Below are 57,671 nucleotides of genomic sequence, written 5' to 3'. Positions count from 1 at the left end.
CGCAGCCATCGGACCGACGAAGCCGTAACAGGCGAGCACGCCGAGGAACGTCCCGACGAGGGCGGCCCCGATGCTGTGCCCGAGCACGGAGGGGGGCTGATCGATCTTCCCCATGGTGAGGACGACGCCGAGCACCGCCGCGACGATCCCGAGCCCCGGCAGAGCGTCGGCGATCTTGCCTACGCTGTGGGAAGGGATCATGGAGTCGTGGAAGCCCGTTTCGATCTCGAGCTCCAGCAGGCTGTCGAGCTCGTGGGGAGGGATGCTCGTCGTGACGATCACCTTGAGGTTGTCGCAGATGAAATTAAGGATGCGCTTGTCCTTGACAATCCCCGGAAACTTGCCGAACAGCGGGCTATCCTGCGGCGCCTCGATGTCCGTTTCGATGGCGATCAGCCCTTCCTTCCGGATCTTGGAAAAAACCATGAACATCATGCTCAGAAGCTCGATGAAGTACGTCTTGCCGTGGCTCTTGCCGCTGAAAACCGACCCGATGTTCCGGACCACCTGGCCTGCGACCTTCCCCGGCGAGGAGATCAGGAACGAGCCCGCCGACGCCCCGAAGATGATAACGAATTCGGCGGGCTGGAAAAGAACGCCGAGGTTCCCGTGCTCCATCAGGAAGCCGCCGATGACGGCGCCCAGGACCACAACCACGCCGATAATGTTCAGCACGGACCCATCCTCCCTGTGCAGGCCGTCTCCCTCACCGGTTTCCCCCGGCGCCGTTCCCGAGCAACAGCACAACGTCGACCCGCCGGTTCCGCGCGCGCCCCTCGGGCGTGGCGTTCGATACCACCGGGCGGAATTCCGCATACCCCGCCGCCGACAGCCGGGCCGCCGGTATTCCGTGATCTTCTATAAGTCGTGCGAGGACGTTCGTCGCCCTCGCCGTGGAAAGCTCCCAGTTCGAAGCGTACACGGAGCCTCCCACCGGGAGGCTGTCGGTGTGGCCCTCCACGGCCGCGTCCCCCCGCCACTTTTCCAGGACGGCGGCCACTGCCGAGAGCGCGGCGCCGGATGACGTTTTTACGGACGACCGCCCGGGGTCGAAGAGAACGTTTTCTCCCATCGAAAGGACGATGCCGCGCCCTTCCCGCCGGACGGACAAGGAGCCCTGCATCCCGGCGGCCTCGACGATCCGGGCCGCCTCCTTCTGCATCTCGATCGCCTCCCGGGGAACCGGCACGATCCCTTCGATGACCGGTTTTCCCCCCGCCGATGAAGCAGGACCGAAGGCCGCGCGGGCCGACCCGGCGAATTCACGCAGCTTGGCGGAATCCACACGGCTGATCCCGTACATCACCGTAAAAAAGGCGAACAGCAGGGTGATGAAGTCCGCGTAGGAAACGACCCACCGGTCCACGTTGTCCCGATCTTCCTCCGGGTATCGCCGCATCACTTCCGCCCCTTCGTGAAGGCCTTGAGCTTCTCGCCGAGATAATAAGGGTTCACTCCCGACTGGATGCCGGATACCCCTTCGAGGATCATTTCCCGAAGCCACAGCTCGTCGTTGATCCGGTGGTTGAGCTTCTTCGACAGCGGAAGCAGGATGAGGTTCGCGGAGCCCACGCCGTAGATCGTCGCCACGAAGGCTACGGCTATGCCGGCGCCGAGCTTCGACGGGTCGGACAGGTTCTCCATGACGTGGATGAGCCCAAGGACGGCCCCAAGTATCCCGATGGTCGGTGCAAATCCGCCTGCTGTCTCATAAACCTTCGCGACGCGCCGCATTTCGCCCTCGTACGTGGCGTTCTCGCGCTCCATCGTCTCCCGGAGCATTTTCGGACTCATCCCGTCGATCGAAAGACGGAGAGCACGCCGGAAGAAGTCGTCCTGTACGGTTTGCACTTCCTTCTCGAGCGTCATGAGTCCCTGCCTCCTCCCGATTTCGGAGAAAGCGACGATCCGCCGTATCAACGCGTCCGGATCGTCGGATGGAGCGGAACGGAAGACAATCCGCAGCGATGCGACGGCCCGTCGCACGTCGGACAGCGGGAAGCTGAGGAGGGTGGCGCCCGCCGTCCCGCCCAGGACGATTGCGGCGGCCGTCCCCTCGACGATCGAACCGGGGGCCCCTCCTTCGATGAGGTTTCCCCCGACGATCGCGGCGACGCCGAGGAGGATTCCTATGACGCTCGACCGGTCCACGTATACCCTAATCCCGCGCCTTTCGGATGATGTCCCTCTGGCGCACGAGGGCGTACTGGATGATCTCGTCCCGAAGTTCGTCGCTCATGTCGCCGAATTGCATCGCGATGTCCTTCTCCCCGTTCCCGGCATCCTCGAGCCTCACGATGCTGCCGTATAGGAGCAGGCCGACCGGCGGACGGGAGGGAAGCAGCATCTTTATCTCCAGCTCGTCCCCGATTTCGAATCGATCCTTCGTCTGGAACCGGATTCCCGTCGCGCTTATGTTCACGCGCTTCTTTTCCGCCTCCAGGAACCCCTCGGTTCGCATGTCGAGCCGTTCGAGTATCATCGCGAGCATCGACTGGATGTTGGCGAGCGCCTGCCACACGCGCGGATTCACGTCCGGGCCCGGCGGATCCGGCTCGAGCGGGCCGGCGGCGGAAAACGGAAAGGAACGCGAAGCGCCAAGGGGTTCGTCCCCCGAGAGCTTCCGGGCAACGAAGGGAACCACGTCGTCCACGCGGAAGTACTCGCGGCTGTTCGACCAGGTCTGCCGCAGCGTTACGGTGTCGTCGCCCAAGGTCGTCACCTCCCCGAAGTATTGGCGCTCCCCTGAGGAGATCACCAGGCGCTGGCCCGCCGATAGCCCCTGTCGCGCGTCCACTCCGAGCGTTATGGTTTCGCCGTCGGCGGAAACCACCGTCGCCTGGTGCTGGACGACCTCGGGAAGCGTTTTGTAGAAGACCTTTTCACCCGAACTAAGGCTCATTGGGGAATCTCCTTCCCGATCGAGGTTGCGAGGAACGCCCGCACGACTTCCGGGTCGAACTGCGTGCCGGAGCATCGCTTGAGCTCCTCGACCGCGAAGTCACGCGTGCGCGCCGTCCGGTATGGCCGGTTGGACGTCATTGCGTCGAAGGAATCCGCGGCGGCAAGGATTCTCGCGACGGTCGGTATCTCCTCACCCGAGGCGGCGTCCGGATATCCGCTGCCGTTGAAGTGCTCATGGTGGTGGCGGATCAGCACCCTTTCCCGGTCGAAGAATTTGATCGGCTTCACGATCTCGTCGCCTATGACCGCGTGCTGCCGGATCTCCTCGAACTCGGCTTCCGTCAGCCTGCCCGGCTTGAGGAGCACCGTATCCCGAACGCCGATCTTCCCGATGTCGTGGAGATAACCGCCGAACCGGATCGTATCGATGTCCTCGGTTCCCATCCCCATCACTTCCGCGATCCGGACGGAATATTTCGTGACCCTCTCGGAGTGCGCCTTCGTGTAGAAATCCCGGGCCTCGATCGTCGCGATGAGAGACTTGAGCGAATCGACGAGGTTGTTGAAGAACACCTGGTAGAGGGCGTTGTTCTCGATCTTCGATGCGACTTTTTTCACGAAATCGATCGCGAGGTAGATCTCCTCTTCGGCGAACGCCGTTCCGTCTGCCTTGTTCGAAATGCTTAGGATCCCGAACACCTTGTTTCCCGCCAGCAGCGGAATCGCGAGGAACTGCGTGCGCAGGACCCCGCCGTTGTACGGGCCGGGCTCCCCCACGTCGCCGATGCGGTACTGCTTGTCCTCCACGACGCGCTCGAAGAGCGTTCCCGATATCGGATAGTCTCCCCTGGACACTCCGATGCCGGACTTCACCCGGAGCTTGCCGTCGTCGAGGATGCCGAACGACACCTCGCTCACTGCGAGGAATTTCGCCGCCAGCTCGGCGACCTGGGAGTAGATTTCCTTGTTCTCGTGGCACCGGTCGATTTCGGCGCTCACCCTGTGAAGGGCCACGATCTCCTGCAGCCTCTTGAAGAGCTCCGCGTTCAGGACCTTGAGGGATTCTCCGGAGCCGTGCGCCGAGGCAAGACGCCCCGAAAGCTTCTGCTCTCCGAGGATGCGTTCCGTGGTGGCGACGATCTTGTCGACCTTGAACGGCTTGGTGATGAAGTCGCACGCCCCCTGTCGCATCGCGTGAACGGCGACCTCCATCGAGGAGACCCCGGTGATGACGACGACGGGCGTGGCGGGAACGATCTCCCGGGCCTTTTTGAGGAATTCCATCCCGTTCAGGCGCGGCATGGCGAGATCGGTGAAGATCACGTCGTACGACCCTTTGCGAACCTTGGCAAGCCCGTCGAGGCCGTCGACCGCGATATCGGTTTCGTAGCCGCCGACGCCGGACAGGATCTGGGAAAGCAGATCCCTGACCCCGGGATCGTCGTCGACGATCAATACCTTCCCCCTGCCTCCCGCTTCCAGCATCGATTTCACCCGTTCCCTTTTTCGGAGTACACCCCCCTGCTTTTTCGGCAGAACGGGCCGAAAACCTTAGCGGTTTTTTTATTGCGGGCGGATGAAAGGATGCTGTCGCCGCGGGAATTCCGGGGCAGTGAAAAGGGAAGAAACTACTCTCCGCTCCGGATGCGGGCGAGGACCGCGCTCTGGGCTTCTTCGAGGATTTTCTGGCGCTTCGCCTCGGCCGAAATGGTGACGACGTCCTTCAGGTCCGTGGAATCGCTTTCCGGAACCTGCGGCCGTGTCTTGAGAACCCTGTGGTACAGGCTGGTGACTTCACCGAGCTGGAAGGGGAATACTGTCAACCGCCCGACCTCCGTGTTAGGCAGTGGTCATGACGCTGGTGGTCATGACGCTTACGCTCCTGCCTGCTACTTATCGGTCGAAGCCGGGAAAACTATAGCCCGCAGTAATCATTAATATTTTTCCGCAGGATTCAGGCGGCGGCGAGCAGCTCCCGGACCCTTGTAAGGTCCTTCTCCCCTTCCGCGAGGAGGGGGGAAATTTCGTACTGGATAAGGTCGGCCAGCGTAATCCAGTCCTTCCCCTCGAACGCGGTCAACATTTCGCGGAAAAGATCGACGGACTTTTCCCAGGAAGCGAACGCATCGGCCGGGACGCTCCGGGTCTTTAGAACGGATGTGCCGTTCCTGATTTCCCGCACGAGGTCGAAGAGATCCCCCAGGTTGGAAATGCACGACGAAAGCGCGGTGAAAGTGTCGGCGTCGTCACCGACCCGGAGGAGCTTCGAGCAGGCGACAAGCCGCTTGTCGATCTCCCCCACGGTCCCAAGCGCTCCGTCCACACCCTCAACGAGCTTTTCGAGGAGTTCCCCCTGCCTCGGATCGTCGATTCCCATTACAGCCCTCCTTCCCCGGCGCGGATTTTTTCAAGTATTGCACGATGCGATAGGAGCGATCACCCGCTTTTCGACGAGGCCCCCGATCGCTTCGGCGATCATCGCATAGTGGTTTTTCAGGTCGGAGTACAGGCGGAGCGCGGATTCAGCCAGGACCGCCAGCTCCTTCCCTTCCAGGGCCTCCTTTCCGAAGCGGAAGAGCGTCACCGGAGGCATCAGGTGGGGATGCGTGCGGCCGAGTGTTTCGATCTCCCGGTCGACGGCGGGCACGTCCTCCCATGTCCGCCGGATCCATTCGGCATCCGGTGCCGGCCGTACGGCTTCCCTCGCTATGAGAGATACCCTCGTAAGCGCTTCCCCGGCGAGCGCCTCCATATTGCGCGCTATCTCGAGATCGTCGCGGAGCGCCCCCCGCAAGGTATCCAGAGCCTCGTCTCCGTGCCACGCGGCGATCTTCGACACGAGCCCCTCGCCGGCCTGACCGGCGGAGGCCCCGCCGCCTCCGCCCAGGATCCGTTGCCATGTTTCGCGATAGAGGTACACGTAGAACGTTTCCCGGGTCAGAGGACGCCTGATCAACGGAGTGTAATCCGCGAGGCCGTCCTCCGGGAAGCCGGAGCGGTAGACCCGCACCCCCCGCCACAACGGTCCGTCTTCGATCGATTCCACGCCCCCCTCGCGAAGTATCCGCCTCGCAAGATCGAACACGCTTTCGGACGTGACCATTTCCTTGCAACGAGGGTTTTTGCATTCCACGTGAAACCCGCACGGCCCGCAAGGGACGTCCGCCTCGATCACGTAGTGCCCTTCTCCGTAAGGGCCTGTTTCGCGGAAACAGACGTGGCCGAGCGATATGTCAAGGGCGCGGGTTCCGACCGCGGTGGCGATATGCAGGGGACCCGTGTCGTTGCTGACGAACAACGCGCACCGTTCCAGCAGCGCCGCGACTCCCCGCAGGTCCGTCTTCCCGATGAGGTTTACCGCCTTCGTCGCCGAAAGGGACTCGAACTCCCTGCCGAGCTGTTCCTCGGATTTCGATCCGGTAAGCAGGATTCGGGCGCCGAGCGACTCAGCGAGCCGATCCGCCAATCCTGCGAAGGACGCCGCGGGCCATGTCTTCAAGCGATGGCTCGCGCCGAGCTGGAAGCCGATGACCGGATCGTCATCGCCGATGCCGTATCCCCCGAGGACAGCCTTGCACTTCAGTCTCTCTTCATCCGAAACGTTCAGGTGCAACCCCTTCCGCGAGGTCGAAACGCCCCCCGCCTTGACGAACATGTCGCACAGGTGGAAGGGATTGTAGTTCCGGGATGGAATAACGCTCATGAAGTACCACTGCCATGGATACCGGATGATCCTGCATCCTTCCGAGTCCGCGGTCACGCCCCGCACCTCCCGTGCGTTGAACAGGGACGTGAGGACCGCCCCCTCCCCCGACGCCGTGAAATTGATCGCGAGATCGTACTCCGTGTCGTTCACCTCGTCGATGAAGGTTTCCAGGGCACGGTACCCCTCAACCACGGAATGTTCCTCGTCGCAAACAAGCTTCCGCAGCCCCATCTTGTCGAACACGACGATACGGTCGGCGAACGGTATGTCCTTGCAGATCTCCGCGAAAACGGCGTTGGCAAGGAGGGTGATGCGCGCCCCCGGATATGCATCCTTGATTCCCGCCATGACGGGCGTCGTCTGGATGAGGTCCCCCATCCGCGTAAGGTTGACGACGAGGATTTCCTTTCCGCCGGCCGCGCTCATGCCCTGATCTCGTTCAACGCCAGGAAGATCCTTTCGACACGGGAGAGCTCTCCGTGGCCGGACCGGATTTCCCCGATGATATCGGGGAGCTTAAGGCTCCGGGCATCGGCGAACCGCGCGAGGTAACGCCCGAGTTCCGTTTCCGGCCCCGCTTCTTCGATCAGGCGTTCCGGATCCTCCCTGTCCCTTTTTTCCCTCCACGGGGGCACGAACCCGTTCCGGACCATGAAGCCGATCATTTCTTCCATACGCTGCTCGTAGGTGTGGTCCCTCAGGACCCTTTGCCGGCCCTTGCAGGCGACCGCTTCCCGCTCATCCGGGTGCGCAAGGTAATGCGCGATCTTCCCGCGAAGGTCTTCGAGAGCGTCGAAGCATACGATCTCCTCGCCTATATCGAAAAAGCCGGGCAGGCCGGACCGGAAATCCACGAGCTGGAATCCCCCGCATGCCGCGATCTCGAAAGTGCGCGGGTTCACGAAATCGCCGTCCGGATTCACCCCTTCGTGATAGCTCGAAGAGTGAAGGTTGATGTTGATCCTGGCGGCGTTGAAAATCCTTACTATCTCCTCCGTGCCGATGCGGGCGCCGTTCCGCTGCAGGAATCCTTGCAGGGCCGGGCAGGAATCCCACTCGTTTCCCCAGATCCTGAAGTCGAAATCGGTAAGGCCTTCGAAAAGCTTTCGCCGGTTGTAGTACCCCGCGCCGACGAAGGAAACGTCGCCGCCGAACTCCCGCTCCTCGTCGGCCGACAATTCCATCTTCCTGTGGATATCGGGAGACGCGGCAAGCGGAAGGAAAGCCGCCTTTACCGCACCCGCTTCCCGCAGGGAGCCGAGAAACGCGCCGTTCTGGATCGCGAAGAAGTAGTTGTAGGAGGAGGCCATGGCCCGCCAGTACTCCATGTGGCGGAAATCCTCCACGAACCAGAAGGCGGTGGCGATTCCCTGCTCCCGAAGCCTCGCGAGGACCGTCTCGGTCAGCGGGGCCTGCGCGAGCGCCAACACGAGGTCGGGACGGAACTGGACGATCCTCGCCAATACCGCTTCTGATGCGAAATCGCCGAACTTCATCCTGAGAATGTCGCGGTGCGTCCGGCTCTCCGTCACCTTGTCGATCGAAAGAAACGCATTCGCGTAAGGGCTGTTGTCGATGTACTCCACCTCGTGCCCGAGTCTTCCGAGGGCTTCGGCGCAATACCCCGCTATCGGAAGCGATCCTCCGTAGAACGGCCCTACCACGGCGATCCGAAGCCCTCTCGCTACCGCACGAAGCACGTCCAGGCGGGCGAGCGCTTCGGAAAAGGGGGCCGGTGACGACCGGACAGAAGGTATGTGCTGCAGCACGAGGGATCTCTTGCGGAGCGAAAGTCCGTCGGGCGCTTCGACGATCCGGACGCGCGAAAGAATCGCGGAGAGGTCGGATGCCCTCAACGCGGCTCGCAGGATTTCGATCCTCGGCTCGAAGACCGTTACGGGCTTGTCCGTGGTGCGCGACAATTCCGCCACGTGATATCCCAACCCGAACCCGAGCACGACGAGCTCCGCCGCCCTGTCGATCTCCCCCCGGTTGTGCTCGACCCACTCCTTCGCCTCGCGTATCGGGTCGTAGAGGCTGTGGAGGGCGACTCCGCCCGCCCTGGCGGACGGAGGACCAGTTTTCGACGGCACGAGCGGAATGTCCCCGCTTCGTCCCGCGCCGGCGACGAGTTCCGCAAGCCGCCCATCCGCGGCCTTCAAATATTCGAGGTTTTTCCCGAAGACCATCCGTCACGCCCCACCGGGCAAGGCCCGCTCGAAGGCCGCCTTGCGCGCCAGGGCATCTTCCCGTCCCGGTTCGAACAGAAGGATCTTTTCAAGGTCCGCGAACGCCTCGTCGCGACGGCCGAGCCTGACGCAGATATCCGAATGCCGGAGGAGGGCTTCCGCGTCGAGAGGGTGGGCTTCGAGAAACATTTCAAGGGCCGACCGGGCCGATTCGAGATCCCCCGATTCGAGAGCGGTCTCCAACTCCCGCCTTTCCTTATGGAAATAATCTCTTTCCTCCATCCCTTCCACGTGGATTTGCGCGGATCCCCGGATGAAACCTGCCGAATGCGAATCGGCAAGTGAAGGAGCGACGCGACCCGGCACGATGTCGTCGGGCACCGACACGCCCGGAGATCCCGCATCGAGCACGCGCTTCCAGTTTGAGATGAACGATTCGATGGGAAAGCGGTCGGCGACCGTTTCCCGGGCTTTTTGACCGAGAGTTCCGGCAAGGCCCCGATCCGAGAACAGGTCCTCTACCCGCGCTCTCAATTCCCGTTCGTCCGCCGACACATACCCGTTGGCCCCGTTTTCGATCGGGGAAGACGGGTTCTCCGCAGACACGACGGGCATCCCGGTCGCCATCGCCTCGAGCATCGCAAGGTTGTAGCCGTCCTCGAACGGCGCCTGCGTCGTGTTCACGTAAACACGGTGGCTCCGCATGTATCCCCTGCAATCATCCCAGTCCTTCGGGACGAACGATCCCGCCACCGTCGGATTCAGGCCGAGGACCGTTGCCGGAAGCCCCGATAACGCTTTTTCCTGGATGGAGAACCCCGACGCCGGATCCGCTTCTTTCAGGAAATTGCCGATTCTCAAAACTTTCCTCTCGGAGCCTGTGTACCCGCCATATTCTGCGAGATCGATCCCCGGAAGGATGATCTCCCCGTCCAGCCCCCAACTCTCCTTTTTCAGGCGGGAAATGAAAATCGGCGTGACGTTCGGCGAAAGCGTCACCAACCGCCGCACTTTATCGTGGAAAGCGGTTTTCAGATCGCGACCGGCCTCGCCCGCCCGCACCTCCACGGTGGTGTGGAACAAAATCGCTTTCGGCAAATCGGACTCCAGCACGAACATCAGATCGAAAACGTTATGCGCAACGATGCGGTCGTACCCCCCTGCCGCCAGTCGCGACAAGGCGGCGGCTTCATCGATAAGCCGGCAGTTTCGCGGGACGGGCCGAAACTCGCGTATCCATCCGAACCTTCCCCCTTTCGTCACCTGGACGACGTCGAACTCGTACCCCGTCTTCGCGAGGAGATGGATGTAACTTTCATGCCAGTTGAATGTGAGTATCCTCGGTACCATCTATTTACCCTATAGCCCGCAAGGCATCGATGATCGTCCGGATGCGGTGCCGATATGTATGTTCCGCCAGCACTCGCCGCCGTCCCCGCCCGGCAATGTCTTTTCGCGCCGCATCGTTACGGAGATAGAACTTCGCCAGATCCGCGATTTCCCCGCGGTCACGGTAGGCAACGACTTCTTTCCCTTCTTCGAAAAGATTTCCGATCGATTCCTGGCGGTCGGTGAGGAGAAACGCGCCGCAGGCCGGCACATCGAAGACCCTCTGGTTTGCAGCAGTCCCCATCTGCACATTCGTGGCGTTGAAATTGACTGCGCAGGCGTTGTAGAAGAGCGGAGTCTCCCCGTAGTAGTTCATGGGAGGACCTGTCCGGAAGCCGCCGTTCAGAAGCTTCTTCCACCCTGCATCTCCCCTTATGACCGCATCGAGACCCTCCAGTTCCCGCACGCACGAAAGCCGGTAGAGAAGCGTCGCCCGCCAAAGGACCGCCGCCTCGACGTCGGCCCGCTCCGATTCGGCGAGGGACTCGAATGACCCGTATTCACCGGGCTCCATGGCCTCAACGGCGATTTGCCGGAACGAGCATCCCCTCGAGTAGCAGAGCCGCCGAGCCGTCCGCTCCACCGCGGCGTGGAGATGCGCAGGCACCTTCCGGAGCCGGTCCCGCGCCGGAACGACCATCGAATTCCCGACGAACCCGATATCGGCTCCGAACTTTTTTCTTTCGGACGCAGACACCCTTCTCGGCATGAATACCGTTTCGTCCGCGGCCAGCGGAAGCCGGTAGACATGCTTGAAGCCGAGGGATCTCATATCCTCGGCGTAGGCTTCATCCCATAGAAATACATGGCTTAGCGGCGATACGTTCTTATCAAAGGCCTTGACCGTGAGATTGGGGCTGTCAACGTACCAGATCGCGGCCGGCAACTCTATCGCCTGGAACAGGTTCGCGAGTATCCCTTCCTCGTCGAAGCCCAGGTGATTTACGGTAAGGACGAAGTCCGGCCTGTGCGCGGCGACGGTTTCTATGGCTCGATGCAGGATGTCGCCGCAGCTCTCTCCCTTTTTTCCGGGCACCCGCACGACATCGTGCCCGAGGGCCTTGACGGCCCGCGCGATCTCCTCGGTGAGGAAGTAGCCGAAGTCGAAAAGGGCTACCGTCAGGGCCTCGCTCCTGAACTTTCGATAACGGAGCCTGTCCCAGAGCCGGAAGGATACCGTCCGGTCGAGCGCCTTCCGTATCGGGCCGTAATAATCGGGGAACGCGCTCACGGCGGGAAGGAACGCAAATACGGCGAGCGGCGGCAATCCGGTTTCCAGATGATGTTTCGAGATTTCCGCGACGGCTTCGGAGGGGGAGGCCCCCACGATGAGCCTGATGCGGTCCGCCGGATCGGCGGCTTTTCCGTACGTCATGCAGAAATCGCGGATTTCCGGCATCCCCTCGACGACCACGATGTCTGCTTCCGGATAACGTCGCCGAAGCTCCGCCACGTGATACCCGAGCCCGAGACCCAGGACCACGATGATACCCTTGCCGTCGAAAAGGAAGGCATCTACGATTTCCAGCGCTTCGCCTTCGGGATCGTAAATGCTGTGGAGACGCTTCAGTGAACCGTCAACACTCTGGACGCTGACCGTGTATGCGGCAGTTTTCGATGCCTCGATCGATATCAACGGCACTATCGATGCCTTTCCCGGATCGCCGAACCGCCATGATCCCCGATAATATCCAGCCTCTCGGGTACCCAAGCAAAACCCTTGCCATGCAACAGATGAAACTTCTCGTTATAAATTCGTAAAGATGTTAACCAGTTGTCGGGCCTGTTCCCCGATTGCCCGATTTGAACTCTTCGAATCCACCGCCAAATAATGCGGTGCGTCAAACTTTTGAATTTTCTCACCGCTTCATGGCGCCATAATTTGGTTTCAAAGGTTCACCCTGTTTTTTGTTCTTCCGACAATAAATACTTGTTTATGGATTTACAGTGCCCCCTTTGAACGACAAACATTTCATTGAAATACTTTCGTTTTTCTCCTTTTACACAAACATGAAATGTCTTTCCCGCTGTCGGCGATGTCAATCTCATCCACTGCGATGGTTGATGAGATTTCCATGCATTTTGAGTGGCATGAGACTTGCTCGAAAAATTTTTGCATGTCGATTTGACGTTGCGAAATGGATTCACCCAGGCGTGCATGCAATTAGGAGGCGGGAGCATAAACGATGAAAATTTCCGTTTCCATGATCGCCATGAACGAAGAGAAGCACATCGGAAGGGCTCTGAGCTCTTGCTCCTTCGCGGACGAGATCGTCGTTGTGGACGGCGGAAGCACCGACCGAACCCTGGAAATCCTGAAATCCGACCCGAGGGTCGTCCTGGTGGAACATCCATGGGAAGGACATTTCGGGAACCAGCGGCAGATTTCCCTCGATCGCTGCAGCGGAGACTGGGTGATCCGCCTGGATTCGGACGAGGCATACTCGGAGGAGTTCGAAAGGAAGATAAGGGGCGTGCTGTCTTCCGCGGAACCAGGTATAGCGGGATTCACCATACGACAATGCAACCTGGTCGGCAACGAACTGTACTATTCCAGGGCGGCCGACAATTTCGAATGGACCCCTAGGATCTGGAGAAACCTGCCGGGGGTAAAGTGGATAAGGCATGTGCACGAATACCTGACGGGCATCGACGGAAGGGTCGAAAAGCTCGATCTGTACATCGTCCACTACGGGTTCCTGGACAAGAAACGTTATTGGCGCAAAGGAGAAAATTATTCCGGAATCGAAGGAAGCGGGTACGCAAGACCGGAGGAGCTTGTTTACAGGGAATATGACGTTTATCCAAGACCCCTCTCGTCACGGGTAAATCCGCGCGTTCCTCCATATCCGGTTCGGGCGTCTTCCGGCCTGCCGCGAGTAGCGGTTATAAGGCCTGCCGGATTCGATCCGGCGGAAATGGCGTGTTTGCTCGCGTTAAGCGACACTTTCGAATTCACCGGTTATACCCTTCTCTCCGCGGATACAAGCGCATCGCAAACTGAAATGCCGATCGAACGGCTTCCGCAACTCGAGGATTCCACCGACTACCTGGTGGGGCTGGAGGCGGAACTGATCGACAAGGACATCGTATTCACCGAATACCTGTCCAGCGTTTCCACGCTTCAGGCCGTTGTAGCGAAGCTCAAATTCGGGAACAGGGTAGTAGCGCTATCCGCGGAAACCGATCTTGTTCCGACCGGGAAAGCGGAATATATCGACAAGGTGAAAAGGCTTTCACTGCCGGAGGTGGACGCATACGTCGCCGTGTCGGATCGAGCGAGGGATTCGCTGCTCCGCGAGGGGATCTCCCCCGGGAAAATCCGCGTCGTGCCGATGAGAGAACAGTTCGATCCGCGGGAATCGGTTAATAATCTTGGGGATGTGTTTACGGAAGTCCTGTCACGAACGAATGTCCGGCGGCCCGGCCGGCAACCTGTGGACGCCTGCGTCCTGTGAAGGGAAACCGGATATGAGCACTCCGATTTCAGGCCGTGACGGAGATTTTCCCCGCCGTTCCGCGGGCGGCGGTGTTCCTGAAATATCGCTTTAATTTGTCGATCCCGTCCAGCTTCGCGGCAGTATCCGACATCGCAGCCCGGATCGCCTCGGAAATATCCCTGTCCACCGACAGGATTTCCCCGATGGCCTTGCGCCGGTTTTCGCGCGAACACACACGGCCACCGGCGCTTCCAACAGCCATTTTTCCGGCAGCCGGACGGACGGGGGACCCCCTTTCGAAGATGGAAATCCCCTCGACGATCACTCGCCGTTCCTCGGCCAATTCCATCGCCTCTTCGAGCTTCCCCTCCCCGAGGGCGGCCCGTTGCGCCCTCGCCAATTCGAGGAGATCCGCAAGAAGAGTGTCCGTGCCGCGGTTCATGCCTGGACGGCCATTCCGGCCTGGCGTGCCCTGTTCGGAGGAGGCGCATGCGCCGCGACCTGGATCCGTTCCATCTCTTTCCAGGCACCACGGAGGACCTCCAGAATATTTATGGCTTCGCCGAGCGCAGCCGCGTCGTTCTTCAGATTGGCCTGGAGAAGGCGGTCGAGTATGAAGTCGTAGAGACGGCGGAGGTTCCTGGCGATCTCTCCGCCTTCTTCCATGTTCAGCGAACTTGCCAGTTCGCCGACAATCGCGGTTGCCTTCCCTATATAAATGCCCTTGCCCGGAATGTCGCGCTCCTCCATTTTCATCCGCGCGATTTTCAGGAAATTCATCGCACCGTCGAAGAGAAGGGAAACGACCCTCACGTTGTCCGAAGTGTCGATCGTCGCCTTCCGGTAGGCATCGTACTGCTGCATGTCTCTCTCCCTTCCCCCTTTTATCCTGCTATAAACGTTTTGATTCTTCCGCCGCTATTCGACGGACAGACTGCTGAGAAACGCCGTCTGCGAGGTGAGCGTGCTTAGGAGCGCTTCAAGCCTCGCGAAGCGTGCCCTCAATTCTTCCTCTTCCTTTGTCAGGCGGGCTTCTATCTCCAGAATGTCGTCCGAAATCCCGGTCACAAGCGTGCCGAGACCTTTGGTTCGGTAAGTGATGGATCCGGTGATCGTATCCGTCACCTCGTCCGCGTAGTCGTAGATTTCGGCCGCCAGCCCGCCGTCGGCGTTGAACAGGTCCGAAACCCCGGCCAGTTCCGTCGTCAGCTTGTCGTTCAGCACGGTGGAGTCGACTGTCAGCTTCCCGTCCGTGCCGGTTTCGATGCCGATCTGCGCCAGCACCCGCAAGCCCTCCGGAAGCCCGGACACGCGGGTCCCCACGATCCTTTGCAGGCCGGTTACGATGTCACGCGCAGTCGATTCCCCTGTGAGGGAACCGCCTTTCCGCGTATTCGTGTCGTAATAGGCGTTGGTGGATACGAGTGAGACGACGTCGTTGTAGGCGGCGACCAGCGCGTCGATCTTTTCCCGTATGACGTCGGTATCGTTCGTCACCGACAGGGTGGCGGTCCCTCCCTTTTTCAGTGAGATCGTGACGCCGGCGATCGCGTCCTCGACCGTGTTGGAGCTCCGCGTCATGGAAAACGTGTCGATGCTGAATGCGGCGTCCTGGGCCGCCTGCAGCGTCGTCCCGCCGGACACGGGCCCGCTCGGCAGCCCGAGCGTACTGACGTTCTCGGTGACGACGATGCCGTTGGATGCCCCCGATTCCTTGCTCGTCAGGACGAGCCGGTACCCGCTCCCGTCGTAAATGATGCTCGCCTCCGCGTCACCGTCCTCCGCATTTATGGCATCCCGCAGATTTTCAAGGGTCGTTTCCGTTGAAACCACGACGGTCGTGGCCGCCCCTCCACCGACCGTGAAACTGAAATTACCGGTGGCGGAGCTGACGACGGTCGTCTCCGCCGCAACGGGGGAGGAAGCGATCCGGTGAGCCTGCGCGAGAGTGGTCACACTGATCGAATAATTGCCCACGGCGGCGGAACTGGCGGCCGTGGAAGTGAAAACGGCATCGTCGCTCGACGAGGCGTTCTTCGCATAGAAACTCGACGCGGTCCTCAGCGCGTTCGCGGCGGTCTTCAGCGCGGCCAGCTTGGAGGAGAGCTCACCGTAGACGCTGATCTTCTTGTTATAATCCGCCTTCTTGGATTCCAGACGAGTGATCGGCTGCCGCTCGAGCTTCATGATCTGTTCGATCATGGAGTTGTAGTCGATCCCGGACGACAGTCCGCCGACCGAAAACGTGGCCACCTATACCTCCCGATCCACGGCGAGGCCGCGCTGCTCGCGGGCCATCTGATCCAACCGTTCCTTGATGCGCTTTGCGCTCGCGACTGTCTCGGCAAACGGGATCTGTCGAACCACTTCGCCGCTCTCCTTGTCCACGACTTTGACTACTACCATGTTCACGTCGCTCGCGATCTCGATGCGAAGCTCCCGTTCCGGAAGAGGATTGATTTTCAGGGCCTCCCGCACGATCTTCCTGACCTCGCCTTCTTCCGGAGCTTCTTTCGCCGCCTCTTTCAAGGCGGGAGACGGAGCATGGTCTTCCCGGGCGGGGGCGGGGGGGGCGACTCCTCCCGGATTTCCCGGCGTCGATATCGGCGATCCGATGTCGTTTTTCACGTCCATAACGATTCCCTGAATCTTGCGGGGAGGGGGCTTTTACCCCCTCCCCCGTTTAACCTTACGTTTACTTCAAGAGTTGAAGAGCCGCCTGCGGCAACACGTTGGCCTGTGCGACCATCGCGGTGGCCGCCTGGACGAGGATCTGGTTCCTCGTGAACTGTGACGTCTCGAATGCGAAGTCGGCATCCCGGATCGCCGATTCCGCGGCTCCGAGGTTCTCCGCCGCGACGCGCAGGTTCGCGATCGTCGATTCGAGCCGGTTCATTACGGCGCCGAGTGTGCCGCGCCGCGTGGCCACGGTGTTGATGGCGGAGTCGATCTGCGCCAGCGCGGATTGCGCGTTGCCCACGATCGAAATATTCCCGAACGTGCCCGTCAGGCCGAGGGTCGACGAACCCGTCACGCCGATCCCCGAGAAGAACGCGATCCGGTCGTTTGCGCTGTTCTGGAACCCGACCTGCAAGCTCACGCCGGTGGCGCTGGAATCCCCGTTCAGGAGTTTCACGCCGTTGAACTCGGTGGTCAACGCGATCCGGTCGATTTCCTGGATCATCTGGGTGTATTCGTTGTCGAGTGCCGTACGGTCCTGGACGGTGCCGTTCGCAGCCTGCTCTGCAAGCTCGCGCATACGGGAAAGGATGTTTCCGATTTCCACGAGCCCGCCTTCAGTCGTCTGCGCCAGGGAAACGCCGTCCTGGGAATTCCTGATCGCTACCGAGATGCTCTTGACCTGCGCGCGCAACTTTTCCGACACCGCCAGGCCGGAGGCGTCGTCCTTGGCGCTGTTGATCCGGAGGCCGGACGAAAGCCGCTGGACTGAGGTTGAAAGCAGCGAGGTGTTTGCTACGAGGTTTTTCTGGGCGCTCAAGGACGCGATATTCGTGTTGATTACAAGAGCCATGTCATTTCCTCCATGAAATGAGTTCGGGCATCCTTGCCCGGTTTATTTTTCGAGGCCGCGGCCGTTTCGACCGGCGCGATATTCGGCTGTTTTGCCGGCTGCCAAACCGGCGTGGTTTCCGCACCCTCCTTTCCAGCCGTTTCCTCGCTCGACCCCTGTAACAGTTATCGGTCGAACACCGGCAACCTTTAGTTATGGCGATCGTCGGCAGTCCCCCGTCCGCCTGCCATTCCGAACGTCAACATACTGACGTCCAGGAAATCTTCTTGTCATACTATTACACTGTAACCGGTCGAATAATAAGGGATTAGCGATAGGCATGCACCTTGCTTGCAAGATGATTGTCCGTGGTACGGCAACGATATGGAGGAGAACCAGGTGAAAATCCGCGTCGAGTCGACCGATATCGAGGGCGTCTTTTTCGTCCATCCGGAGCTATTTCGCGATTCGCGTGGATTTTTCCTCGAATCCTTCCGGGAGGACGTCTGGGCGGCGGAAAAACTGCCGACCCGATTTGTCCAGCTCAATCATTCGGGGTCGGTGAAAAACGTGGTGCGCGGTCTTCATTTCCAATGGGACCCTCCGATGGGCAAACTCATGCGCGTGACCGCCGGATCGGCCTTCCTCGTGGCGGTGGATATCAGAAAGGATTCTCCCACGCTGGGCAAGTGGGTGGGACGTGAACTCCACTATCAAGAACCGGTCCTGTTCTGGGCGCCCGCCGGATGCGCCCGCGGCTTCGCCGTCACATCGGACTTCGCCGAAGTCCAGTATCTATGCACCGGCACGTATAACGGCAACACGGAATCGAACGTCCTCTGGAACGATCCTCGAATAGGAATCGAGTGGCCCGTATCGGACCCGATCGTATCCGAAAGGGACCAGAGAGCGAAAACACTCGATGAATGGCTTTCCGATCCCTTGTCCGACGTCTTCCGGACCGAGCGGATATAGTCGATGCGCGTCCTTGTCATCGGAGCCGAGGGACAGCTTGGCAAAGATGTCTTGGCCGAGCTCGGCCCCCTCGTCGCTGACGCGCCTCCTCACGCCGATCTCGATATCACCGACGAAACCCGGGTGAGCGAAAGAATCTCCCGGATCAAACCCGACGTCGTTATAAACCTGTCGGCGTTCCATGACGTGCCCACTTGCGAAAAGCGCCCGCACACGGCCTTCGAGGTCAACACGCTGGGCCCCCGTTACGTCGCCCGCGCCTGCCGGGCGAACGGGGCCGGTTTTTTCCATATCAGCACCGATTATGTGTTCGACGGACGCAAGGGGGAACCGTACGAGGAAGACGACCTGACCGGGCCGATGATGATATACGGCGCCACGAAACTGGCGGGCGAATATCTGGCGCTGGCCGAGTGGGAACAGACGTACATCCTGCGAACGACGGGCCTGTTCGGGAGCAACCCGTGCCGGGCGAAACCGGGCGGCCGGAACTTCGTCGAAACCATGCTTCATCTTGGGCGCACGCGAGGAAAAGTGGACGTCGTCTCCGATGTGTTCTGCTGCCCGACCTATTCGAAGGACCTGGCCCGCCAGCTTGCGACCTTGTCAACCGATCCCCCGGCGCCCGGCGTATACCACGTGGTCTCTCCCCCGGGTTGTTCGTGGATGGAGTTCGCACGAATGATCTTCTCCGCCGCCGGCCTCGAGGAGGTCAAGGTGACTCCCGTTTCGAGCGGCGCTTCCCCCGCGCTTTTCCGCCGGCCGGCGGACTCGCGTCTCGCGATCCGGAAAATCGGGAAGAGCGGCCGTTCCGTAATGCGGCCGTTGAAGGAAGCCATCGAAGATTACATGCGACGACGTGACTGACAGGAGGGGTTCATGAGCAGGAACGGAAGGTTCGTCCTTGTTACGGGCGGTGCCGGCTACATCGGATGCACGCTTGTCCCGCTGTTGCTGAAACGGGGATACAAGGTACGCGTATTCGACAAACTCCTTTTCGGCGCAGACGGCCTCGATGCCGTGGCGAAAGACGTCGAGATCGTCCAGGGTGACGTCGGCGATTTCGACGACGGGGTGCTGGAAGATATCGACAAGGTTATCCACCTGGCGGCGTTGAGCAACGACCCTACCGCGGAATTCGCGCCCGACGCCTGCCGCCTTATCAACGTCGAAGGAACCCGAAACGTGGCCGAGGGTTGCATTCGCCGAGGCGTCCGGCGTTTCGTTCTCGCGTCGAGTTGTTCCATCTATTACAGCCTCAACCCTTATGACGGAATGCTGAACGAGGAATCCGAAATCAGCCCGACGGCCCCTTACTCCGTTTCCAAGAAACTCGCCGAGGAACTCCTTCGCGATCTCGCGGGCCCGGAATTCTGCCCGGTGGCGCTCAGAAAGGGGACCGTCTTCGGCTTCTCTCCCCGCATGCGGTACGACCTGGTGGTCAACACCTTCTCTAAAACCGCCTGGGAGACCGGGCGACTGATCGTTTTCGGTGGCGGGGAAATGTGGCGTCCGCTGCTCGACATCAACGATGCCGCGGAAGCGTACATCAACGCATTGGAATTGCCCGAAGGCATAGTGCGCGGGAAAGCGTTCAACGTGCTTCACAAGAATTATCGGGTTCTGGAGCTCGCCCACTGGATCAAGTACGTGCTGAGAGACAAAAAGCAGATCGAAGTGGACGTCCGGTACATGGACGGGGTTCCTACACGCAGCTATCAAGTGTCGGGGAACCGGTTTCGTGAAACCTTCGGTTACACTCCTCCCCGCGGCATCACGCAGACCGTGCTGGACCTGTGGCAGCGCTTCGAACAGGGAAAAAACACCGATTTCTCGAACGCCGAGTATTACAACATCGTGTGGCTGAAAATGCTGACAACGATGCAGGAGAGAATTTCGAGGATGGGGCAGCTGCTTCCCGGTACGGGAGCGTAGCCGACAATGCCGAATCCATCGACGATTCCAGGTGCGGCCGACGAACCGCAAGAGCGGACCGAAAGGGATATGAAAGGCTCCCCCGCCATGGAATTCACCGGGGAACGATATGTCCCCGAAAAAGGTTGGGCGACAATCGCCTACGAACACCTGTCACGGTACCTGTTCGCTTCCGATTTCGCACGGGGAAAGCGGGTCCTGGACCTCGGCTCCGGCGAAGGTTACGGAGCGCACATTCTTTCGAAGGCGGCGGCTTCCGTCGTCGGGATCGATATCGAAGTGGAAGCCGTGCGGCACGCCCGGGACAAGTATGCGAACAAGTCCGGCAACCTTTCCTATGCGCCCGGATCCGCCACCCGGATTCCCTTCGAAGACGGGCGATTCGAGGTCGTCGTGTGCTTCGAGATGCTGGAGCATATCGACGAGCACGAAGCGATGATTAATGAAATCCGGCGGGTCTTGTGCGACGACGGGATCCTGATCGTATCGACCCCCGACAAGAAGGTGTACTCGGATCTCCCCGGCTACGCCAACGAATATCATGTGCGGGAACTTTACCTGGAGGAGTTCCGCACGCTCCTGTGCGGCCATTTTCCGCATGTCGCCTTCTTCGGCCAGAAGAATCTCACCGGAAACCTGATAGCGCGGCTGGACGAAGCCGGCTCCCAATCGATCGTAATCCGCAGGATACGCCGGGCCAACGAGCTGAACGAATTCGAGACCGTCGAACCCGACCCTTCAGACCGCATGTATTTCATCGCCGTCGGTTGCCGGTCCAAGGCCGTTTTCGATGCCTTTCCCGGACAACTGGTCGCCGATCGGGACGAGCGTATGGCCATGGAACCCGGCGAATTCGGCCATCGACGGCTTTTGGAAGCGGCAAAGGAAAAACACGACATTGAAGAACGGTTGAAGACCTCCTGGTCGTCCCGGCAGCAAGCGGACGACCTCGCACGGGAATTGATTCATGAAGTCGAACGACAACACGTCATCGAACAGGCGGGAGTGGAGCCCGAACAGCACGAATACGACCTGGTCATGCCGAACTTCAATTCGAAGGGGTTCGTGGAGAAATGCCTCGACTCCCTGCTCCGCACCACGGATCACCGGCACCGGATCATCATCGTCGACGATGCCAGCACAGATCCGGAAGTCGGGCCGATGCTCCGAGGATACGCCGAACGTTGGTCTCACATCCGATACATCCGGCTGAACGTGAACATGGGGTTCCCCGGCGCAGTCAATACCGGCATAGCGGCATCCGACCGCGATATCGTGGTCGTCAACTCCGATACGGAATTCACGCCCGGCTGGCTCGCCCGTATGGACCGCTGCAGGCGCAGCGATCCGCGCATCCACATCGTCTCTCCCCTCTCGAACAATGCGACGATCTGCTCGGTTCCGCAGATGAACATGAAAAACCTCCTGAAACCCGGAGTGACGGCGGACGACATGGCACGCCTGGTGGCCGGGACTTCGCTGCGCCGCTATCCGAAGGTCCCCACGGCCGTCGGTTTCTGCATGCTGGTAACACGAGAAGTGATCGACGACGTCGGCGTCATCGATATGGCTTTCGGGAGAGGTTACGGCGAGGAAGTCGACTGGTGCCAAAGGGCATGGGCAATGGGGTACCGGAGCGCGCTCTGCGACGACGCGTTCGTATTTCACCACGGAGAGGTGGGCCATTCCGAATTCCCCGAAAAACGGCGCCTTCAGGAAGAAAACGAGAAGATGGTCGGCCGCCGCTGGCCCAGGTACCACGAATCCGTCAAGATCTACTGCCTTTTGAATCCCCTTCGCTACCAGCATCAGCGGCTCGCCGCCCAACTTCGTCAACGACGTGAAACGGGTAAACTTCGCGTCCTTCATGTTGTCCACAGTTTCGAACCGAAAGCGGGGACGGAATTGCATACGAGGCGGATCATCGAAGAGAACGCGGGACGCATCGAATGTTCCGTTCTCTACCCTCGCATCATGGAACCGTGGTACGACGCATTGACGGAAGAGGAAGAGGGGGGCGTCTTCAAGATCAAGATGAACCTGAACATGGTTCCTATCGAAAACACCCTGAAAGGTTCGGCCGTCTCCCTGCGTTCCCGCATGGTGGAGAGATTTTTTTCCGAGACGGTGCTCGGCTCCCGAGCGGACATCGTCCACTTCCAGCACCTCCAGAACTTCGGTTCATTCCAATTGCCGCAGATAGCAAGGGCTCTTCATCGCCAGGTCGTCATGACACTCCATGATTATTTCCTGCTGTGCCCCGACTGGAACATGACGCTGCCGGACGGCCCGTATTGCGGCAAGGCACGGGCGGAGAACGAGCCGGATTGCATCCGCTGCCTGGCCTCCAGGCACAAGGCAATCCGGCCGGACCTCCCGTTCGATTTCGGCCGATTTATCGAAGAGAGAAACCATCTGGTTCGCGAAGCGCTGGAAGCGTGCGACGTGCTGATCGCGCCGTCGGATTTCGTCAAGAAGCAGTTCGTACGCGCACACGGAGAGGAAGTCGGGGGCAAGATCCGGGTCATCCCTCACGGCACCGAACCGTATCCCTTCGACGCTACGTACAAACCGGGGAAGCGCCTGCGCGTCGCATTCGTCGGCAACATGACCCAAGCCAAGGGGCGGGACGTGTTCTTCGAGGTCGCGAGACGCCTCCGGAACCGTCCCATCCGGTTCCGGGTTCACGGAGGTACGCCATCCGGGACGAATGCAACATCCAGGAAGAATCTGGAATTCATGGGAACCTATGAACGTACCGATCTTCCCCGGCTTCTCCAGGAGGCGGACGTGGTGGTCATCCCGCCGGTCTGGCACGAAACTTATTGTTACACGGTCGACGAGGCCTTTCGGGCGGGAGTCCCCGTTATCGCCTCGCGTGCCGGGGCCATCGAGGAGAGGATCCGCGACGGGGAAACGGGAATCCTGGTGGAAATGAACGACGCCGACGGCCTCGAGGCGGCGATTCTCAAGGTGGAGAGCCGCCGGGAAATTCTGGCGACCTTTCGGAAAAACATCTCAAAGCTTCGCCTGAAGACCGACAGGGCTAACATGGCTGAATATGCTTCCCTCTATGAATCGCTTCGCGGGGCGAAACTCTACAGGGGAGACCTGATCGCGGAACGCATGAAGGCGAACCGGACCAACAGCGTGCCGCGGCAGGTGACGATGGAAGAGTACTGCCTGCGCCACAAAATGAAAAACCCGCTGGCCGAGCCATGAACACGTTCCGAAATAGCAGGCCGGCTCCTCCCGATCCGATCCGGGAGAGGAACCCTTGAAAGTCGCGCTGATCGCCTGCCCCGCCTGGGCGAACTGGGCTCCAAACTATGCCCTGCTGACCCTCGAAGCCCAGCTTCTGCGCGCCGGCCACTCCGTCGGACTATCCGATCTCAATATCGAGGCATACCGGTCCGTCTCCGAGGAATACAGGGCATGGTGGAAAGACGAGCATTCGGTCTTTTGGGAATCGCAGGAAACAGCCGACCGGTTCTGGAAGGACCAACGGCGGTTTTTCGAAGATCAGGCGGAGCGGATCGCCGCGTGGCGGCCCGAGATTGTCGCCCTGTCCATCAACTCCGGAGCGAGGTTTGTCTCGGACCTGTTCGCCCGCCAGTTGAGGAAGGCCCTTCCGTCCGTTCCATTCCTTGCGGGGGGTTCCGATTGCTTCCATTCCGAGTGGGGAACGCGCCATATGATTCCCGGGGTTGTGGACGCCTTGTGCCCTGGAGAAGGAGAAATCGCGCTTCCGCACATCGTCCGGGCGATTTCCGAGCACGGACGTGTGCCGCCGGATATGCCCGGTTTCTTCACGTGGGACGGCGATAAGATTCGCGATAACGGAAATCCGCCCGTGCCATCGGAGCTGGATGATCTTGCTCCTGTCGGGATCGACCCTTCCTGCCTTTCGAAATACACGCTCCCGAACCGCGCGATCCTCATGATCAGCCGGGGGTGCATCAACCGCTGCGCATATTGCAACGAAAGTCCCAATTTCGGCCGTTTCCGGACGCACTCCGCGGATTGGATGGCGGATCAGATCGGAAGCCTTCTTCCGGCTCTCGCGGCCTGCGGATCCACTCCCCACATCAATTTCAACGATTCGCTGATCAACGGCCGGATCGATGTCCTCGATCGTCTTTGCGATATCATCCTCGAGCGGAAACTCGAGTTCACCTGGGGAGGCATGGCCTACATCCGGAAGGAAATGAGCATCGACCTGCTCCGGAAGATGCGCCGTGCGGGATGCGTCGAACTGTGCTGGGGTCTCGAAAGCGGATCGGCCGCCGTGCTAAAGGCCATGCGCAAGCGGTATGACCCGGCATTGGCCGACAGGGTGATTTGCGACGCGCACAAAGCGGGGATCGCCCAGTATGGAAATATGATCGTCGGCTTCCCCGGCGAAGGACCGAGGGAATTTGCGGAAAGCCTCTTTTTCCTGTCCAAGAATATCGATAAATTCACGAACCTCGGGCTTCCCATCCTCACTCCCCGCCCCAACTCGCCGCTCTACAAGGAGCCGGGGCGATGGGGGCTTGCCTCGCTGGAAGCCGAGGATTGGGTCTCGACTGACGGAAAAAACACGCCCAGGATCCGAATCCTGCGACGCAGCATCCTTTCCGGTCTTCTGGATTCAAAGCTGTTCGACCAGGGACGTCATGCCGCGCAGACGGCCCGGAACGTTCCCGATCTATCCGATCCGGAAGTCCGGAAGGAATATGCATCCATCTTCGACCACTATCTCAAAATATCCCACGAATACCTGGCTCTTTCACCAGGCAAACTTCCCGACCTGCCCGAGGCATGGTCCACGGAGAAAGCGTGCACGGAAGCCGGGAAATCGAAAGCCGAACCGGCACCCGGGGCGCCGGAAGCACTTCTCCAGGAGAAGCTTTCGAATATATCGTCTTTCGGACGCCTGCTCCGAGACCTAAAGAAAGGCAATCCGGCAAAAGAAGTCGAAAATAAACCGATCGAAATCTACGTCGAGCTCACGAAGCGATGCAACCTCGACTGCCCCATGTGCTCCCACAAGCTGGAGCTGGCGGAACATGTGGAAAAACATGGCCGGGACAAGGTCGATCTTCCCGCCGAGCACATACCGGCGATCGACGAACTCCTTACCGCCGCGGCGATGCTGTATACGGTCGGCGTCGGAGAACCCACACTTCATCCGGGTCTCGTGGAAATCGTGCGGAGAGCCGCCGGCCGTGGCGTATTCACATGGGTCAATTCCAACGCCGCCAACGTGCCGGATTCCCTCATCCACGACCTGGTCCAGGCTCGCCTTTCAAGATTCGTCTTCAGCGTTTCCGGCGGGACCCGGGATCGGTATGAGCAGTACCACAAGCCGGCTAAGTGGGAAAAACTGTGGCGGACTATCGAAGGCTTTCACCGGGAACGGTTCGATAACGGAGTGTCCTGGCCGCAGTTGTTCCTGAACTTCGTGGTCATGGATGACAATATCGTCGACCTGCCCGGACTGGTCGGCCGGATCGCTCCATTCGGGTTCGCCGGGGTGTCGGTCAAGCCCGCCGTCAACATGAAAGGGATTCTGGATATACGGCCGGATGCACCGCGACCGACGGAATGCACGGAGGAGCACCGAAATATCCTGAAGAACCTGCGGGAAAGCATCCGGAGCCTGCCGATGGAATGGGAGGATCATTCTTTCCTGGGAAGCCATCGTTCGCAGGATCCGCATGACGGCATCTGTCTTCACCCGTTCTCGACCCTGTTCGTATCTCCGATCGGCGATGTTTATCCATGTGGGCCGGGGGAAGCCCTGTGCGGAGATGACCTGAAAATCGGAAATCTGCGGGATTCAACGTTGACGGAGATGTGGCAAAGCCCCGCGCTCCGAAAACTCCGTGATCGCGTTCAGGCCCGTGATTACCTGCCCGGTTGCAGGGAGTGCATTTCGAAAAAACTCTGCCGCCTCCACAACGACGTCAACGACGGGCTCGAAGGATTCATCGCCGCCGCAAAGACCGGGTGCGGAAATCTCGCGGCGCTTGACGTCGGAGATGAACGGCCGATCCGGTCCCATGAGCACGTCATTCCGGGGCCTCCGTCCGATCAGGAGCCGTTCCGGCTTTCCGCTGTTCCTGCCAACGGCCTCCTTCGCAGGTCTAAACGCGCAAACTATGCCCGATACGTCCTCTCACGGATCGAAAAAAGAGAAATCGTACTGAACAGCCCTATAGAGATCTTCCTGGAAAGCGCCAATGCATGCAATCTCAACTGCAAGTTCTGCGCGATCCGCACGAAAACCCCTCGCCCAAGGGGAAAATCGGCCATCATGCCGGCCGAAATCATGCGTTCGGTCCTTCCGTGGCTTCCCGGCATCGCATCCATATCGCTTCACGGTTTCGGGGAGCCGCTTCTCAACAGGCACCTGCTGGACATGGCCGAAGCCGCCGCGGCCCATGGAGCGGACGTGGATTTTTTCACGAACGGGCAGTTGCTCGACGAAGAGCGTATTCCCCGCCTTGTCCGTTCCGGCGCGCCCCGCATGACGGTATCGGTCAGCACCGCGGATCCGGCATTGTACGAGCACCTGTACGAAAGAGCGAATTTCGATAAACTCCGAAAGAATCTCATATGCCTTCGCGAGGAAAAACTGCGATCCGGAAACGGCAACCCCAGTGTGTCGTTCAACACGATCATTACCCGATCAACGCTGCACGGACTACCGCAACTGGTCGAATTCGCATTCGAGAGCGGAGTGGAAGCGATCGATTTCAAACCACTGGTGACCTACGACGCCTTGCCGGAATTTCAACAGGAACGGATCGATTACGATCCGGACCGCGACGAGCCGATCCTCGGCGAGGTACGGTCCCTCGGCGAGCGGCTCGGAGTCCGTATCAACCTGGACGCGTACTTAAGGACCGGCAACAACGTGGCCGCTCCAACGCCTGCGACAGGGCATGACTGGACCGAGACGGGCCTGAAACTGGCAAAGCCTTGTCCCCTGGTATTCCGGACGTTGTACGTGCGCGTCGACGGGGAATGCAAGCCGTGCTGCTTCGCATCCGACGATCCGGCGTTAACCCTGGGGAATGTGCAAAACCGTCCGATCGAGGACATCTGGAACGGACCGGAGTATCGACGTATCCGCCGAGCCCATATCGCCGGACAAGTACCCCCGACATGCTCGCATTGCGTCAAGTTCGGTCTGGCTCCGCCTGTAGACGCCTCAGGGAATTGGCTTTGCGAAAGAGGATTCGACGTGCCGAACTACGACCTGACCGTATCGCAAATCGAGGAGTTGCATCGCCACATGGACGGAATCATTTCAGGTCTGGGAGGAAACGGTGCCGTCCCGGGACCTGATCTTCGGAAGGCACTTCCCGATCTGCTCCGCAAATCGGTAAATGCCATAAGGGCATTCAAGGAACTTACTCCCCGGCTTCGGAACTTCACGGAACTTCTCGCCGAAGAAAACGGCATTCCCCGGGCGATCGGCCGGCTGCAGGATTCGCTGGTCTCGATTTCCCGCGAAACCGCGGAACTGGCATCGAAAGGAAATCTTTCCGGTGCGTGGGGAGCAGCCCGCAGCGTATACCCCCAATGGTCGGAATGCATGACGGAATTCGAAAGGGAATTCCGAAATACCATGCGTGAGGCTTTCGTACGGCTTTCGCGGCACGAGGTATAACAATGCCCACGAGCACTTACTGCCATATCCCGACGGTTGCGCGGTACCTGCAGGCGACGATGCCCGATTCCGTTCTCGACATCGGGGTCGGCAACGGCAAGATGGGTTTTATCGTCCGTGACATCCTCGACGTCATGATGGGTGAAAGGTGCATGAGAAAAGACTGGAAAATCAGGCTGGACGGGATAGAAGTATTCCCCGGCTACATCCAGGATCATCAAAGAGCGCTTTATGACGACATCCTGATCGGAGATGCCTATGAAACGATCGACGGGGCAGGCAAGTACGATCTATTGATCCTCGGCGACGTCCTCGAACATTTCGAGAAGCGGAAAGCGTGGCGGTTCCTCGACAAGTGTGCCGCCCACTCGAACCGGACGATAATGATCAACATTCCGTTGGGCGATCGATGGACCCAGGGGACCGTCCACGGCAACCCGCATGAAGAACACCGGTCGTTCTGGAATATCGGCGAGTTCGAACTTTTCACGCCCCAACGGGAAATCTTCGGGTTTCCCGGACCCGGAGAGTATGGTTGCCTCCTTGTCGACAAGGACGATTACCTGCGCCATCGGATAATCGAACAAGCGGATACGCTTGCATCGGAAAAGGGAACGCACGAGGCGTTGATTTTCCTGGAAGCCTCGTTGCCGCTGGTGCCGAAGGACAAGGCGGTCGCGTTTCTCCTGGTAGACCTGCTGCTGAAAGGCGGCCGCACGGAAGACGCCATACTGAGGCTGAAACGTATCGCGGAAGAGTTTCCCGACGACGCATCGGCAAGGCAATACCTGAAAATGATGGGCTAAACGGGGGCGGCCGCCCCTTCCGCGCGGAGAACTTCCGGCCCCTTGATCTTCCCGAGCATGCGGATGAACGCCTTAAGGAGATCGCGGTCGTAGTTCCGGGTCTCCTTCGTGATCTGGAGCAAGGCCTGGTAGGGCGATGCGGCGCGCTGGTACGGGCGGTGGGTCGTCATCGCGTCGTAGCAGTCGGCTATCGCGCATATCCGGCCGAACAGGCGGATGGATTCTTCCGAGACGCCGTAAGGGTATCCCGTTCCCCCGAGCCGCTCGTGGTGCTGGAGGACGGCGTAGTAAGCGTCGGGGTGGATCGCCTTGTGCTCCCGCAGGATCTTCTCCCCTTCAATGACATGTCCCTTGATGATGTTGTACTCCTCCGGAGTGAACTTCCCCGGCTTGTTCAGGATCGCGGGCGAGATCCTGCTCTTGCCGACATCGTGGAGAAGGGCGCCGAGCCCGAGGATTTCGGCGGCGGCCCGCCCGATGCCGTAGGCGATACCGATCCCTACGGAAATGACGGTGACGTTGACCGAGTGCGTGTAGGTGTAATGGTCGTAGCTGCTCAAGGAGACCAGGTCGTAGATCACGTCCCTGTTGGACACGATGCAGTCGGTCATCCGGGTGACGACGTCCACCGCATCCTTTATGTTTTCCCCGCTCCGCGGGTCCTCCAGCAGCCCCTTGATTATCGTCTTCGATTTCTCTTTGATAACGACGGCGCGCACCTTGCTCAAGTCTTCCGACGGGGCCGCGGCGCCGGGCGGCGCCTCGATCAGGCTGTCCAGGAACTTCTGGTACAGCGGGATGTCGGAATTCCGTATGACGACCTCTCCCGGAGAGGCCGAGATCCCTTCCGGAACGACACCTGGAGCGCTTTCGGTCGCTTCCACGAGCGGAACCATGTGAAGGTTGTGGAGCAGGTAGACGCCGAAACCGACGCGCACGCCGGGTTTAAGGAACGACCGGTCGACCTGGTAGTACTGCTGCTTGTGTTCGACGTACTCCCGGACGACCTCGGCGTTGTCCCTGTCCGGTATTACGATCTCGGCCGTCCGCTGGAGGTATAATTCCAGCGCCCGCGCGTCCTTCAGGTCTACGTAAACCTCTGTTGCGCCCCGCCGCCAGAGCTCGGCCTTTTCCTCCGGGCCGAACCTGTCCCCCTCCTTGAAGAGACGGGAAAAGATATCCTCTTCGCACACGAAGACGTCGAACGGCAGGTAGGTCCCTTCGGAGAGCTTGTCGGCCGGAAAGGCTTTCCGGGACCCGTAATCGTATACCTTGTACCTGGCCATCGCTTCTCCTCAGCCGCCCGCGCGCGGGACCGCCGAATGTCCCGGCGCCTCTCCCCGGTTAAGCAGGTAAAGGAACGCCAGGATCTCGGCGACCGCCTTGTACAGCTCCGGCGGGATCTCCCGGTAAAGGTCGAGCGAAGCGAGCACCTGGACAAGTTCCCTGTCTTCGCGGATCGGGATGCCGTGATGACGGGCGATCTCGAGGATCCTTTCGGCGACGGCGCCGCTGCCCTTCGCGACCAGCCGCGGGGCGGCGTCCTTGCCTTGCAGATACCGGAGCGCGGCGGCCTGGCGGTTTCTCTTCGCCACCCTACACCTCCAGGTCGACGCCGTCGCGCGCCGGGACGCCGAAGGTAACGCTCTTCTTCCGATGTACGCTTACGGCCTTCAGATCGAGGTCGGCTTCCCGGAACCTCTTGCCGACTTCTTCCGCGAGAGAAGCAAGCAGCGAGCGCGTCTCCTCGCTCTCCGGGGCGAACGAAACGAAGAAGGCGCGGTCGTACATCGTAACGGAAACCGACATCCTTCCGAGCGGGCGCAGGTCGAGGTTCAGCTCGCAGGTGTAGGATTCCCCCTTGCCCCGGGAACCTTTCCGGAACAGCATTTCCCCGTCGACAAGCCCGTTCCATGCGAGGTGAAGCGGCGCGCAGAGAACCCCGTGGGCGGCCGAGGCAAGCTGGAACGATTCGATGGTGGCAAGAAGCCGGTCGGCCTCCACGTGCGCGCGTCCGGGACCGCCGCCGGGCGCCTTCGCGGCATCGGCTGCGCCGTGCTCCCGAAGCGCTTCCCGCAGCCGGAGAAGCGCCTCCTTCAAATCGGGTCCGGCCGCAGGTCCCCCCTCTTCCATCGCCGCGGCAAGACCTGTTCCGGTTCCTATGGATTCCTCGCCGGCGGAAATTTTAAGCTTCGTTTCGAGGAGGATGCCGGATCCTTCCACCGCATCCTTGAGAACAGGCCCGTCGAGGCCCGCGATCTCCGGCGCCGACTCCTCTATTACGCCGAACCCCCGGACCGCATCCTTCACATCGGGCGGAAGGAGGCGGAGCGTCTCCCGCGCATCGCGGATTCCGGCCGACGTAAGCCGCGACGCCGCAAGCTCCGATGCAAGCCCGCGGTATTCTTCGGCAAGACCGGCGGGGCTCCCCGTCCCGGATGCCTCCTCTCCCAACACTCCAAGGAACCGGAGGGCGATCTCACGCTCTCCTCCGACAACTTTCAGGAGAATGTTCTCTCCCGGGTCGAGCGGCACTTCCGAACGGGCAGTGACGACCCCTGTCTTTCCCGATTCCATGGTTATGCGGATCGATACGTTGCCGTCGTCCTGAAGGGAAAGGACCTCCGCCCGGACCACGTCACCGATCTTGAGGCGGAACCCCTCGCCGGAACGCGAAAGGAACGTGAGCGTGTTTTGGATTTGCGCGACGCCGTCGATCTTCATAATGAAAGGAGGCGCCGCGACGGCGCGGGGAGGATGGAGGCCACGGGCTTTCAGCCCCTGTCGAGGATAGCCTGCACCCCGAGCATGCGGCTGGAATTGATCGCCAGAGGGCCGTTCACGTTGGCGATGACCTTGCCGCCGTCCACCCTCAGGATCAGGAGGACCGCGAGGTCGTCCTCACGCTCGATCCGGAGGAAACGCGCGACGTCGCCTCCGAGATTGATCGTCCCTTCCGCGGCCACCGATTTCGGGTCGGTCACTATGAATGCGACTTCCGGGTCGTCGACCGCCTGGAGCCACTTCAGGGGGGTGTCCTTGTAGTCGAGAAGGACGTAACGGTCGAGCCGGGGAAAGCCGAGGATCCCCGCCGGGAAGCGGATGATCCTGTCTTCGCCCACCTCGAGCCGCCCGAACCGTGTTGTCCGAAACGCGACCATCTATTTGATCTTCTCCTTCATCCGCTTGAAGTCGTCCGCCGAGAGACCGGACGCCTCGATGTTCTCCGACCTGATCTTCTCGTAGATCTCGCCCCGGTAGATGCGGACTCCCTGGGGTGCGCTGATGCCGATCTGTACCTGGTTTCCACGAACCTCGAGCACCGTCACCGTGATTTCGTCGCCGATCTTGACCGCCTCCTCAGGCTTCCGTGTCAGAACCAGCATACTTCCTCCGATCCGGCCCGGCCAAGGTGGCGATCCCGGCGCCGCGGGCGATAATTTTGGTGTCTTTTCCCCTCCTTGCTCCGCTATTATACGCGGTTTCTAACTCAGGAAGTCGAGCAGCGATCGGGACAGGATCTTTCCCGCCGACGCCCGCAGCGCCTGGAGCGTGGCGTCGGTCTTCACTATTTCGCTCGCGGCCGACGACAGGTCGACGTCCTCCACGCCGGACAGCGCTATCTGCGCCGCGAGCTTCGCGTCGTCGAGCCGGTCCCCCTGGTCGTCGAGCCGGTTGAGTCTCGCCCCGAGGTCCGCCCGGACATCCGTAACTTGTCCCGCCGCGTCGTCGAGGGTTTTAAGGATCGCGGAAATCCTGGCGGTGTCGTTGCTCTCGAGCGCCTGCGACAGGATGCCCGTCATCTGCATCACGTTGTCGAAACTGAAGCTGTCGAGAACCGTCGTGTCGTCGGACGCGCGGATTTCGACGTTGACGGTCGTACCGCCGCCGGGAATGTAGTGGACAATGGTGCCGTCCTCCTGCGTAACGGTCTCTTCGGCCGCCTGGGAATATCCGAACGCCTCCGTGCCGATGACGTTCTTCGGAATCAGGACATCCTTGTCCACCGCCACGTTGACCGATCCCGTATCCCCCTGGTAGGCGAACAGCGCGTCGAACGCAGGCGCATCCGTGCGGAATCCCGAGAAGATGTATCGTGACCCGAGACGGCTGTTCGACAGCGAGAGGAACTGGTCCCGCAACTCGAACGCCTCCTGCGCGAGGGCGTCCCGCGTGGCATCGCTTTGGGTCCCGCTCGCCGCCTGGAGCGCGATTTCTTTCGTGCGCGTCAGGGCGGAGGAAACCGACGTGAGCGCCTTTTCGGCGAATGCGATCGCGGTGGAAGCGTCGTCCGCGTTTTTCCGGTATTGCTCGCCCGAGTCTATCGCAAGCCTGTAGTCCAGCGCGCGAGCCGTCCCTCTCACGTCGTCCGAAGGCCTGTTGATCCTCTTGCCGGAGGAAATCTGCTCGTTCAGGCGGAACAAATCCGCGAGGTTCTTCATCAGGGAATCGGTGACCTGCTGGAACGCCTGGAACGAGGAGACTCTCATAATTGCAGCACCGTCTGGAAGAGTTCATCGGTGATCTTGATGATCCGCGCCCCCGCTTCGAACATCCGCTGGAATGCGATGATTTTCGTCGCCTCCTCGTCGATCGATACACCGGAGGCGGACTCCCTGCGGTTGACGAGCTCGCTTTTAAGGTTCACGTCGAACGTCATGAGGTCGGCGGCGTCCCGGGCGTGCGCACCGGCCTCGGTGACGAGACCGCTGTAAAACGCCGAAAACGTATCGTCCCCAAGCGCATCCACCGCGGCGTCGGCGAGACCGGCGATGGCGAGCGCGTTCGAGTTGTCTCCCGGCAGAGCGGATGCGGCGGAAGCCGCGGCGATCTTCCTGGAATCGGATACGGAAACGCTCATGTTCGCGGCGGCGTCCGTCAGCGGACTGACGGTGAACGCGTCCCCTTCGGCGACCGTTCCCGTAATGACGACGCTGATCCCTTCGAACGCGATGGAGCCGCCGGAAGCGTATGTCCCGGTCGCAACCGTCGCGCCGGTACCCGCATCCGCCACGGTATAGGCGTTTCCCGCCCCGATTGAGATGGAATACTCCGATAGCGTCAGAGCGGCCGGATCGGTGACCGTCGCGGAGGTGACGGTCGCCCCGGCGGAGTCGGCCGTCGTCGAAAGCGAAAGCGGCGCGAAGAAGTCGTTGCCCGTCGTGCCGTCGAGTCCGTAGCCCGCGCGGTGGAGAAGGTTCATCTCCTTCGTAAGAGCCGCGGCCAGCAGACGCAGCCCGGGAAGCGTCTCCGATTCCACCGTCTCACGGGACGCGAGGAGCCCGCCAAGCCGGCCCTCGGCGATCTGCGCCGTCATGTCTTTACCGTCGAGGAGGATGCGAAGGTCGCCGGACGATTCAGTCGCCGTGGACAGCGTGGCGGCTCTTTGCCCGTCGACGAGCGAGCGCATTCCCAGGAAAACGTTCAACGATCCGGTGGCGTCTTCCAGGGTCTCGATATCGGCGAGGCCGGACAGCTCTTTGACGAGCATGTCCCGGGAGTCCCTCAGGTCGTTCGCCGTCGCGGTTCCGCCGGCTTCGACCTCCACGATCCGCCCGTTGAGGAGTGCGATGTCCGTCGCGATCGCGCCGATCCTTTCCACGGCCGAGGAGATATCGTCGTTGATCCCCCCGACCGTCGCGACCAGGTTGCGGTCCATGCGTCTCAGCGTCCCGGCGAGTGAAGCGGCTTTCGAGAGCAGGACCGTCCTCTGAGCCGTGTCTTCCGGATTCGCCGAGAGGGACTGCCACGCGTCGAATAAGGCGTTGAGGCTCTCGGAGATGCCGGCGCCCGCCGAGTCGTTGAATACCTGCTCCACCTGCCCGAAGACCTGGTCCATCGCCGTGGATTTTCCGAGGTTGGTCTCCTGGCCCAGGAGCTGGGTTTCGATGAAACGGTCGTAACGCCTCTCGATCGCCTTGACCGCGACGCCGATGCCCATGTACCCGGTGGCCATCGGGACAATGGGTGATGCCGTCTCGAGGACCACCTCCTGGCGGGTGTAGCCGGGGGTGTTGACGTTTGCGATATTGTGTCCCGCCACGTTCAGGGCGGCCTGGCTGGCGTACAGAGTGGACTTGCCTATATTGATGAGACTTAAAAGCGACATCTCACGTTTCCCGCGACACGAGGGAGCCGCTTCCGGGCAGCGCGGAACGGGATCCGCCGAGCGACCGGAAGAAGCCGGATGCCACACGGACGTTCCACAGAGAGCGGTCGATCAGGTGACGGTTGAAGCCGTTAAGGTCATCGATGCTCTGGACGAGCGAGACGAGCTTGAGCCTGATGCCTGCGAGTTCCGTATCGCCGGTGCGCTCGGCGAGGCTGCGCAGGGTTATCTCTCCCCCGGGTCCTCCTTCCTTCCCCGTGAAATGGGCTGCGGTCAGCCGGATGCGTTCTTCCTCCAGGAGCCGCAGGCGCAGAAGGAGCGTATCCTTTCCCTTCGAGATCTCCTCCATCCCCGCGACGTCGAAGTCCACGAGGCGAGTCCTTTCCTCCTGAAGCAGGCAGACGAGCTCCTTGCAGCATTTCTCCTGCTCCAGGAGGATATTCTTTAGGTCGTCCAATGGTTTCATACGATCTCGTCGATGATCTTCTCCGCCACCTTATCGGTGTCGACGACGTATTCCCCCGAGTCGACTTTTGCCTTGATACCTTCCACCTTCTCCGTCCTTACCTCGGGGAGACTGTTGACGATCCCTGCAAGCTCCCTGATTTCCCTGGCTTTGCCGGAGAGGTCGACCTTGTCGGCGACGTCCGGCTTTTCCGCCGGGCGGGCGGGGCCGCTCGTTCCGGTTTTCTGCAGCCGGACGACGCCCGAACTCCCCGGCGGCTTCTTGCCGCTGACTTTCATTCCTGTCTCCCGTAAGACGGTCTTTTCCCTTGTATCTTATCGGTTTTTCAGCCCTGTCCTTTAACCGCACGGGCCAAAACCGCCTCCGGGCGCAGGTTTTTCCCTTCGTATAGGACCTCGAAGTGCAGGTGCGGTCCTGTGGAACGCCCCGTCTCCCCCACTTCGGCAAGAATCGTATCGGGGCCGACCCGGTCGCCCGCCTCGACCCGGTTGACCCGGTTATGCGCGTATTTCGTCACGAAGCCGTCGCCGTGGTCGATGACGACGACGTTTCCGTACCCCTTTTCCCGCCCGCTGAAAGTCACTGTTCCCGCCTTCAAGGGATAGATCGCCGTGCCCGCCGGTGCGGCGATGTCCATGCCGCGGTGGAAAGCGATTCCGCCCGTGAACGGGTCCTTCCTCGGACCGAAGGAGGAGCTTAGGCGTCCCCCGTTCCGAATGGGGAAGAAGACGGTCGCCTCGGCGGGTGCAATGGGTTCTTTATCTTCCTTGCTACTTTCCGCCGCTTCTTCCCTGCGTATCCCGTGAACGGGCAGGGAAGCCTCCGGCGGGCTGATGGTCTTTACCGCCGTCGGACTGCCGGCGCTCTCCTCCACGGCGGATGTTTTGCCGCCGAGCCCCCGCAGCAGCAGATCCTGCAGGCCGAGCCCCCGCGCGGCGAGGATCCTGGCAAGCTCCATGTCGAACAGGCTGCCGTAAACGTCGCCGCCCAACCCCTTCACGCCGGCATGTCCGCCCGACGCCGACCGCATCGCCTTGATCATCTGGTGGGCGAAAACGGATTCCATCTCCCGTGCCGCAGCCTTGACGGCCTCCCGATCGGTCCTGCCCCGCAACGATTCGATGCCCCCGGGGAGCGTAGAAGCCATATGGCCGGTGAGCTTCACTTAAATAATCTCCAATTCCGCGCGCAGCGCTCCCGAGGACCGGAGCGCCTGCAGTATGGCTATCAGGTCGCGGGGCGTGACGCCGAGCGAGTTGAGCGCCTTCACGATCTCGCCGAGCGTCGCCCCGGATACTTCCATAAGCGTCGCTTTCTGCTCGTTCGCGGCTACCTGCTTCTGCGGCACGACGACGGTCTCCGCCTTTTCCGGGGCGAAGGGTTTGGGCTGCGACACCTGGAAATCCGTCCTGATTTCTATCGTGAGGTTGCCGTGCGCAATGGCGACGGGAGAGATCTTGACGCTTTCTCCGATGACGACGGTGCCGGTTCGCTCGTTCACAGTCACGCGCGCAGGCATGTCGACCGAAACTTCGATCGCTTCGACGGCCGAGATAAGCTCGGGAAGGCGGCCTTTGTAGCTCTCCGGCACAAGCAGCTTGACCGTGGAGGAATCCGCGGCCCGCGCATGCCCCGTCTTGAGCGTTTCGTTGATCCTCCCCGCGATACGGGTCGCGTTCGTGAAGTCCTGCCGGTTCAGAAACAGGCGGAGCTCATCCCCCCCCACGATGAAGGGAAGGTCTTTCTCTATGATCGCGCCGCGCGGGACGTTGCCGACGGTAGGATGGTTCTTGACGACCTTGGTCCCGCCCTCTCCGCCGATGAATCCGCCGATGGATACGGGGCCCTGCGCGACCGCATAGACCTTGCCGTCAGCTCCTTTCAGCGGCGTCAGTATCAGCGTTCCCCCCTGGAGTGTCTTGGCGTCTCCCATGGCCGCCACCGACGCGTCTATCCGGGTGCCCGGCTTCGGGAACGGGGGCAGCATCGCGGTGACCATCACCGCGGCCGTGTTCTTCGCCTTGATATCGTTGGCGTTCACGGTCAGGCCCATGCGTTTCAGCATGTTGACGATGCTTTGCTGGGTGGCCAACCCCTTGTCGCCCGCGCCGTCGAGGCCGACGACGAGGCCGTATCCGACCAGCTGGTTTTCGCGAACTCCCTCGAAAACCGCGAGATCCTTGATTCTCTCGGCGAGGGACGGGGCGGCCATGCCGGCCGTCAAGGCCAGGACCAGCCCGATCAATACCGCGGTTTTCGCGCTCCCGCGGTACGCATCCATCCGATAGTTCGCCATCATCGCTCCCGTTTCCACCTTGCGTCAGAACGGCCAGACGTTGTCGATGAACCGCGTCAGCCACCCCTGCTTCTGTTTGTCCTGGAGGACCCCGTCCCCGACGAGGTAGATATCGGCGTCCGCGACCTTGCTGCTCGGAATCTCGTTCGCGACGCTTACGTCCTCGGGGCGGACCATCCCTCGCAGGATGAGGGTCTGCTTCTCGTTGTTGATCGTGATGTCCTTGCGCGACTCGATGGCGAGGGTGCCGTTCGGCATCACCTCCACTACGCGGGCGGTGATGGTGCCGACGATCTTCCCCGTCCGGTTCGTTGTCCCCGTTCCTTCGAAATCGCTTTCCATCGACCCGCTCACGGTCGGCGAAAATTTGTTCCCCGTCCCGTAGAGGTTCGGCCTGTTGAGGTCGAGAGGGGCGCCGAAGAAGCCGGTGACCTTCGCGTCGAGCGTCGACTTCCTTGCCGCGTTCGTGTCGGCCGTGCCGGAGCCGGAGATGTTCTCCGATACGACGATGGTCAGCAGATCGTTGGTCCTTCTCGCCTTCGGGTCCTCGAAGAGGCCTCCCCCGTCGCTCCAGAGGGAATTAGCCGTCTTCCCGTTCCCTTTCTCCTGCGGATAAACGTATTTGGGCGGGGGCGGGGGCAGCTTCGGCGTCATCGCGCATCCGAGGAAGAGCAGCGCGGAGCCCAGGACGGCGAAGGCCTCTCTAACGATTGACACGGACCGTGTTTTCATCGATCAGGATCCCCGTTACAGTTCGTTTCGATGCGGTGTTGACCGCCATAACGGCGTTGCTGACGTATGCGTTCTCGCGGGTCTCGCCGGTGGCGGCGATCCGCATGCCGCCGTTCTCGTACAGAAGCGTCACTTTCCGGCCCCGCTTCACGAGCGAGGTTTCGGCGACGTGCCTGTCGACGACCGGGAGGTTCCGCCCGAGCGACCGGGTAAGGATTTTGCCGACGACCGCCTGCGGGTCCCGAATCGCTCCGGCTGGAACGCGCCCGATCTCCATGCGGGAAAGGCAGACGTCCTCCTCGCCGACGGGCATGCCCTTCCGAAGGGGACGCGCGCTTACGACGACCTCATCGAACGCGGCGACGTCGGCCGTCGCCGTGACGGCCGGCCCGTTTTCGTATTCCATGGAGAAGACGGTCCGGCCGGGAAGCCCTTTCGCGACGGTGATGCGGCGCGGGGCCGTTTTCGGCGGCTCCGCGCTGAGGGAAAGGTTGCGCACCTCGACGTCGGTCCAGGGGCGGTGCTCCAGCACGTACGCCCGGAGGATCTCCGCCGGCGCCGGGCTCCCGGCGAAGGCCGGGAAAGCCGCGGCCGCCGCCGATAGCAGGATGAGGATCGTCGCCGCGACCTGGGCTGCGCGCATCATCTCCTCATGTTGTTGGCGGCCTGGAGCATCTCGTCGGAGGCCTGGACGGCCTTCGAATTGATCTCGTACGCCCGCTGGCTGACGATCATGTTGATCATCTCCTCGACCACGTTCACGTTGCTCATTTCGACGAATCCCTGGGAAACCGTCCCCATTCCGTCGACGCCCGGATTCGCGGTGATGGCCTCACCGGACGCGTCGGTCGGCAGGAAAAGGTTCCGCCCGATCGCCCGCAACCCGCCTGGATTGGTGAATCGCGCGAGCGTTATCTGGCCGACCTGGGTGGGAGCGCTGGTCCCCGGCTGGGTCACCGTGACCTTGCCGTCGGTGCCTATCGTGATGCTCATTGTGTTCGACGGGATCGTGATCGCGGGGTCGATCGGATAGCCGTCGGAGGTGACGACACGCCCCTCGCTGTCCATCTTGAAGCTGCCCGCCCTGGTGTAGGCCATTTCGCCGTCCGGCTTGGGGACCTGGAAAAAACCGTCCCCTTCGATGACGAGGTCGAGCTGGTTTCCCGTGGTGGCGAAGTCCCCCTGTTCGAAGATCTTCTGGACGGCCACGGGGCGCACGCCGAGCCCCACCTGTATGCCGGAGGGGATCTGGAACCCTTCAGCGGAAGCGGAACCGGGGGTCCGCACGTTCTGGTAGAGAAGGTCCTGGAAATCCGCCCTCCCGCGCTTGAACCCGGTTGTGTTCACGTTGGCGAGGTTGTTCGCCACCACGTCGATGTTGATCCGCTGCGCTTCCATACCCGTCGCAGCCGTGAAAAGCGACCTAAGCATCGTTTCCTCCTTCCAGCCCGAACTTGAAGTCCGATCAGATCCTCGCCATCTCGTTGTTAACGCGGGACGCCGCGTCGTCGAACGCCTGGATCACCTTCTGGTACGATTCGAACTCCCGCATCGTCGCCAGAAGCTGGACCATCTCCTTCACCACGTAGACGTTTGAAGCCTCGAGATTCCCCGACATGGCGACGGCGTTCGATTTCGCCGGCTTCATGTCGGTCGTGAACTGGCTGTCCTCGAGCTGCACCAGCGAGTCGGTATTCCCGAAGCTCACGATCTTCAAGGTATCGACCGGCTTTCCGTCGACGCGCACATCGCCCGAAGTCGTGATGTCCGCCTTGCCGGGAGGGAGCTTTATGGGACCCTTCGCGCCGAGGACCTTCCGGCCGCCCTGGGCGATGAGATAGCCGTCTCCGCTCACCCGAAAGTCGCCCTTTCTCGTGTAGCGGCCTCCCTCCAGGCTGAAGAAACCGTTACCGTCAAGGGCCACGTCGAGGGGGTTCCCCGTCTTGAAGTGGTTCCCCTCCGAAAAATCGTTCCGGACCGCGGAAAGGTCGCTCATGGCGCGGCCGTCGTCGCTCTCCGGGGTACCGCTCAGTCGCGATAAGAGGTGTTCCTTGAACGACGAGCGCGACTTCTTGAAGCCGACGGTGTTGGCGTTGGCTATGTTGTTGGAGAGAAGATCGAGCTGGCCCTGCTTGAGGACCGCTCCTGAAAGCGCGATGTAGATGCCCTTGTGCATGCCTGTTGGAACAGCAAGCATGATGCCAAGTACCGATGCGCCGGAAACGCACGCAGGACGGGCGGTTTCAGGGAAAAACGGAACGAGGGAGCGTTCCGGCGAGGAAAACTTTTCCGGCGGCGGAAAGGATTGCCGGAGTGTCGCCCGGCGCTACTTGCCGCCGAGGTTTAGGATGAGCTCCACTTCGCCTTTAGTCATGTCGAACAGGCGTGCGATCCCTTCCACGTCGAGGCCGCCCCGCGCCAGCGCGAGGACTTCCGTGCGGCGCGCCTCGACCATGTCGCGATGGACCGCGGCGATCCCGCCCGCCCGCGCCACGAGCGCCTCGACTTCGCGCGCCTTCTCGTCGAGCCGCGCCTCGGCCGCCTGAAGCGCCTTCAGGCGTTCGTCAATTTTCCGGAAAATTCTTTCGGAAATCTCCTCGACTTCGGCGAGTTCGAGCGTCAGCCGCGCCCGGGCCTCTTCCTGCGCGAAGCCGTCCTTCTTTCCGAGCAGCTTTTTCAACATTGCGGGAATTTCGGCCTTCTATACCTTGATGTCGACGTTTCTCTTGCCTGGCTCGGGTTCCGCGTCCTTCTCCTTCGGCGGGGCGGGCCGCTTCTTTCCCCGGCGGGAGGAGTTCTCGTCCTTCTCCCTTCTGAATGCGATCGGCCGGAAAATGCTTTTCAGCTCCTCGATCGCCACCGCCGCCCCCCCTCATTCCCCCCCGAAGAACGCTTTTATATCATACCGAAGTCCGCCCAGCTTGTGGCAGATCGACTGCATGGCGTCGTCCCCGATGTCGAGCTCCAGAAGGATGGCGCCGTGCGCGGGGATCCAGACGCCGTCGTCGATGAACCGCGGGCAGAACCGCCGCGAAAGCCCCTCCGCCAACGACAGGATGGAGACCCCGAGATGGTTTTCTCCGGCCTCCGACGGGTGGTGGTGGCTACGGATCGCCGACACGATGTCGTCCGGGATCCCCGCATTTACCGCGTACCATCCCCCCGCGTCGGCATGCGTGCAGCCGAAAAGCTCCATCTCCCGATCGAGGAAATCGTCCCCCGTCCCGATTTCGTAGTACTTCTCCCTGTCCTTTTCGAAGAAAATAAGCCGCCCTATGTCGTGGATCAGGCCGCACAGGAAACTCTCGGCCGGTGCGACCATCGAGATCGTGTCCGAGATGACGGCGGAGAGATAGGCGACCTCGTACCCGTGGATCCAGAGGTTCTGGATGTCGAGGGAGTTTCTCGCCGGGAAGGCGTCCATCACGCCCATCGCCAGCGCGATGGAGCGGATCCGCTCGTATCCGAGGAACATCACGGCGTGCCTCAAGTCCCGAACGGTGCCGGAATGGCCGAACATGACCGAGTTGGCGATCCGTATGGTCCGTTCGGCGAGCGCCTGGTCGTGCGAGATCAGCTGGATAAGGTCCTGGGGTGAGGAGTTCTCGTCCTTTACGAGGGCCAGTATTTTCCCGAGCATGGTGGGGATCGTCCGCGTGCGGTACATCCCCTTCACGAACGACTGGATTTCTAACCCTCGGTCCTCTGCCATGGCATTTTCAGATAAGTCTCCTCCTATACCTTGAACCAGGCGGCCGATTCGTTCAGCTCGCCCGCCATCTGGGAAAGGCCGAGAACGGTCGCACGGATCTGTTCCACGGCGGTCTCGGTCGTCCGGGTGACGTTGGCGATAGCCTCCATGTTGGACGACACCTGTTCGGACGCGGCGGACTGCTCTTCGGCGGCGGCGGCGATCCGCTGAATCATGTCGGTGCTGACGGCCGAGGCGGCGACGATGCGATCCAGGGCGGCCTTCGCCTGTTCGGCGAGCGACACTCCCTTCTCGACTTCCACGATCCCTGCCTGCATACCCGCTACCGACCGCTCCGTCTCTTCCTGGATCTTTTCGATCTTCACGGTGATTTCCTTCGTCGCCTTGCCGGTCCGCTCCGCCAGCTTCCTTACCTCGTCGGCGACGACGGCGAATCCCCTCCCGAACTCTCCGGCGCGCGCCGCCTCTATGGCGGCATTCAGGGCCAGCAGGTTCGTCTGGTCGGCTATATCGTTGATGGTGTTTATGATCGTCCCTATCTCCTGGCTCGCCTTCCCGAGCTCCCCGACCGTATCCGCGGACTCCTTCACCGTGCCCGCTATCCCGTGCATCCCGGCGACCGTGTCCTCGACCTTCTTTCGCCCCTCCGCCGCGATCCGGCTGGCGTCCTTCGACGCGCTTGAGGCGTCGGACGCGTTCTTCGCGACGTCCATCACCGTTTGGGCCACTTCAGTGATCGCCGCGGCCGCCTGTTCCGTCTGCTTGCTCTGCTCCTTCATTCCGCGCGTGAGGGACTCCGTCGTTGCGGAGACTTCCTCGCTGCTGCTCGCCAGCGTGTTCGTCATCCCCTTGATCTGTCCCGCGATCCGGCGCAGGTTCCCTATCATCGCGTTGAACCCCTGCGCCATGTCGCCGACCTCGTCGTTGCTCATCACGGCGACGTCCCGGGTCATGTCGCCGCCCGCCGCCTTCTCCGCCACGTCGCGGGCCGACTCGACCGAATGGTGCAGCTTGCGGATCACTACGACGCTCACCCCCAACGCGATCCCGATTCCGAGGACCACGCCGAAAAAGAGCCCCCATCGGAGCGTCCTGATCGTGGAGGCAAGGCGCGAGAACTTATCAGCCTCCGCCTTCGCGAACAGGTCGCTCATCTTTTCGAGGGATTCCATCAACGGCCCGTCCTTGCTTTTCACGAGCTTGTCGACGGCGGCGATGTCCTTGCCGGACCGGCGCTGGCGAACCAGTTCGGAGAACGACTGCTCATATGCGGTGAGGGCCTCCTTCGCCTTCTTCGACTCGGCGAGCGCCCCCGCATTGCCTGCCATGAGATCCTCGAAGTTCTTGATGTTCCTCTTTTGCTGCTCCATCTCGTCCGCGAAGTCCTTAACGTATTTCTCGTCCTTGCGGATCAGGTAGTTCTTGAAGGCGTGGATGGCATGCCCGAGGTCGACCTGGCTCCTCATGGCGGGTTCCCGCTTCGAAAAGTCCGCATGGGAAATATTTTCGAATTTATCGAGGAAGAAAGTAAGACCGTAGATCGCGGCAGCCGTGCCGGCGATCATGATGATAGAGACGAGTCCCACCAGGCCGTACATTTTTTTCGCGAACGTGACCTTCATGATTCCCCCGGGGCCCCCAGATTGATTTACCTACATGCCGGCCGCGGCCTTGACCATCGTCGTCTCCCCTTCGGAAACCCCCAGGAGCCTCTCGATGTCCAGGAGGATGAGGAGACGCTCCTTGAGCTTCCCGACCCCGCGGATGTACTCGGAACCGACCCCCGAAGTCATCGGAGGGGGAGGCTCGACGATGTCTGACGGGATTCGCAGAACCTCGGAGACGGAGTCGACGATGATGCCCGCTGCCGTACCTACGTCCACGACGACGATCTTCGAGTGGGCGTCCTTCTCCTTGTGCGGAAGGCCGAATTTGCTCCGCAGGTTGATTACCGGGATGACCTTCCCTCGCAGGTTGATGACGCCCTCGATGCACGGCGGAGCGTTCGGCACCGCCGTGATGTCCATCATCCGGTTGATTTCGTGGACCTTGAGGATGTCCACCCCGTACTCCTCGTCGCCCAGCCGGAACGTTACCAACTGAATGATCTTCTTATCGACGGTCAGCGCTTCCATGGCCCTCCCCCTGAACGTTTTGCAGCCCCTGTCTTATCGGCGCCGCGCACGGCGTTCTTTAGCCGACCTGCCGGGATCCCGACGGATTCCGTAATGTTACGACTAAACCGCGTTCACTATTTCCCCCGCGACTTCCTGCAGGGGCACCACCTTGTCCGCAAGCCCCGCCTCGACCACCGACCGCGACATCCCGTAGACGACGCAGGTGGACTCGTCCTCGGCGATTGTTCTCCCGCCCCCCGACTTTATGGCCCGCATGCCCTTTTCGCCGTCGTTCCCCATGCCCGTGAGGATCACCCCGAGGGCGCGCCCGGGAAAGACTTCTGCGACCGAGGCAAGCATCACGTCCGCCGACGGCCGGTAGATCAGGTCCGGCCGGTTCTCGGAAACGGACACGACGCACTCGCCGGTCCGCCCTTTCCGTATGCTCATATGCCCCCGCCCCGGCGCCACGAAGACCACGCCCGGTTTGAGCGATTCCCCCTCCTCCGCCTCCTTCACCGACACCCGGCAAAGTTCGTTCAGCCTCTCCGCGAACGGTCCCGTGAACGCCGGCGGCATGTGCTGCACTACGACCACCGGAACGGGGAATTCCTTCGGAAGCTTCGGAAGGACTTCCTGGAGCGCCTTGGGCCCCCCGGTCGACGTGCCTATCGCCACTATGCCGATCCGCCGTTCGATCCGGTAACCTGAAGGATCCGGCCTGGGCGGCGACGCCTCCGGGCGGACCGCCGTAAACCTTCTCGGCGGAACGATCCGCCGCCGCCCGATCTGCTTGACCTTTTCGAGCAGGATTTCCCGGATGTTGACGATATTGATCGAAAGATCGGACAGGTTCTTCGGGATGAAATCGACCGCCCCGATTTCGAGCGCTTCGAGGGTCGCCTTGGCGCCGGCCATCGTGAGGGAGCTCACCATGATGACCGGAACCGGATTCGACGCCATGATCCGCCGAAGCGCCTCGATGCCGTCCATCCTCGGCATCTCGACATCCATGGTGACCAGGTCGGGCTTCAGCTGGACGACCTTGTCCAGCGCGTCCAGGCCGTCCCGGGCGGTCCCGGCGACCTCCACCTCGGGATCCGACGAAAGCATCTTCCCGAGCGCGCTCCGCATGAACGCGGAATCGTCGACGATGAGTACCCGGACCGGCATCCTTTAAGCCTGCCGGGTGCGGAACCAGCCCGCCGTGCCGCTCAGCTCTCCGGCAAGACGGGAAAGCGTATTGGAAAGGTTCTTGATCTCCGCCATCGATCCGCCGAGCTGCCTCGTGACGGCGGAGACGGATTCCATGTTACGGGATACCTCCTCGGACGCCGAGGACTGCTGCTCCGTCGCTGCGGCGATCCGCTGCACCATGTCGGTAACCTGCTCCACGAGGGAGGCGATCTCTTCTATGGAACCCTTCGTGTCTTTTACCCGGGCAAGAACGCCTTCCACGGCGGCCCGCTCGGTCTTCATGCCGCCGACCGTCACGTCGATTTCTGCCTGCATCGCCTTGACCCTGCCCGCGATGTCGTCGGCGGAAGCCGACGTCCGCTCGGCAAGTTCACGGACGTTGTCCGCAACCACCGCGAAGCCCCTTCCCTGGTCTCCGGCTCGCGCCGCCTCGATCGCGGCGTTAAGGGCGAGTAGGTTAGTCTGGTCCGCGATCTCCTTGATGAGAGAGACGATGGTGTTGATGTCCTGCGATTTCTGGCCGAGGGCTTCCACCTTCGAGGCGGAATGGCGGACGGACTCGGCGAACCTGTCAAGCTCCTTCATCGTTACGTCCATAGTCTCCTTTCCGCCCACCGCCGCGGTCTTCATCTTCCGCGCCGCCTCCGCCGTGTTGAACGCGTTTTTCGCCATGTCGACGTTCGTCTGGGACATCTGTGTGGCCGCGGCGGCGGACTGCTCGATCTGCGCGGCCTGGTCCCTCGCCCCTTTCTCCAGGGCGGAGGCCATCGAGGAGAGGTTCTCGGAACTGCCCGCGAGGCTTTTGGTCGAAGCGGATATTTTCCCGACGACCTCCTTCAGGCGAGCCACCATGCCTTTCATTTCCGTCAGGAGCAAGCCTGTCTCGTCCTTTCCCTTCGCTTCTTCGATACTCACAGTGAGGTCGCCTTCCGCGATCGCGGCGACCGTGCCGACCGCGTTGTGGATCGGGCGGGTAACGCCGCGGACAAAGAGGAACGTGGCCAGCACGACGAGACCGGTGAGGACGATGGCCGCGATGACGACCCGGAACGTCAGGCTGTTGACGGCGTCGTAATACTCGGCCTTCTTGACGCCGACGAACAGCACGCCGATGATGTCTCCCTTCTTGTCGCGGATAGGATCGTACGCTGTGAAGTACGGCTCATCGAGGATGGCCGTTTCCCCCCGGAACGACTTCCCGCTTTTGAATACCGCGTCGTAAGCCGCTCCTTTAAGCTGCGTTCCCACGGCCCTGGTGCCGTCCGCCTTAAGGACGTTCGTCGTCACCCGCACATCCCCCATGAATATAGTGGCCACGCCGCCGAAGATGTCCTTGACCTTGTCGGGCAGCTCGTAGTTGCCGTTGCAGACGTAACTCCCGGCCATCAGCTTGCCGTTCTCCACCCGGAAGTCCGTTCCCTTGTCTTTGAGCACCACCCAGAACGTCTTGATACGCCTATCAAGCTGGACGTTGGCCTGCCTCGTCATCTCCTGCCGGAATTGCACCAGGCATATTCCCGTCAGAATGCCGACGGCGGCGACGATCAGGACGACGTTTACGGCCGTTACCTTGAAGCCGATCTGTCTATCCGAGAAAAATTTCATGACGTAAGCCCTCCACCCTTTAGAATCCGTATTCCTTCAGCAGGTCGTCTACGCCGCCCTGCGACACTTTTTCCACGGCAGGCCCCGCCGCGCTCTGGGCCATTTCGATCTTCAGGCCGAACGTCGTCACCATCATGACGAGTTCCTTCTCGATGTCCTCGACGAGCCGGATCACCTTCTTGATCGTCTGCCCGGTTATGTCCTGGAAAGACTGTGTCGTGATGATCTCCGTCAGGTCGTCCTCCAGGGCATTCTTGAAGCTCTTCAGGTATTTCACGGAATCTTCGGGCGACTGGATCTGCCGGATGTGCCCGGCCAGTTCGTCCATGCCGAGAAGGTGCTTTTCGACGATGCCCATGGTCTTGTTGGCGGCCTCTTCCGTTTTGTCGATCACGAACTGGAGCCGGTCGATGGCGTTCGGCACTTCGTTCGAAGCGAGCGAGCTGATCTTCGGATCGATGGCCTCCTTGAAGCTCTTGAGAGAGTCGTGGAGCCTTCGGGTGACCTTTCCGACCTCCTTGAACAGCCCTTCCGAGGAGGACTGGGCGATCTTCTGCACGACCGCTTCCGCCTTCTCGTAGTCCTTCCCGGCCATCGCCTCCATGAACGCCAACAGCGGCTCCAGGACCTTCTGGTTGGGGTCGCTCGACTCTATTTTTTTACTGATGAAATCCCTGGCGTCCCGCAGCTCCCTTCGTTCAACGTCCCCACCCATCGTCTGGACCGTAGTAACGACTTCAACCTTGTCCGCATCGTTCGTTTTCCGAATATCAACGACGTTGTCTTCGAAAATGCCGGCGGCATCGTCGGGAAGCAGCTTCCGCGTGTCGAGGAGCACGACGAGCCTTTCCTGGTACTTCGCGATCCCCACGAACTGCTCTCCCGACCCGTTCAGAAGCCGGTCGGGGGGCTCGATGGACGACTCGTCGATGCCGATGACCCCGGTGATCCCGTCCACCATGATCCCGAACGTGACTTTCCCGTTGGTGAGGACGATTATCTTGTCCCCTACCCCGTTTCCGCCGCCTGTCCGCACGAGCTTCTTCAGGTTCACGACCGGTATCACGCATCCGCGCAGATTGGTGACCCCTTCTATGTACTCCGGGGCGCGGGGCAGGCGGGTCATTCCCGGAATGTTGATGATTTCACGGACTTTAAGTATTGGAATGGAGTATTCTTCGCCTCCGAGCTTGAACCCTATGTACTGAGCCATGTCCTCCCCCTCGCAACCGGTTGCCCGGTACGTCTCACGACGCCCTGCCCGGTCCGGGCAGGTTCCTCGAAATGCTCGCCACGTCGAGGATCAGGACGACTTTGCCGTCGCCCGTTATCGTCGCCCCTATCATGTGGGCCGAATCGACCTCCAGGCCGTCGATCGGCTTGATCACGACATCTTCCTCGCCGATGAGCCCGTCCACGCCCAGGCAGAACCGCCTGTCGCCGACGGCGACGACCACCGCATACCTGTACGGCGATTCTTCCGGCTGCCCCTTTCCGATTCGCTCCGACAGCTCGAAGTACGGGTGAACCTTATCCCTTATGACGAGCACCTTCTGCCCCGCGACCATCGCGATCTCCGACGGCGTGACGCGGAGGATCTCTTCCACCAGGGTGAGCGGTACCGCGTACCTGCCACCCGCCGCCCGCACCATGAGCGACTGGATTATCGCGAGCGTCAGCGGGATGTTTATCTGGAAGGTCGTTCCGGCGTCCTTGCGGGTTCTGATATCCACGAAACCGCCCAGCTTGGCGATGCTGGTCCGGACGACGTCCATCCCGACCCCGCGCCCGGACAGCTCCGTGGCGACGTCCATCGTCGTGAACCCGGGCTGGAAGATCAGGTTCACTGCCGCATCGTCCGACATCCGTTCAGCTTCTTCCGCGGTCACAAGCCCCTTTTCCATGGCCTTTTTCCTGACGCGCACGACGTCGATCCCGCGGCCGTCGTCGGACACTTCGATGACGATCTGGTTCCCCTTCTGGCACGCGTCTATCGATATGACTCCCTGGGCCGGTTTCCCCCTTGCAGTCCGCGCTTCGGGCTTTTCGATCCCGTGGTCGATGGCGTTCCGGAGGATATGGACCATCGGATCCCCGATGTGCTCTATGACCGAGCGGTCCACCTCGGTGTCCTCGCCGTGGATCTTGAGCTCGACGTCCTTTCCCCGTGAGGACGCGATGTCCCGGACGATCCTGGGGAACTTGCCGAAGACCTTCTGGAGCGCCTGCATCCGCATCTTCATGACCGAAAGCTGCATGTCGGACGTGACGAGGTCGAGGAACGACACCGTCTCGGACAGGTTTTCGACGACGGGATCGTCGCCGTACTGGAGACCGATCGCGCTCACGAGGGTCAGCAGGCGGTTCCTCGCGAGGACGACTTCACCGGTGAGGTCCATCACCTTGTCGATGCGCGCGATGTCCACCCGCAGGTTCTGGACGGAGTCCTTCTTGCCGGGAAGGTTCCTGTCCCCCTCGGGAGCGTGGGCGGCGGGAGCCGACGCCTGCGATGCGGGCACATGCGTTGCCGCCTTGGCTGCCGCCGGGGCCGATGCCGGCACGGGAGCCGGGACGCCGGATCCGTTGCCGGGCGCAGGCGTGCGGGATGCCGTTTCCATTGCCGGAGCGTGCGCGGAGCCGGCGGGAGCCGCGCCCGACGGCTTCCCTCCGTTCCCCTCCGCATCGGCGAGCGCTTCCGCCAGTTCCGCGATGAGGGGCGAGATGTTTTCGGACATATCCTCGCGGTGCTTGACGCGGGCGATGAGGATCCGGAGCATGTCCACACTCTTCAGGATCACGTCGACCAGGGGCTTCGAAAGTCCGATTTCGCCGTCCCGAAGCTTCTTCATGATGTTTTCCGAAGCGTGCGAAACGTCGACCACCGGCTGGAATCCGAGGAACCCGGCCGCGCCCTTCAACGTATGGACACACCGGAAGATATCGTTCAGGATTTCCCTGTCGTGCCCCCTCGCCTCCAGCTCCACGAAAAGAGGGTCGATACGGTCGAGCGACTCCTCCGCCTCGGTGACGAAATCGGCCACGATTTCCTGCATCTCGTCGGACATCGGCGTTCTCCGCTACTTCCCGACTTTGTCGAAGATCTTTTCGATCTTTTCCCTCAGGATCTCCGCTGTGAACGGCTTCACGACGTAGCTGCTCACGCCTGCCTTGATCGCCTCTATCACCTTCAATTTCTCGGCTTCGGCGGTCACCATGAGGAATGGCATGCCCATGAGTTCCGGGTCGCTCCGCACCTTCTTGATCAGGCCGAGCCCGTCGAGATTCGGCATGTTCCAGTCGGAGACCACGAACCCGAACCCGCCTCCTTTGAGCTTCGCGTACGCCTGCTCGCCGTCTTCCGCCTCGACGATGTTCTCGTACCCGAGCTGCTTGAGGAGGTTCTTCACGATCCGGCGCATCGTCAGGAAGTCGTCGACGATGAGTATCTTCTCCTTGTAGTCAAGCAATGCCCTGTCCTCCTTTCCGGAAGATCTCGCCCAGCATCTGGCGGATCTTCATCGCTACGACCTCGGCGGTCACCGGTTTGCAAAGATATCCGTTCACTCCGGCCGCTGTGGCCTGCCGCTTCTCCTCCGCGTCGGTGGACGTGGTTATCATGAGGGCGGGTATGTCGGCCGTGGCGGGGTTCCCCTTCATCGTCCGGATGAATTCGATCCCGTCCATGAAAGGCATGTTCAGGTCGGTGACGACCAGCTGGATTCCCCCTACTCCCAGTTTTTCGAGGGCGTCCAGGCCGTTCTCGGCGGTCTGTATCTCGAATCCGTTCCTTTTGAGAAACAGGCCCAGGAGCTTGCGGGTCGTCCTGTCGTCGTCCACGATAAGGATTTTCATGACGCCGCCTTCCGATAGAGGACGACCGAGTCGATGACGGTCGGCTGGAACGCCCGCGTCACCGAATGCAGGCTCTCGGACGTCCCGACCAGCAGAAAGCCTTCCGGCGCAAGCGCGTCGTACAGCAGCGAGACCGCCTTCCGCTTCGACTTGTCGTCGAAATATATGAGGGCGTTCCGGCAGAAGATCACGTCGACGTCGCGGATCGACCGTACTTTCCTGTCGTCGACGAGGTTGATGTTCGCGAAAGTCACCGATTTCCGGAGCCCCTCTTCCAGCTCGTAAGTCCCGTTGTCCCCCCGGAAGTACTTCTGCTGGTAAGAGGGCGGCACGTTCCGGACGGCGTAGGAGGTGTAGACCCCGCGCCGCGCGGAATCGAGCACGGCTTCGCTGATGTCCGAGCCGACGATCGTCGCCTTGACTGCGGGAGCTGTTTCCCGCAAGACCGCCGCTATCGTGTAGGGCTCCTCTCCCGTTGAGCACGCCGCCGACCAGACCTTGATGGAGCGTTTCCGTTCCATGACCCGCGGCACGACATGCTTCGCGAACACGTCGAATTGCAGGGGCTCGCGGAAAAAGTAGGTCTCGTTCGTGGTGACGGCGTCGTAAAGCTGCCTCAGCGCTCCATTTCCCTGCGACTTCAGGCGCCCCAGGTAGTCTTCGAACGTAGCGATGCGGCTTTCGGCCATGAGGCGTCCGAGCCGGTTCTCGAGGAAGTACTTCTTGGTGTCCTGAATGTAGATTCCCGTCAGTTCGTAGATGAAATCGCGCAGGCACCGGAACGTCTGGTCGCTCAGGGCAACCTTCGGAATCATGGCCTCGGACTCCCGCCGCCGCGTCCGCGGGCGAACTCCTCCACCATTTCACGCGCGCGCCCCTCCAGGACCCCGGCGGAAGCTACCAGCTCCTCCGGGTCTATGGCGGCCAGGGCGCGGAAGACCTCTTCCGCCACGTCTTCGTATTTTTCCTCGCGAAAAAGGGACAAGAGAGGGCCGAATGCCGCCTTGTCCCCGGAGGCGCCGAGCGCCTCCGCCGCCGCCTTCCTGACATGGCCGTCCGGGTCCCGGATCGCTTCCACGAACGCCTCGCGGGCGCCGCCGTCCCCGATCCGCAGGAGCGCGGATGCGGCCGCCCTCCGCACGTCGCGCACGTCGCCTTTCAACAGCGCAACGAGTCCGGGTACGGCTTCACGCAATCCCCTTTCTCCGATGACCTCGGCTGCGACGACCCTTGCCCGGAACCGCAACGAGGAATCGCCGAGAATCCGCTGCAGGGTTTCCGGACGGCGCACGGCGCCCAATATCTTCTTGATCGAGGCAAGGATTTCCTCTTCCTCGGGATTCGACGTGTCCAGCGATCCTGCGATATCGAGGATCGACCGAAGGATTTCTTCGTCCGCGATCTCGACGAGGGCCCGGAGAGCGACCAGCCGGTCCTCCCATTCCCCCTCGCTTCGGAAAATTTCCAGAAGGTCCCCGGAGACGCAGGCCAAAGGCAGCGGTACCCCCAGACGGAGAATGCTCTTCAGGTAAACCGCCCTCTCGTCCCGCTCGGCCTCTCCCAGGGACGCAAGGAGGGCATCGCCGGCCCGGGGAGAGCCGATCGCGCCGAGCGCCTCTATCGCGGCGCAGCGGGTGGCCGGGGACGAATCCGACAGCAGGGACAGGATCGGCTCCACCGCCGCCGGGTCCTTGAGCGTCGCGAGCGCATCAAGCGCCGTGAACCGGATCCACTCCATGTCCTTCAGGGCAGCGATGAGCGCGGGCAGCGCCTCGCGGCAGCCGAGCTTCCCGAGGGCCTGGGCTGCGGCGGCCCGGACGTTCGGGTTGGGATCGCCCGAAAGCCGCTCGGTAAGCGCCTGCTCCAGTTCGCGCGCCCCGGCGTCCGCTATCAAGTCGATCGCGAACTTCCGGACGTCCTCGTCCTTGTCCTTGACCAGGGGGGCAAGAAGGGGAACGGCATCCTTACCGATCTCCTTCAGGATAACCATGGCCATGTTGCGCGGAATGGAGGTCCCGCGCAGTAGCGGGAGGACCGCCCAGGCGACTGCCTCCCCCCCGATGGCGATGAGCGAGCGCATCGCGGCGTCCTGCACTCCGGGGTGGGAGTCCGAAAGCGCCTTGACGAGAGGATAGATTCCCCTTTCGTCCCAATTCGACAGCGCTTCAACGGCTCCGCGCCGCTTCGAGGCATCGGAGCTTGCCAGATTTTTCAGCGTTCTCGCCAGCATGGTCCCGGTCCGCACCCCCTTCCTTATCGGTAAATCATGAATTCCCTTAAGCGAAATCCTCCGTTCCCATCCTTCAGGGAAGCGTCGATCCGAACCGCGACTTCAGGCGCAGGAGCGCCTGGCTGTGCAACTGGCACACCCGTCCCTCCGTCAGCCCGAGGGCCTTGCCTATTTCCTTCATCGTCAGCTCGTCCCAGTAGTACAGGGACAGGACAAACCTTTCCTTGTCCGGAAATTCCCCGATGGTTTTTGAGATCATGTCCTTGAGGTTCGCCGTTTCGGCCAGCGACTGGGGGTCCTTCCCCGCCGGGTCCGGTATGTTTTCGAGGGCGTTCCTGCCCCCGTCCTCGCCTCCCCACGCGCCCAGGTCTTCGAAACGGAGCTGTAAAGCCGCGCTCCCCTCGTGGAGCGTCTTGTAGTATTCGTCGAGCGTTATGCCGAGGGCCTTTACGACCTCGATGTCTTCCGGCGCCCGCCCGAATTCCCTACGGAGCTTCACATGGGCGTTCTTGAGGACGTTTACCCTCTCCCTCACGCTGCGCGGAACCGGGTCGGCCGCCCGCAGCTCGTCGAGCATCGATCCCTTGATGCGGTACTCCGCGTAAGTTTTGAGCTTTACCGTCCCTTCCTTGAACTTGCGGAGTGCGTCGAGAAGGCCGACCACCCCGGCGCTGACCAGGTCGTCCTCCGTGAGCCCGGGAGTCAGCCGCCAGCGGAGCCGGCGCGCCGTGTACCGGATGAACGGGAGGAACTCCTGTACGATCCGTTCCTTCTTCTCCTCGCTCTCCCTTGCCGCCAGGGTAAGCGTTTTCATTTCGATTCCGCCGCCATCGCGAACAGGTTGCCGAGGAAGAACTGGAGCGTTCCCTTCGGGCTCTCCGCGGACTGGTCGATGAAGCGGGAGGCAAGCTCGTTGACCGCCCGGGACGCGGATCCCATGGGGGCCATCTCGATGAACGCCTTCTGCGACCGGACCGCCTCGTGGACGGACTTGTCGAACGGCAGGTAGCCGAGATAGTCGAGGGAGACGTTCAGGAACCGGTCGGCGGCTATCGAAAGCTTCCGGTAGACTTCCATCGCCTCCGCCTCGTTCCGGGCCGAGTTGACGAGGATCCGGAATTCCTTCTCCTGGTACCGGGTGAAGAGCACCTTTATGAGGGCGTACGCGTCCGTAAGGGCCGTGGGCTCGGGCGACGTCACGATCACGATTTCCTGCGCGGCGATGCAGAAGAACGCGACGTTCTCCGAGATGCCCGCGCAGGTATCGACGAGAAGGACGTCGATGTCGCCGTCGTATGCGTCGAACTCCTCCAGGAGCCTCATTCTCTGGGATTCGTCGAGACGGGTGAGCTCCTGCACGCCGGATGACGCGGGGAGGATCTTTATGCCGCAGGGGCCCTCGACGATCACGTCCTTGAGCCGCTTCTCCCCGCGGAGGACGTGCTGGATGTTGAAGCGGGGAGCCAGGTGGAGCAGGATGTCCACGTTGCTCAGGCCCAGATCGGCGTCGAGTATAAGAACTTCCTTCCCCATCTTCCGAAGCGCGATGCCGAGGTTCGCAACGACGTTCGTCTTTCCGACGCCCCCCTTGCCGCTCGCGACGGTGATGGTTCTGACCGGTTTCTTCTTCCGCATGTTGCCTCCGTGGAACGATTTCGTTTCTATGCGCAAACGGCCGGAGCGGCCGCCGCCCGGCCCTCCGTAAGGATCATCCGGGCGATCTTCTCCCGGGTCGGGAACACGATGTCGCCGGGCACCGACTGCCCGGTCGTCAGGTACACGATCGGCTTTCCGCAAAGTGCGGCCACGTTGTAAATGGCGCCGTTCCTGGCGGCCTCGTCGACCTTGGTCACCCCCACGCAGTCGACAGGAAGGCGGGCGTAGGATTTCCATGCCCGGGCAAGGAATTCGTAATCGCTCGTCGCGCTCACGAGAAGATGGGACTCGACGGGGAACCCTGCTTCGTACACGGGGGCAAGCTCTGCCAGGAACGCCTCCCCCATCGGGTTGCGGCCCGTGGTGTCGATGAAAACGATGTCCTTGTCCGCGTGTCTCCCGACGCGTTCCTTTACCTGGCGTGCGTCGGAAGCGACCTCGAGCGGGATCCCCATGATCCTGGCATAGATCCGGATCTGCTCGATCGCTCCGATCCGATAGCTGTCGAGGCTTACCACCGCCGCGCGCTTCCCCGCCTTGATAGCGGCGGCGGCGAGCTTCGCGATCGTGGTGGTCTTTCCGACGCCGGTGGGACCGATGAGCATCACGGCCTTTTTCGCTCCGGGCTTGCCCTCCCGCACCGCCACTCCGGCCAGCACCGCGCCGGGCAGGTCCTTCAGTCCTTCCGCTTTCGCGCACAGCCCGCGCGCGTGCTCCTCCCGGATGCCGCGCCCTGCGAGGAAGCGAAGGAGGTCCTTTTTCACGGCCGGCGCCGGCGTTGCCGCCTCGTCCCTGCCCGCCCTGGACGTCTCGATGAATTCCCGGAGCGCGCCGACCTCCGTTTTGACCGCATCGACCAGGCTGCGCCTCAGATTCCGCAAATCCTCGTTTTCCGGCACCGGGAAAGCGGTGTGGACTGCGGACGGAGAAGAGGGAGCACGGAGGGGGAACGCGATATCTCCGGAACGGATCTCCCCGATCTCGTAGTCGACCGCCGCCGAAACCTCTACGGAAGGCCGCAGGCCTTTCCGCTCTTCGGTGGACAGGATCACCGCGTCCTCGCCCATTTCCTTCTTGACGAGGGCGAGCGCTTCGCCGAAACTCCTGGCGCGGAACGTCTTAATTTTCATACTTCACCATCCCGACGTTCGATATTCTCGAAGTGGACACCACCTCGGCGCTCGACAGGACCGGGATGGACGGCGCGAATTTCTCGAGGAGCCGCCTCAGGAACCGGCGAACCTGCATGGAGCAGAGGATAACCGGCTGGGCTCCCTTGGCCTTGACGCCTTCGAGGCTCATCTCGATGCCGCGCATGAGGCGGCCCACGATGTCGGGGCTCATCGGCTCCCCGCCCATCGCCTGCACCATCGCGTTTTCGAACCGGGGGTCGAGCGATATGACCCGAATGACGCCGTCCGGCGCCGTGAACTGGCGGGTTATGTAACGGGCCAGCGCCTGCCGAACGTGCTCGGTGAGCAGGTCGATGTCCTTGGTGGCCGGCGCGTAGTCGAGCAGCGTTTCGAGGATCGTCACGAGGTCGTTCACCGGGATGCGTTCCCGGAGAAGGTTCTGGAGCACGCGCTGTACGCCGCCGAGGGTCATGTGGGTCGGGATCAGTTCGTCCACGATCCGCGGATACACCTTCGCGACGCCGTCGAGCAGGCTCTGCACCTCGCTGCGGGTCAGGATCTCCCAGCTGTGCCTTCGGATGATCTCGGTGAGGTGCGTCACGACGACGGTGGCCGTATCGACGACCATGAAACCGGCGAGCTGCGCCCTTTCCACGTCCTTTTCCTCGATCCACCAGGCGGGGAGGCCGAAAGCGGGCTCCTTCGTCGGGATGCCGGCGACCGACTTCTTCCCGTCGTTCGAGACCGCCAGCCAGTACCCCATCATGACCTCGCCCCGCGCGACCTCGATCCCCCGGATGATGAAGCTGTACTCGTGGGGCCGCAGGGCAAGGTTGTCCTTGATGTGGATCGACGGCACGACGAAACCCATTTCCTTGGCGACCTGGCGCCGCATCGCGCGGATCTTCTGGAGGAACTCGCTTCCCGTCTCGTCCACCAGCGAAATGAGTCCGTAGCCGATTTCCAGGGAAAGCGCGTTGACCTCGATGAAGGACTCGACGCGAGGCTCCTCCTTCGACGGAGCCTCGGGCGTTTCCGGGGCCTGCGGGGCCGCCGATTTGTAGAGCAGCCAGGCCGATCCCCCCAGTATTCCCGCCATGACCAGGAGAGGCAGGTGCGGCAGGCCGGGGATGATGCCCAGGACGAGCAGGACGCCGGCCGACGTCATCAGCGCCTTCGGATTGAGCAGGACCTGCGTAGCGATGTCCCGGCCCATGTCGTTGACCGAGCCCGTCCGCGTGACCACGATACCTGCGGCCGTCGATATGACGAGGGCGGGGATCTGGGCCACGAGGCCGTCCCCCACCGTCAGGATCGTGAACGTTTGCGCCGCCTCGGCGGGCGGCATTCCCATCTGGAAGACGCCTATGATGAACCCGCCGACGAGGTTGATCCCCGTTATCGCGAGCCCCGCGATCGCGTCGCCCCGGACGAACTTGCTTGCACCGTCCATCGCTCCGTAGAAGTCCGCCTCGCGCCCCACGTCCTGCCGGCGCCTGCGCGCCTCGGCCTCGTCGATCATTCCGGCGTTGAGGTCCGCGTCGATGGCCATCTGCTTGCCGGGCATCGCGTCGAGGGTGAACCGGGCGGCGACCTCTGCTATGCGGCCCGCGCCCTTCGTAATGACGACGAAGTTGACGACGACCAATATCAGGAAAACGATGAATCCGACGACGTAATTGCCGCCGACGACGAAATTTCCGAAAGCCTGGATCACGTGCCCCGCAGCGTCCGGCCCTTCGTTCCCCCGGAGGAGGATCAGCTTCACCGAGGCTACGTTCAACGAGAGGCGGAAAAGCGTCGTCATCAGGAGGAGGGACGGGAATACGGAGAAGTCGAGCGGGCGCTGGAGATAGACGGAGATCACGAGGATCACGACGGCGAGCGAGATGGAGACCGAGAGGAACAGGTCCAGCAGGATCGGCGGAAGCGGGACGAGCATGATCCCCAGGAGCAGGACCACGCTGATCGCCACGAAAACGTCCCCGCGCTCCCGCAATGAGTCGAGGACCGTCATACCGCACTCCTAACCCGCAGGAAGACCTGGG

55 protein-coding genes (1 of these 55 running past the window's edge) are annotated in these 57,671 nt (G+C 61.5%); 7 read left to right on the top strand and 48 right to left on the bottom strand.

The genetic code is table 11. The features are described from left to right. The 11 genes from motA to HY896_03150 all read right to left on the bottom strand — a co-directional run. Window positions 1–675 carry the 5' portion of a flagellar motor stator protein MotA gene (motA, locus tag HY896_03200; protein ID MBI5575353.1) on the bottom strand. 183 nt of this gene lie to the left of the window's left edge, so the window shows 675 of its 858 coding nt (coding positions 1–675); its start codon is at window positions 673–675; its stop codon lies off the left edge, out of view. Between the two features lie 31 nt (window positions 676–706). Further along, window positions 707–1,399 (bottom strand): OmpA family protein, encoded by a 693-nt coding sequence (locus HY896_03195; GenBank protein MBI5575352.1) that lies wholly within the window; start codon window positions 1,397–1,399, stop codon window positions 707–709. Continuing rightward, the gene (locus HY896_03190; protein MBI5575351.1) at window positions 1,399–2,151 is read right to left on the bottom strand and encodes a flagellar motor protein; all 753 of its coding nucleotides are present in this window, start codon (window positions 2,149–2,151) and stop codon (window positions 1,399–1,401) included. Before HY896_03190 ends, HY896_03195 begins: the two co-directional genes overlap by 1 nt. A 7-nt stretch (window positions 2,152–2,158) precedes the next feature. After that, window positions 2,159–2,902, bottom strand: a complete 744-nt coding sequence (locus tag HY896_03185; protein MBI5575350.1) for a PilZ domain-containing protein — start codon at window positions 2,900–2,902, stop codon at window positions 2,159–2,161. Next, window positions 2,899–4,398 carry a response regulator gene (locus HY896_03180; GenBank protein MBI5575349.1) on the bottom strand — a complete coding sequence of 500 codons (1,500 nt, stop codon included), beginning with the start codon at window positions 4,396–4,398 and terminating at the stop codon, window positions 2,899–2,901. The genes HY896_03185 and HY896_03180 overlap by 4 nt, the downstream gene beginning before the upstream one ends. Before the next feature lie 134 nt (window positions 4,399–4,532). Continuing rightward, window positions 4,533–4,727, bottom strand: a complete 195-nt coding sequence (locus HY896_03175; protein MBI5575348.1) for a hypothetical protein — start codon at window positions 4,725–4,727, stop codon at window positions 4,533–4,535. Window positions 4,728–4,858: 131 nt separating this feature from the next. After that, window positions 4,859–5,281: a hypothetical protein gene (locus tag HY896_03170; GenBank protein ID MBI5575347.1), complete on the bottom strand. Its 423-nt coding sequence runs from the start codon at window positions 5,279–5,281 to the stop codon at window positions 4,859–4,861. A gap of 30 nt (window positions 5,282–5,311) precedes the next feature. Then, a complete protein-coding gene (locus HY896_03165; protein MBI5575346.1) occupies window positions 5,312–7,036 on the bottom strand; it encodes a glycosyltransferase family 9 protein in 1,725 nt (574 codons plus the stop codon). Further along, window positions 7,033–8,799 (bottom strand): glycosyltransferase, encoded by a 1,767-nt coding sequence (locus tag HY896_03160; protein MBI5575345.1) that lies wholly within the window; start codon window positions 8,797–8,799, stop codon window positions 7,033–7,035. The genes HY896_03165 and HY896_03160 overlap by 4 nt, the downstream gene beginning before the upstream one ends. 3 nt (window positions 8,800–8,802) lie before the next feature. Next, window positions 8,803–10,149 (bottom strand): glycosyltransferase, encoded by a 1,347-nt coding sequence (locus HY896_03155; protein MBI5575344.1) that lies wholly within the window; start codon window positions 10,147–10,149, stop codon window positions 8,803–8,805. Window positions 10,150–10,153: 4 nt separating this feature from the next. After that, window positions 10,154–11,830, bottom strand: coding sequence for a glycosyltransferase (locus HY896_03150; GenBank protein ID MBI5575343.1), 1,677 nt, complete (start codon window positions 11,828–11,830; stop codon window positions 10,154–10,156). A gap of 544 nt (window positions 11,831–12,374) precedes the next feature. Between HY896_03150 and HY896_03145 the strand changes: the two genes are divergently transcribed. Next, entirely contained in the window at window positions 12,375–13,646 is a 1,272-nt protein-coding gene (locus HY896_03145; protein ID MBI5575342.1) for a glycosyltransferase, read from the top strand. 28 nt (window positions 13,647–13,674) lie between these two features. Here the strand turns inward: HY896_03145 and HY896_03140 are convergent, their stop codons facing one another. From HY896_03140 to HY896_03120, 5 genes are all read right to left on the bottom strand, one after another. Continuing rightward, window positions 13,675–14,070: a hypothetical protein gene (locus tag HY896_03140; GenBank protein MBI5575341.1), complete on the bottom strand. Its 396-nt coding sequence runs from the start codon at window positions 14,068–14,070 to the stop codon at window positions 13,675–13,677. Continuing rightward, window positions 14,067–14,492: a flagellar export chaperone FliS gene (gene fliS / locus HY896_03135; GenBank protein MBI5575340.1), complete on the bottom strand. Its 426-nt coding sequence runs from the start codon at window positions 14,490–14,492 to the stop codon at window positions 14,067–14,069. The genes HY896_03140 and fliS overlap by 4 nt, the downstream gene beginning before the upstream one ends. Window positions 14,493–14,546: 54 nt before the next feature. Continuing rightward, on the bottom strand, window positions 14,547–15,881 hold the full coding sequence (fliD, locus tag HY896_03130; GenBank protein MBI5575339.1) for a flagellar filament capping protein FliD: 1,335 nt from the start codon (window positions 15,879–15,881) through the stop codon (window positions 14,547–14,549). Continuing rightward, window positions 15,882–16,262 (bottom strand): flagellar protein FlaG, encoded by a 381-nt coding sequence (locus tag HY896_03125; GenBank protein ID MBI5575338.1) that lies wholly within the window; start codon window positions 16,260–16,262, stop codon window positions 15,882–15,884. It abuts the gene before it with no gap. A gap of 61 nt (window positions 16,263–16,323) precedes the next feature. Further along, entirely contained in the window at window positions 16,324–17,160 is an 837-nt protein-coding gene (locus HY896_03120; GenBank protein ID MBI5575337.1) for a flagellin FliC, read from the bottom strand. Window positions 17,161–17,523: 363 nt separating this feature from the next. On the opposite strand from HY896_03120, the gene rfbC reads away from it, so the two are divergent. From rfbC to HY896_03090, 6 genes are all read left to right on the top strand, one after another. Then, a complete protein-coding gene (gene rfbC / locus HY896_03115; GenBank protein MBI5575336.1) occupies window positions 17,524–18,114 on the top strand; it encodes a dTDP-4-dehydrorhamnose 3,5-epimerase in 591 nt (196 codons plus the stop codon). Between the two features lie 3 nt (window positions 18,115–18,117). Further along, the gene (gene rfbD / locus HY896_03110) at window positions 18,118–18,981 is read left to right on the top strand and encodes a dTDP-4-dehydrorhamnose reductase (protein ID MBI5575335.1); all 864 of its coding nucleotides are present in this window, start codon (window positions 18,118–18,120) and stop codon (window positions 18,979–18,981) included. A gap of 12 nt (window positions 18,982–18,993) precedes the next feature. Next, window positions 18,994–20,049, top strand: coding sequence for an SDR family oxidoreductase (locus HY896_03105; GenBank protein ID MBI5575334.1), 1,056 nt, complete (start codon window positions 18,994–18,996; stop codon window positions 20,047–20,049). Between the two features lie 69 nt (window positions 20,050–20,118). Further along, entirely contained in the window at window positions 20,119–23,271 is a 3,153-nt protein-coding gene (locus HY896_03100) for a glycosyltransferase (protein ID MBI5575333.1), read from the top strand. Between the two features lie 55 nt (window positions 23,272–23,326). Then, the gene (locus HY896_03095) at window positions 23,327–27,712 is read left to right on the top strand and encodes a radical SAM protein (GenBank protein ID MBI5575332.1); all 4,386 of its coding nucleotides are present in this window, start codon (window positions 23,327–23,329) and stop codon (window positions 27,710–27,712) included. A gap of 2 nt (window positions 27,713–27,714) precedes the next feature. After that, entirely contained in the window at window positions 27,715–28,518 is an 804-nt protein-coding gene (locus HY896_03090) for a tetratricopeptide repeat protein (protein MBI5575331.1), read from the top strand. Here the strand turns inward: HY896_03090 and HY896_03085 are convergent. The 32 genes from HY896_03085 to flhA all read right to left on the bottom strand — a co-directional run bounded on the left by HY896_03085 (window position 28,515) and on the right by flhA (window position 57,640). Continuing rightward, window positions 28,515–29,804, bottom strand: coding sequence for an HD-GYP domain-containing protein (locus HY896_03085; protein ID MBI5575330.1), 1,290 nt, complete (start codon window positions 29,802–29,804; stop codon window positions 28,515–28,517). The genes HY896_03090 and HY896_03085 overlap by 4 nt on opposite strands. A 9-nt stretch (window positions 29,805–29,813) precedes the next feature. Beyond that, the gene (locus HY896_03080) at window positions 29,814–30,113 is read right to left on the bottom strand and encodes an EscU/YscU/HrcU family type III secretion system export apparatus switch protein (GenBank protein MBI5575329.1); all 300 of its coding nucleotides are present in this window, start codon (window positions 30,111–30,113) and stop codon (window positions 29,814–29,816) included. A 1-nt stretch (window position 30,114) separates the two neighbouring features. Further along, window positions 30,115–31,242, bottom strand: a complete 1,128-nt coding sequence (locus HY896_03075) for a flagellar hook-length control protein FliK (protein MBI5575328.1) — start codon at window positions 31,240–31,242, stop codon at window positions 30,115–30,117. Window positions 31,243–31,292: 50 nt separating this feature from the next. After that, window positions 31,293–31,679 carry a flagellar assembly protein FliW gene (gene fliW / locus HY896_03070; protein ID MBI5575327.1) on the bottom strand — a complete coding sequence of 129 codons (387 nt, stop codon included), beginning with the start codon at window positions 31,677–31,679 and terminating at the stop codon, window positions 31,293–31,295. Continuing rightward, complete coding sequence (csrA, locus tag HY896_03065; protein MBI5575326.1) at window positions 31,680–31,904, bottom strand: carbon storage regulator CsrA; 225 nt, start codon at window positions 31,902–31,904, stop codon at window positions 31,680–31,682. A gap of 99 nt (window positions 31,905–32,003) precedes the next feature. Continuing rightward, on the bottom strand, window positions 32,004–33,008 hold the full coding sequence (gene flgL, locus HY896_03060) for a flagellar hook-associated protein FlgL (GenBank protein ID MBI5575325.1): 1,005 nt from the start codon (window positions 33,006–33,008) through the stop codon (window positions 32,004–32,006). Beyond that, on the bottom strand, window positions 33,005–34,627 hold the full coding sequence (gene flgK, locus HY896_03055; GenBank protein ID MBI5575324.1) for a flagellar hook-associated protein FlgK: 1,623 nt from the start codon (window positions 34,625–34,627) through the stop codon (window positions 33,005–33,007). The genes flgL and flgK overlap by 4 nt, the downstream gene beginning before the upstream one ends. A gap of 1 nt (window position 34,628) precedes the next feature. Beyond that, entirely contained in the window at window positions 34,629–35,093 is a 465-nt protein-coding gene (gene flgN / locus HY896_03050; protein MBI5575323.1) for a flagellar export chaperone FlgN, read from the bottom strand. Then, a complete protein-coding gene (flgM, locus tag HY896_03045; protein ID MBI5575322.1) occupies window positions 35,090–35,371 on the bottom strand; it encodes a flagellar biosynthesis anti-sigma factor FlgM in 282 nt (93 codons plus the stop codon). The genes flgN and flgM overlap by 4 nt, the downstream gene beginning before the upstream one ends. Window positions 35,372–35,418: 47 nt before the next feature. After that, window positions 35,419–36,258, bottom strand: a complete 840-nt coding sequence (locus HY896_03040) for a peptidoglycan DD-metalloendopeptidase family protein (GenBank protein MBI5575321.1) — start codon at window positions 36,256–36,258, stop codon at window positions 35,419–35,421. Then, window positions 36,259–37,374: a flagellar basal body P-ring protein FlgI gene (locus tag HY896_03035; GenBank protein MBI5575320.1), complete on the bottom strand. Its 1,116-nt coding sequence runs from the start codon at window positions 37,372–37,374 to the stop codon at window positions 36,259–36,261. It abuts the gene before it with no gap. A gap of 39 nt (window positions 37,375–37,413) precedes the next feature. Then, window positions 37,414–38,121, bottom strand: a complete 708-nt coding sequence (locus HY896_03030) for a flagellar basal body L-ring protein FlgH (GenBank protein ID MBI5575319.1) — start codon at window positions 38,119–38,121, stop codon at window positions 37,414–37,416. Then, window positions 38,093–38,764 (bottom strand): flagellar basal body P-ring formation protein FlgA, encoded by a 672-nt coding sequence (flgA, locus tag HY896_03025; GenBank protein MBI5575318.1) that lies wholly within the window; start codon window positions 38,762–38,764, stop codon window positions 38,093–38,095. Before flgA ends, HY896_03030 begins: the two co-directional genes overlap by 29 nt. Beyond that, window positions 38,764–39,552, bottom strand: coding sequence for a flagellar basal-body rod protein FlgG (flgG, locus tag HY896_03020; GenBank protein MBI5575317.1), 789 nt, complete (start codon window positions 39,550–39,552; stop codon window positions 38,764–38,766). Before flgG ends, flgA begins: the two co-directional genes overlap by 1 nt. 34 nt (window positions 39,553–39,586) lie before the next feature. Next, the gene (locus tag HY896_03015) at window positions 39,587–40,318 is read right to left on the bottom strand and encodes a flagellar hook-basal body protein (protein MBI5575316.1); all 732 of its coding nucleotides are present in this window, start codon (window positions 40,316–40,318) and stop codon (window positions 39,587–39,589) included. Between the two features lie 129 nt (window positions 40,319–40,447). Then, window positions 40,448–40,804: a hypothetical protein gene (locus tag HY896_03010; GenBank protein MBI5575315.1), complete on the bottom strand. Its 357-nt coding sequence runs from the start codon at window positions 40,802–40,804 to the stop codon at window positions 40,448–40,450. Window positions 40,805–40,822: 18 nt separating this feature from the next. Continuing rightward, window positions 40,823–40,981: a hypothetical protein gene (locus tag HY896_03005; protein MBI5575314.1), complete on the bottom strand. Its 159-nt coding sequence runs from the start codon at window positions 40,979–40,981 to the stop codon at window positions 40,823–40,825. Window positions 40,982–40,993: 12 nt separating this feature from the next. Then, window positions 40,994–41,833 (bottom strand): HDOD domain-containing protein, encoded by an 840-nt coding sequence (locus tag HY896_03000; GenBank protein ID MBI5575313.1) that lies wholly within the window; start codon window positions 41,831–41,833, stop codon window positions 40,994–40,996. Between the two features lie 23 nt (window positions 41,834–41,856). After that, a complete protein-coding gene (locus HY896_02995) occupies window positions 41,857–43,455 on the bottom strand; it encodes a methyl-accepting chemotaxis protein (protein ID MBI5575312.1) in 1,599 nt (532 codons plus the stop codon). Between the two features lie 30 nt (window positions 43,456–43,485). Continuing rightward, window positions 43,486–43,968 carry a chemotaxis protein CheW gene (locus HY896_02990; GenBank protein ID MBI5575311.1) on the bottom strand — a complete coding sequence of 161 codons (483 nt, stop codon included), beginning with the start codon at window positions 43,966–43,968 and terminating at the stop codon, window positions 43,486–43,488. A gap of 102 nt (window positions 43,969–44,070) precedes the next feature. Then, window positions 44,071–45,123 carry a chemotaxis response regulator protein-glutamate methylesterase gene (locus HY896_02985; GenBank protein ID MBI5575310.1) on the bottom strand — a complete coding sequence of 351 codons (1,053 nt, stop codon included), beginning with the start codon at window positions 45,121–45,123 and terminating at the stop codon, window positions 44,071–44,073. Window positions 45,124–45,126: 3 nt separating this feature from the next. Next, entirely contained in the window at window positions 45,127–46,752 is a 1,626-nt protein-coding gene (locus tag HY896_02980) for a methyl-accepting chemotaxis protein (protein MBI5575309.1), read from the bottom strand. Between the two features lie 19 nt (window positions 46,753–46,771). Next, window positions 46,772–47,965 (bottom strand): protein phosphatase CheZ, encoded by a 1,194-nt coding sequence (locus HY896_02975; GenBank protein ID MBI5575308.1) that lies wholly within the window; start codon window positions 47,963–47,965, stop codon window positions 46,772–46,774. A gap of 34 nt (window positions 47,966–47,999) precedes the next feature. Next, entirely contained in the window at window positions 48,000–49,817 is a 1,818-nt protein-coding gene (locus HY896_02970; GenBank protein MBI5575307.1) for a chemotaxis protein CheA, read from the bottom strand. Between the two features lie 12 nt (window positions 49,818–49,829). Then, on the bottom strand, window positions 49,830–50,219 hold the full coding sequence (locus HY896_02965; protein ID MBI5575306.1) for a chemotaxis response regulator CheY: 390 nt from the start codon (window positions 50,217–50,219) through the stop codon (window positions 49,830–49,832). Continuing rightward, window positions 50,212–50,604: a response regulator gene (locus tag HY896_02960; protein ID MBI5575305.1), complete on the bottom strand. Its 393-nt coding sequence runs from the start codon at window positions 50,602–50,604 to the stop codon at window positions 50,212–50,214. Before HY896_02960 ends, HY896_02965 begins: the two co-directional genes overlap by 8 nt. After that, complete coding sequence (locus HY896_02955) at window positions 50,601–51,419, bottom strand: protein-glutamate O-methyltransferase CheR (GenBank protein ID MBI5575304.1); 819 nt, start codon at window positions 51,417–51,419, stop codon at window positions 50,601–50,603. Before HY896_02955 ends, HY896_02960 begins: the two co-directional genes overlap by 4 nt. Next, complete coding sequence (locus tag HY896_02950; protein ID MBI5575303.1) at window positions 51,416–52,834, bottom strand: HEAT repeat domain-containing protein; 1,419 nt, start codon at window positions 52,832–52,834, stop codon at window positions 51,416–51,418. The genes HY896_02955 and HY896_02950 overlap by 4 nt, the downstream gene beginning before the upstream one ends. A 73-nt stretch (window positions 52,835–52,907) precedes the next feature. Further along, the gene (locus tag HY896_02945) at window positions 52,908–53,648 is read right to left on the bottom strand and encodes a FliA/WhiG family RNA polymerase sigma factor (protein MBI5575302.1); all 741 of its coding nucleotides are present in this window, start codon (window positions 53,646–53,648) and stop codon (window positions 52,908–52,910) included. After that, a complete protein-coding gene (locus HY896_02940) occupies window positions 53,645–54,469 on the bottom strand; it encodes a MinD/ParA family protein (protein ID MBI5575301.1) in 825 nt (274 codons plus the stop codon). The genes HY896_02945 and HY896_02940 overlap by 4 nt, the downstream gene beginning before the upstream one ends. Window positions 54,470–54,495: 26 nt before the next feature. Next, window positions 54,496–55,620 carry a flagellar biosynthesis protein FlhF gene (flhF, locus tag HY896_02935; protein ID MBI5575300.1) on the bottom strand — a complete coding sequence of 375 codons (1,125 nt, stop codon included), beginning with the start codon at window positions 55,618–55,620 and terminating at the stop codon, window positions 54,496–54,498. Beyond that, complete coding sequence (flhA, locus tag HY896_02930) at window positions 55,610–57,640, bottom strand: flagellar biosynthesis protein FlhA (GenBank protein MBI5575299.1); 2,031 nt, start codon at window positions 57,638–57,640, stop codon at window positions 55,610–55,612. The genes flhF and flhA overlap by 11 nt, the downstream gene beginning before the upstream one ends. Window positions 57,641–57,671: the final 31 nt, after the last annotated feature.

This window comes from Deltaproteobacteria bacterium, assembly GCA_016218975.1.
In the GTDB taxonomy this organism is placed as follows: Bacteria; Desulfobacterota; Deferrimicrobia; order Deferrimicrobiales; family Deferrimicrobiaceae; genus JAENIX01.
The sequence above is the reverse complement of the archived record's forward strand: the minus strand, read 5'-3'. Positions and strand labels throughout refer to the sequence as shown.

Excerpts from the sequence above, each read along its gene's own strand:
- HY896_02940 (MBI5575301.1), bottom strand. The coding sequence starts at position 54,469 with ATGCGGAAGAAGAAACCGGTCAGAACCATCACCGTCGCGAGCGGCAAG.
- fliS (MBI5575340.1), bottom strand. The coding sequence starts at position 14,492 with ATGCAGCAGTACGATGCCTACCGGAAGGCGACGATCGACACTTCGGAC.
- HY896_03085 (MBI5575330.1), bottom strand. The coding sequence starts at position 29,804 with ATGGCCAGGTACAAGGTATACGATTACGGGTCCCGGAAAGCCTTTCCG.
- flgL (MBI5575325.1), bottom strand. The coding sequence starts at position 33,008 with ATGAGAGTCTCCTCGTTCCAGGCGTTCCAGCAGGTCACCGATTCCCTG.
- csrA (MBI5575326.1), bottom strand. The coding sequence starts at position 31,904 with ATGCTGGTTCTGACACGGAAGCCTGAGGAGGCGGTCAAGATCGGCGAC.
- HY896_02980 (MBI5575309.1), bottom strand. The coding sequence starts at position 46,752 with ATGAAATTTTTCTCGGATAGACAGATCGGCTTCAAGGTAACGGCCGTA.
- HY896_03195 (MBI5575352.1), bottom strand. The coding sequence starts at position 1,399 with ATGCGGCGATACCCGGAGGAAGATCGGGACAACGTGGACCGGTGGGTC.
- HY896_02960 (MBI5575305.1), bottom strand. The coding sequence starts at position 50,604 with ATGAAAATCCTTATCGTGGACGACGACAGGACGACCCGCAAGCTCCTG.
- HY896_02950 (MBI5575303.1), bottom strand. The coding sequence starts at position 52,834 with ATGCTGGCGAGAACGCTGAAAAATCTGGCAAGCTCCGATGCCTCGAAG.
- HY896_03165 (MBI5575346.1), bottom strand. The coding sequence starts at position 7,036 with ATGAGCGCGGCCGGCGGAAAGGAAATCCTCGTCGTCAACCTTACGCGG.
- HY896_03145 (MBI5575342.1), top strand. The coding sequence starts at position 12,375 with ATGAAAATTTCCGTTTCCATGATCGCCATGAACGAAGAGAAGCACATC.
- HY896_02985 (MBI5575310.1), bottom strand. The coding sequence starts at position 45,123 with ATGCCGGTCCGGGTACTCATCGTCGACGATTCCGCGTTCATGCGGAGC.
- HY896_03015 (MBI5575316.1), bottom strand. The coding sequence starts at position 40,318 with ATGCTTGCTGTTCCAACAGGCATGCACAAGGGCATCTACATCGCGCTT.
- HY896_03100 (MBI5575333.1), top strand. The coding sequence starts at position 20,119 with ATGAAAGGCTCCCCCGCCATGGAATTCACCGGGGAACGATATGTCCCC.
- HY896_02975 (MBI5575308.1), bottom strand. The coding sequence starts at position 47,965 with ATGGCTCAGTACATAGGGTTCAAGCTCGGAGGCGAAGAATACTCCATT.
- HY896_03105 (MBI5575334.1), top strand. The coding sequence starts at position 18,994 with ATGAGCAGGAACGGAAGGTTCGTCCTTGTTACGGGCGGTGCCGGCTAC.
- HY896_03090 (MBI5575331.1), top strand. The coding sequence starts at position 27,715 with ATGCCCACGAGCACTTACTGCCATATCCCGACGGTTGCGCGGTACCTG.
- flhA (MBI5575299.1), bottom strand. The coding sequence starts at position 57,640 with ATGACGGTCCTCGACTCATTGCGGGAGCGCGGGGACGTTTTCGTGGCG.
- HY896_03035 (MBI5575320.1), bottom strand. The coding sequence starts at position 37,374 with ATGGATGCGTACCGCGGGAGCGCGAAAACCGCGGTATTGATCGGGCTG.
- rfbD (MBI5575335.1), top strand. The coding sequence starts at position 18,118 with ATGCGCGTCCTTGTCATCGGAGCCGAGGGACAGCTTGGCAAAGATGTC.
- HY896_03125 (MBI5575338.1), bottom strand. The coding sequence starts at position 16,262 with ATGGACGTGAAAAACGACATCGGATCGCCGATATCGACGCCGGGAAAT.
- HY896_02955 (MBI5575304.1), bottom strand. The coding sequence starts at position 51,419 with ATGATTCCGAAGGTTGCCCTGAGCGACCAGACGTTCCGGTGCCTGCGC.
- rfbC (MBI5575336.1), top strand. The coding sequence starts at position 17,524 with ATGGAGGAGAACCAGGTGAAAATCCGCGTCGAGTCGACCGATATCGAG.
- HY896_03120 (MBI5575337.1), bottom strand. The coding sequence starts at position 17,160 with ATGGCTCTTGTAATCAACACGAATATCGCGTCCTTGAGCGCCCAGAAA.
- HY896_03010 (MBI5575315.1), bottom strand. The coding sequence starts at position 40,804 with ATGTTGAAAAAGCTGCTCGGAAAGAAGGACGGCTTCGCGCAGGAAGAG.
- HY896_03160 (MBI5575345.1), bottom strand. The coding sequence starts at position 8,799 with ATGGTCTTCGGGAAAAACCTCGAATATTTGAAGGCCGCGGATGGGCGG.
- fliW (MBI5575327.1), bottom strand. The coding sequence starts at position 31,679 with ATGGTCGCGTTTCGGACAACACGGTTCGGGCGGCTCGAGGTGGGCGAA.
- HY896_02995 (MBI5575312.1), bottom strand. The coding sequence starts at position 43,455 with ATGAAGGTCACGTTCGCGAAAAAAATGTACGGCCTGGTGGGACTCGTC.
- HY896_03075 (MBI5575328.1), bottom strand. The coding sequence starts at position 31,242 with ATGAAGATCGACGGCGTCGCGCAAATCCAAAACACGCTCACGTTCCTT.
- flgK (MBI5575324.1), bottom strand. The coding sequence starts at position 34,627 with ATGTCGCTTTTAAGTCTCATCAATATAGGCAAGTCCACTCTGTACGCC.
- flhF (MBI5575300.1), bottom strand. The coding sequence starts at position 55,620 with ATGAAAATTAAGACGTTCCGCGCCAGGAGTTTCGGCGAAGCGCTCGCC.
- HY896_02970 (MBI5575307.1), bottom strand. The coding sequence starts at position 49,817 with ATGTCCGACGAGATGCAGGAAATCGTGGCCGATTTCGTCACCGAGGCG.
- flgA (MBI5575318.1), bottom strand. The coding sequence starts at position 38,764 with ATGCGCGCAGCCCAGGTCGCGGCGACGATCCTCATCCTGCTATCGGCG.
- HY896_03000 (MBI5575313.1), bottom strand. The coding sequence starts at position 41,833 with ATGGCAGAGGACCGAGGGTTAGAAATCCAGTCGTTCGTGAAGGGGATG.
- HY896_02945 (MBI5575302.1), bottom strand. The coding sequence starts at position 53,648 with ATGAAAACGCTTACCCTGGCGGCAAGGGAGAGCGAGGAGAAGAAGGAA.
- HY896_03155 (MBI5575344.1), bottom strand. The coding sequence starts at position 10,149 with ATGGTACCGAGGATACTCACATTCAACTGGCATGAAAGTTACATCCAT.
- flgM (MBI5575322.1), bottom strand. The coding sequence starts at position 35,371 with ATGAAAGTCAGCGGCAAGAAGCCGCCGGGGAGTTCGGGCGTCGTCCGG.
- HY896_03030 (MBI5575319.1), bottom strand. The coding sequence starts at position 38,121 with ATGAAAACACGGTCCGTGTCAATCGTTAGAGAGGCCTTCGCCGTCCTG.
- HY896_02990 (MBI5575311.1), bottom strand. The coding sequence starts at position 43,968 with ATGGAAGCGCTGACCGTCGATAAGAAGATCATTCAGTTGGTAACGTTC.
- flgN (MBI5575323.1), bottom strand. The coding sequence starts at position 35,093 with ATGAAACCATTGGACGACCTAAAGAATATCCTCCTGGAGCAGGAGAAA.
- flgG (MBI5575317.1), bottom strand. The coding sequence starts at position 39,552 with ATGCTTAGGTCGCTTTTCACGGCTGCGACGGGTATGGAAGCGCAGCGG.
- HY896_03140 (MBI5575341.1), bottom strand. The coding sequence starts at position 14,070 with ATGAACCGCGGCACGGACACTCTTCTTGCGGATCTCCTCGAATTGGCG.
- HY896_03170 (MBI5575347.1), bottom strand. The coding sequence starts at position 5,281 with ATGGGAATCGACGATCCGAGGCAGGGGGAACTCCTCGAAAAGCTCGTT.
- HY896_03185 (MBI5575350.1), bottom strand. The coding sequence starts at position 2,902 with ATGAGCCTTAGTTCGGGTGAAAAGGTCTTCTACAAAACGCTTCCCGAG.